Raw genomic sequence first — 53072 nt, 5'->3', positions numbered from 1 at the left:
ACCCCTATTTGAACGTCGATCCGGGCACGATGAGCCCGACGCAGCACGGCGAGGTCTTCGTCACCGACGACGGCGCCGAGACCGACCTCGACCTCGGGCATTATGAGCGCTTCACCGGCGTGCCGGCCTCGCGGGCCGACAACATCACCACCGGCCGCATCTATCAGGACATCATCGCCAAGGAGCGGCGCGGCGACTATCTCGGCGCGACGATCCAGGTGATCCCGCACGTCACCAACGCCATCAAGGACTTCGTCCTTGAAGGGAACGATGCGTTCGACTTCGTGCTGGTCGAGATCGGCGGCACGGTGGGCGACATCGAGGGCCTGCCCTTCTTCGAGGCGATCCGCCAGCTCGGCCAGGAACTGCCGCGCGGCACCACGGCCTTCGTGCACCTGACGCTGCTGCCCTACATCCCCAGCGCGGGCGAACTGAAGACCAAGCCGACGCAGCACTCGGTGAAGGAGCTGCGCTCCATCGGCATCCAGCCAGACATCCTGCTCTGCCGCTGCGACCGGCCGATCCCCGTGGAGGAGCGGCGCAAGCTCGCCCTGTTCTGCAACGTGCGCGAGACGGCGGTGATCGAGGCGCGGGACGTGGCGTCGATCTACGAGGTGCCGCTCTCCTACCGCACCGCCGGCCTAGACCGCGAAGTGCTCGGCCATTTCGGCCTGGAGCATGGCGACGAGCCGGATCTGGCCCGGTGGCGGACCATCGCCGAGCGGGTGCGCAACCCGGAGGGCGAGGTCTCCATCGCCATCGTCGGCAAGTACACAGGGCTCAAGGACGCCTACAAGTCGCTGATCGAGGCCCTGACCCATGGTGGCATCAACCACCGGGTGAAGGTGAACCTGCAGTGGATCGAGGCCGAGGTGTTCGAGCGCGAGGACCCGGCCCCGTTCCTCGAAGGGCTCAATGGCATCCTCGTGCCGGGCGGGTTCGGCCAGCGCGGCGCCGAGGGCAAGATCCGCGCAGCCCGCTACGCTCGCGAGAAGAAGATCCCCTATCTCGGCATCTGCTTCGGCATGCAGATGGCGGTCATCGAGGCGGCGCGCTCGCTTGCCGGCATTCCGCAGGCGAATTCCACCGAGTTCGGCGAGACCGCCGAGCCAGTGGTCGGCCTGCTGACCGAGTGGCTGCGTGGCAACGAGTTGGAGCGCCGCCGGGCAGAGGGCGACCTCGGCGGCACCATGCGGCTCGGCGCCTACGAGGCGCATCTCGATCCCGAATCGAAGATCGCGCAGATCTACGGCTCGGAGCGTATCTCCGAGCGCCACCGCCACCGCTACGAGGTCAACATGGCCTATCGCGAGCGGCTGGAGGCCAAGGGATTGCGCTTCTCCGGCCTCTCACCCGATGGGCTGCTGCCCGAGACGGTGGAGCATGTCGGCCACCCGTGGTTCATCGGCGTGCAGTTCCACCCGGAGCTGAAGTCCCGGCCCTTCGATCCGCACCCGCTGTTCAAGGGCTTCGTCGGCGCGGCCATCGAGCAGAGCCGCCTCGTGTGACGGATCGGTCGCGCTGCGTGATCCTGCCGCCGTCCTTCGCTGAGGGACGGCGCAGCCCTATCTTACGCTGACCGTGACAGAGATCCTGTTCTACCACCTCCAGCATCAGCCCCTTGAACGGGTGCTACCGACCCTCGTCGAGCGGTCGCTGGAACGCGGCTGGCAGGCGGCCATCCAGGCGGCGAGCGAGGAGCGGCTGTCCGCCCTGGACGACCAGCTCTGGACCTATACCGACGAGAGCTTCCTGCCCCACGGCACGGATCGCGAGCCGGATGCGGCGAGCCAGCCCGTCGTGCTGACCCTCAAGGACGCGAACCCGAACGCGGCCTCGATCCGCTTCCTCGTGGAGGGCGCCGACCTTCCGGCGGATGCCGGCGCGTATGCCCGCATCTGCATCCTGTTCGACGGCACCGATCAGGAGGCGCTGCTCCGCGCCCGGGAGCAGTGGAAGCAGGCCAAGGAGGCGGGCCACTCGGTCGCCTATTGGCAGCAGGACGAATCCGGCCGCTGGAACAAGAAGGCGTGACGCCCTCCATGACGATGCACCGAGCCGGCCGCCTCGCGGGCGCCCTCCTCCTGACCCTCACCCTGCCCCTGCCGCTCGCGGCACAGGAGGCCCATCAGGGCCCGCCGCCCCGCGCGCAATCCTCCGGCCCCGAGGGGCGGCGCCTGCCGGCCGATTCGGTGACGAGCCAGAGCCTCACCCTCCCGGACGGCCGCAAGCTGAATTTCACCGCCACCGCCGGCAGCCTGCCCATCGTGGACGAGAGTGGGAAGCTCCAGGCCGAGATCGGCTACATCGCCTTCACCCGCCCCGCCGAGGAGGGCCGCGAGCGGCCCGTGACCTTCGCCATCAACGGAGGGCCCGGCGCGTCCTCGGCCTATCTCAACCTCGGCGCCATCGGCCCGTGGCGCCTGCCGCTCGGGAAGGACAGCATCAGCCCGTCGCAGGGCGTTGCCGTGGTGCCGAACGACGGGACGTGGCTCGACTTCACCGATCTCGTCTTTATCGACCCCATCGGCACCGGCTACAGCCGCGCGACCGATGGCGATCCGAAGAAGTACTGGTCGGTCGATTCGGACGCGTCGATCCTTTCGGCGGTGATCGCCCGCTACCTGCGGGTCAACAACCGCATGGCGAGCCCGAAATTCTATGTCGGCGAAAGCTACGGTGGCTTCCGCGGGCCGCTCATCGCCGCCAAGTTGCAGGAGGAGATCGGGGTCGGGCTGTCGGGCATGGTGCTGCTCTCGCCGGTCCTCGATTTCGCGTGGCTCGAACGGCCGCGCACCGATCCCTGGGGCTTCGTGCTGCGCTTGCCCTCCCTCGCGGCGACGGCGCAGGAGCGTGGCGGCAAGGACCCGAGTTCGGCCTCCCTCGCTGACGCCGAGAGTTACGCTACGGGGGCCTACCTCGCCGACCTTCTGAAGGGGCCGGGCGACACGCAGGCCGTCGACCGGATGGCCGACCGGCTCGCGCCCCTCACCGGGCTCGACCGCGAGTTCCTGCACCGGCAGGCGGGCCGTCCCTCGGGGCGGGGCGTACAGCGCGAGTATGGCCGTGACAACGGCCGGGTGACGAGCCTCTACGACACCGGCATCACCGGCTGGGATCCGGAGCCCGATTCGCTCTCGTCCCATTTCGAGGATCCGCAACTCACGGCGATGCATGCGCCGCTGACCAGCGCGATGCTCGACCTCTACGCCCGGACGCTGAAATGGCCGGTGCCGAACATGCGCTACGAGTTGCTGAACGGCGCGGTGAACGGCGGCTGGAACTGGGGTTCACGCCGGCAGGCCCCTGAGGCCCTGACGGCCCTGAAGGGCGCGCTGGCGCTGGACGGCAAGTTCCGCGTGCTCGTGGTCCACGGTGCGACCGATCTGGTGACGCCCTACTTCGCGTCGAAATTGCAGATCGCGCAGGTGCCACCCTACGGCGGGGGTCGGCTCAACCTCGCCGTCTATCCGGGCGGGCATATGTTCTACGGGCGGGATGCCTCGCGGGCGGCCTTCCACAAGGATGCCGCCGCGCTCTACGAGGCGGCACTGAAGGACCGCTAGGCCCGCGCCGGGACGAGCAGCGCGACGATCCCGAGCAGCCAGCCGCCCATCAGGGCGAAGCCGCCGCTCGGGGCGGCCATCGGGAACAGCGCGTGGCCCGCCAGCGCGCGCAGGCTGAGATCGCCGCAGAACAGGCAGAGCCCCACGGCGAGCAACGCAGCCGCGATGCGGGCGAGCGGCATCCGCACCAGCCCCGCCGCGCCCAAGCCCACGAGGGCGAGGATGGCGGGGGCGTGGAACAATAGGAACTGAGCGGCGGTCTTCAGCGAATCGGCGCCGGGGATATGGGCCGCCGCCGCACTGGCTGCGACGCCGAGGAGGCCGCACAGGCAGGCGAAGGCGCCGAGCGCGCGATCCGGCGGCGCCAGCCTCACTGGCCGCGCTCGGCGAGCAGGCGGGCCACCGCCGCCCGCAGGTCGGCCACGCCGTAATCGTCGCGGCTGGAGGTCAGGATCACCTCGGGATAGGCGGCGGGGCGCTTGGCCAGGGCCTCGCGGATGCCGGCGAGGCGGGCCTCCATCTGGCTCTTCTTGAGGGCGTCGGCCTTGGTCAGCACGACCTGATAGCTCACCGCTGCCTTGTCGAGCCCGTCGAGCACGTCCGTGTCGATGCTCTTAAGCCCGTGGCGGGAATCGATCAGCACGAAGACCCGCGCGAGGTTGGCGCGACCCTTCAGGTAGGAATGGATGAGGTTCGTCCAGGCCTCGACCTTGGCCTTCTCGACGGCCGCGTAGCCGTAGCCCGGCATGTCCACCAGGGAGAGGCGGTCGCCGATCCGGAAGAAGTTCAATTGCTGGGTGCGGCCCGGCGTGTGCGAGACGCGCGCCAGGGTGTTGCGGCCGGTCAGGGCGTTGATGAGGCTGGACTTGCCGACATTCGAGCGCCCGGCGAAGGCGATCTCGAGGCTTTCCATCGGCGGCAGCCGGTCGAGGGTCTGGGCGGCGGCGTAGAAGTTGGCGCTTCCGGCGAACAGCAGACGGCCGGCCTCGGTGAGGCCGGCCGTCTCGTCGTCTGTCGTATCGGGTGTGGTCACGTCAGCCCTTGGTCGGCGCCGTCTTGGCGGGTGTCTTGGCGCCGCGCTTGAACGTACCCCGCAGGTTGTCCCACAGCTCCACCTTCACGCCGTTGCGGCGCATGATGACGTATTGCTGCAGCACCGACAGCGAGTTGTTCCACGCCCAGTAGATCACCAGTCCGGCCGGGAACGACCCGAGCATGAAGGTGAAGATGATGGGCATGAAGGTGAAGATCTGTGCCTGCACCGGGTCCGGCGGCGCGGGGTTCATCTTCATCTGCACGAACATCGTGATGCCCATGATGATCGGCCACACGCCCAGGTGGATCGGGATGTATTCCGGGGGCGTGAAGGGCAGCAGGCCGAACAGGTTCACGATGCTCGTCGGATCCGGCGCTGCGAGGTCGTGGATCCAGCCGAAGAACGGCGCGTGCCGCATCTCGATGGTGATGAACAGCACCTTGTAGAGCGCGAAGAAGACGGGGATCTGGATCAGCACCGGCCAACAGCCGGCGACCGGATTGATCTTTTCCTTCTTGTACAGCTCCATCATCGCCTGTTGCTGTTTGACCTTGTCGTCCTTGTACCGCTCCCGGATTGAGGTCATCTCGGGCTGGACGGCCTTCATCTTAGCCATCGAGACGTAGGAGCGGTTGGCGATCGGCAGGAACAGCAGTTTCAGGCAGAGGGTCACGATCAGGATTGAGACGCCGAAATTGCCGAACAGGTGATAGATGAAGTCGAGCGCCCGGAACATCGGCTGGGTGATGAACCAGAACCAGCCCCAATCGATCATCAGGTCGAAGTGCCGGAGACCGAGGTCCTTCTGGTAGGCGTTGATGACGTTGACCTCCTTGGCGCCAGCGAACAGGCGCTGGGTGGTCGTGGCCGAGGCCCCGGCGGCGAGGTTCACCGCGTCGCCGCGGGCGCTCGCCTGGTAGACGTTGGTGGTGCCGTCGGTGCGGTCAGTGAAGGCGCCGGTATAGGGCGCGTTCTGCTCGGGAATGACGGCCGCCGCCCAGTACTTGTCGGTGATGCCGAGGAAGCCACCGGTGACGTTGCTGAACGCCTTGCCCTTGGTGTTGGCGCCGCCATAGGCGCCTTCCTTGGCGAGCTTGTCGTAGGTGATCTCCTGCAGGCCGTCGTCGCCGAGATAGCCGATCATGCCCTCGTGCAGGACGTAATAGCCCTGGGTGTGCGGCTTACCCCAGCGGGAGACGAGGCTGTACGGATAGAGCGTGACCGCCCCCGACCCCTTGTTCTCCACCGAGTCGCGGACGGTGAACATGTACTTGTCGTCGACCGCGACGATCCGCTTGAACGTCAGGCCCTCGCCGTTGTCCCAGGTCAGGGTCACGGGCATGCCGGGCGAGAGCGTCTTGCCGTCGGAGGTCCACACCGTGTCGCTGTTCGGCAGCTTGGCGTTGGCGCCGACCCAGCCGAACTCGGCGTAATAGGGCGTCTCCGTCCCGGCCGGCGAGAACAAGACGATCTCGGGGCTCTGCGGGTTGATGGTCTCGCGGTAGTTCTTCAGCGCCACGTCGTCGATGCGGGCGCCCTTCAGGTTGATGGACCCGGAGATGGCCGGGGTCTCGATCTTCACGCGCGGGGCGCGGGCGAGCGCCGCCTCACGGCTGATCGGGCCGCCCGGAGGCGTCGGCGCGGTGCCGGGGGCCGGGGCGGCCGGGCCGCCCTCCTTCGGCGAGGGCGAGGGCACGCCGTCCGGCGTCACGCCCGGCGGCTGGGTCTGCGCCTGGGCCGCCTTGTTCTGGGCCTCGATCTGGCGCTGCTGTTCGAGGCGCGGCCCGGCCACGAAGTACTGCCAACCGAGCAGCACCAGCAGCGACAGGCCGATGGCCACGAACATGTTGGTCTTGTCATTGCCCATTGGGGACACCAAGGCCTTTGTTCGGGGAGGCGGGCGGCGCCGGAGAGCGCTTTCCGCGTCGGGATGAAGGGGGATTCGGCCTGCCGCCGGATTCCGGCTTGCCGGCGCGGGCCACCGCGGGAATCGCTTTGCGGAGATCGTCGGCGAGGGCCGCGAAATCCGCGTGGAGCGCGGGGCGGCGGGCGACGAGCACGATGTCGGCGGTTCGGCCCGCGAGGTCGGCGGGCAAGCCGGCGGCGACCTCGGCGACGACGGCACGAAGCCGCCGCTTGATGCGGTTGCGCTCGGTCGCGTGACCGACGCGCTTGGTGACGGTGAAGCCGAGGCGCAGGCCACCGGCTTCCTCAGAGCGCAGGATGCCCTGCGCCGTCATCCGTTCGGTGTGAAAACGGCGGCCCGCGGCAGCGGCCAGAAAATCGGGCCGCTTCTTGAGCCGTTCGATCGTCGCCATCGACCGTTCGATCCCGGCTTCAATGCCCCGGAAGGGGCCGCGCCAGGGGCGCGGCGGCGGGTCTCGACCCGCCGGGCTCAGGCCGACAGGCGCTTGCGGCCGTGGGCGCGGCGACGGGCCAGCACCTTGCGACCGCCGGCCGTGGCCATCCGCGCACGGAAGCCGTGGCGACGCTTACGGACGAGCTTGCTCGGCTGATAGGTTCTCTTCATGACGAATGGCCTTCAAAGGTCGAGGCGCGCTCGCGGGCGGCTATGCCGCTCCCGACCTTCACGCGTCCTGCATGTCTCGCAAACACGAAGGGCGCCCAAGTGGGGCGCCCCGTCGCGGGTGGGCGGCTTATGGCGGAAGGGTCGGCACAAGTCAACGTTTTGCAGGCCCCTCCGGCCCATTCCTTAGTGTCCCTCGAACTCCATGAGGGTGCGTACCTCCACGCCGAGGTCGCGCAGGCGCTTGGCGCCGCCGATCTCCGGCAGATCGATCACGAAACAAGCTGCCACGACCTCCGCACCGATCTTGCGCAGCAGGTTGATCGCCGCGATGGCGGTGCCGCCCGTGGCGATCAGGTCGTCCACCAGCAGCACCCGATCACCGGGGCTTACCGCATCAACGTGGATCTCGATCTCGTCGGTGCCGTATTCGAGGGTGTAAGCCATCGAGACGGTCTTGTGCGGGAGCTTGCCCTTCTTGCGAATCGGCACGAAGCCGCAGGACAGTTGGTGGGCGATGGCGCCGCCGAGAATGAACCCCCGCGCCTCGATTCCCGCCACCTGCTTGATGCCGCCGCCGGCATAAGGATGCACCAGCGCGTCCACCGCCCGCCGGAACGAGCGCGGATCCGACAGCAGCGTGGTGATGTCGCGGAAGATGATGCCGGGCTTGGGATAATCGGGAATCGAGCGAATCGATTCCTTCAGGGAGACGTGGCGGCGGGCTTCCATGCGGCGATCTTCCCTGACGAACGGGGCGGTTAAAGCAGATGGACCGGTGCGATGCCAGTTGGCGCCCTCAGGCGGCTCCCTGGGCCTTCTTCAGGATCGCCAGCAGGTCGCGCTGAAGGCTCTCGTTCCCGCAGCACACGGAGCGCGGCGCCAGGGGCTCGGCCGCGCCGTCCGCCGAGGTCACGAAGCCGCCGGCCTCGCGCACCAGGGCAACGCCCCCGGCGAAATCGTAGGTCTGGAGGTCGCGCTCCCAGTAGGCATCGAGGCGTCCGCAGGCGACATAGGCAAGGTCGAGGGCCGCCGAACCCATGCGGCGGGTGCCGCCAGAAACCGCCATCACGGCGGAAATCTCGCGCAGGAGGCGCGGATGGCTGCCGCGGCCGAGATAGGGCGTGCCGTAGCCGACGAGGGCATCCGCCATCTCGGTGCGGGCCGCGACCCGGATGCGGCGGTTGTTGAGGTAGGCGCCCTTGCCGCGCTCGGCGACGAACAGCTCGTCCTTGATCGGATCGAACACCACGCCCGCGACGATCACGCCCTCGCGCTCCAGCCCGATGGAGACCGCGAAATGCGGCACGCCGTGGAGGAAGTTCGAGGTGCCGTCGAGGGGATCGACGTGCCAGACGTGGCTCTTGTCGGTGCCTTCGATGATGCCGCTTTCTTCCAGCACGAGGCCGTAGCCGGGGCGGGCCTTCAACAGGGCATCGCGCACCACCTCCTCGGCCTTGCGGTCGGCGGCGGAGACGAAGTCGCCCGGCCCCTTGCGCGAGACCTGGAGGTTCTCGACCTCGCCGAAGTCGCGCCGCAGGCTGCGGGCGGCCTTGCGCGCGGCATCAACCATCACGGTCATGAGGGGCGAGGAAATCATAGCGTCTTGGACTCTTGCGTCGCGGATTTGCGACGGTGGTTACAGGCAGGAGGCTGCGATGGCGAGGCCATCGACTGCGGACCGTCATCGCGAGCGCAGCGAAGCGACCCAGGGATGCGCCTCGCCATGAAGCGTTCCGCTGCCCTGGATTGCTTCGCTGCGCTCGCAATGACGGCGTGGGTGGAAGACCGGAGGGCTTCCTACTCAGCCGCTTCCACGAACACCGTGCCTGCGCGCGGCAGGCCGAGCGTCGCCCAGGTCTCCTTCAGCGCCTCGGTGAGGCGCGCGATCTGGGCGGCGTCGTGGAACGGCGACGGGGTGATGCGCAGGCGCTCCGTCCCGCGCGGGACGGTGGGGTAGTTGATCGGCTGGATGTAGATCCGGTGCCGTTCGAGCAGATGGTCGGCCGCCGCCTTGCACAGCTCGGCATCGCCCACCATCACCGGGACGATGTGCGTCTCGGTCTCCAGCAGCGGCAGACCGGCCGCGTCGAGGGCCGCCTTGGTCGCGGCGGCCTGACGCTGGTGCGCGATGCGCTCCGCGTTGGATCGCTTCAGGTAGCGCACGGAGGCCGTCGCCGCCGCCGCGACGGCGGGCGGGAGTGCCGTGGTGAAGATGAAGCCGGCCGCGAAGCTCCGCACCGCGTCGCAGAGCGCCGCCGAACCGGTGATGTAGCCGCCGACGCAGCCGAAGCCCTTGGCCAGCGTGCCCTCGATCACGTCCACCCGGTGCATGACACCGTCGCGCTCGGCGATGCCGGCGCCGCGTTCGCCGTAGAGGCCCACCGCGTGGACCTCGTCGAGGTAGGTCATGGCGCCGTAGCGTTCCGCGAGGTCGCAGATCCGGCCGATCGGCGCCACGTCGCCGTCCATCGAGTACACTGACTCGAACGCGATCAGCTTCGGCCGGTCGCCGGCCTCGCGCAGCAATTCCTCGAGATGGGCGAGGTCGTTATGGCGAAAGATCTTCTTCTCGCAGCCGGAATGGCGCACGCCCTCGATCATCGAGTTGTGGTTGAAGGCGTCCGACAGGATCAGGCAGTTCGGGATCAGCTTGGCGATGGTCGAGATGCCCGCCTCGTTCGACACGTAGCCGGAGGTGAAGACGAGGCCCGCCTCCTTGCCGTGCAGGTCCGCCAGTTCGCGCTCGAGATCGACCAGCGGCGAGTTGTTGCCGGCGATGTTGCGGGTGCCGCCCGCGCCGACGCCGCAGCGCGCGGCGGTCTCGGTCATGGCGCCCACCACGTCCGGGTGCTGTCCCATGCCGAGGTAATCGTTCGAGCACCACACGGTGATCTCGGTGACGGAGCCGTCGGGGCGGCGCCACTTCGCCACCGGGAACCGGCCGGAGATGCGTTCGATGTCCGCGAAGACGCGGTAGCGGCGCTCGCTGTGCAGGCCGTCCAGCGCCTTGCGGAAATACGAGTCGTAGCCGGCACCCGCCCGCACCTCCGCCACGGGAGAGAGCGTCTTGCTGGGGTTCCGGTGTGCAGGCATCGCGCGTCCTTCTGAGGGGGTCGCCGCCGGTTGGCTGTCGTGAGGTCGGGCGTTGTATACCGACTTCCCGCCGCTCTGGAACCGCTACAAGTCGAAGGTCGGCCCATTGCGCCCTGCAACCCTCCCTGGATCCAGACCGATGAATGAGGACAAACCGGCGGCGCGGGAAGAGCGTTTGAAGGCCGCGCTCAGAGCGAATTTGCGTCGGCGGAAGGCCCAGGAGCGCGGCCGTGCGGCGCCGGATAAGCCGACCACCGAGCGGGACGATGCGTCGCGCGAGCGAAGCTGAGCCGTCATTCGCGGCCCGCGGTCCCGATTCCGACAAATCCGGTCTATAGCAGTCTTCACTTAAGCCTGGGCGTTCTCCGCCCGATACAGTTTTCAAGCTCCCGCCGCCGCTGCGGGGGCGCCAGGACGGACCCGATGGATCGCATCCACATTACCGGCGGCGCGCCGCTCAACGGCACGATCCCGATTTCGGGCGCCAAGAACGCGGCGCTTCCGCTGATGATCGCCAGCCTGATGACCGGCGAGACGCTGGAGCTCATCAACGTCCCGCGTCTGGCGGACATCACCGCTCTGCTGCGCATCCTCGGCAATCACGGCGTCGACCAGATGGTGGTCGGCAAGCGTCCCGGTCAGACGTCCGAGACCGGCCAGACCATCCGCCTCACCGCCTCGAACATCATCGACACGACGGCGCCCTACGACCTCGTGTCGACCATGCGGGCGAGCTTCTGGGTGATTGCGCCGCTGCTCGCCCGGTTCGGTGAGGCGAAGGTCTCGCTGCCCGGCGGCTGTGCCATCGGCACCCGGCCGGTCGACCTGCTCATCATGGCGCTGCAGCAGCTCGGCGCCGAGACCGAGATCGACGGCGGCTACGTCATCGCCAAGACGAAGAAGGGTCTGCGCGGGGGGCAGGTGTCCTTCCCGAAGGTCACGGTCGGCGGCACGCATGTCGCCCTCATGGCCGCCGCGCTGGCCTACGGCACGAGCGTGATCGAGAACGCCGCCCGCGAGCCGGAGGTGGTCGACCTCGCCGAATGCCTCAACAAGATGGGCGCGCGGATCAAGGGCGCGGGCACGCCGCGCATTGAGATCGAGGGCGTGGCCCGCCTCGGCGGCGCCCGCCACGAGGTGCTGCCCGACCGGATCGAGACCGGCACCTACGCCATGGCCGTGGCGATGACCGGCGGCGACGTCATCCTGAAGGACACACGCGCCGACCTGCTGCACTCGGCTCTCGACATCCTGGCGACGACGGGCACCGAGATCACGCCGGTCGATGGCGGTATCCGCGTCCGCCGCAACGGCGGCGGGATCGCGGCGGTGGACGTCACCACCGATCCGTTCCCCGGCTTCCCGACCGATCTCCAGGCGCAGTTCATGGCGCTGATGACCCTGGCCAAGGGCCAGTCGCACATCCGCGAGACGATCTTCGAGAACCGCTTCATGCACGTGCAGGAGCTGGCCCGCCTCGGCGCGAAGATCCGCCTCGACGGCGACATGGCGATCGTCGAAGGCGTCGACCGCCTTCGCGGAGCGCCCGTCATGGCGACCGACCTGCGCGCGTCGGTGTCCCTCGTCATCGCAGGCCTCGCCGCCGAGGGCGAGACGCAGATCAACCGCGTGTACCACCTCGACCGGGGCTTCGAGGCCCTCGAAGCCAAGCTCGGCCGCTGCGGCGCGCAGATCGAACGCGTGCGCGGGTAAGCCAAATTGTAGCGGGCGGCCCAAGCCGCCCGCCACCGCCACAGCGTCAGCCGCCGATGGCGCCGCGCTTAAGGCCGAAACCGGGGATCTCGCAGCCGCAGGGGGCATTGAACGGGCCAGGACGGGTCGGGCAATTGCCGCGGGCCGTCACGCAGATCCGGCCGAAACGGCGCGGGCCGTAATCGTAATCGTCGCGATGAAAGCGGCGCGGGCGATCATCGTAGTAATCCGGCGGCGGGGGCCGGCGGGGGCGGTAATCGTCTTCGTCGCGGTAGTACTGCGCGCTCGCCGGCGTACCCAGCGCCGGAGCGAGCGCGAGGGCGGTCAACACCGCCAGCGTGATGCGCTTCACCGTCATCGTCCTGCTCAATCGTCCGGCCGCTTTCCGGCGGCCACGGTCACCTGCAACTTAGGCGTGCCATCATGAACGGTGCATGAGGCGGTGCGATCCGACCATAGCGGCGTTGCCGGGACAAGCCGGCGCCGCTACTGACGCCATGCCGCCCCGCCTTGGGCCCCCTCACCCGACCGGAACCCCTCGATGGAGCTTCTGAAGCTCGCAGCCCTGGACGCCGAAGACCTCACCGTGATCTCGGCCCATCTGCAGGACGCGATCCTGCGGCTAGAGGATCTGACCTATCTGAAGGGCGAGAAGCGCTTCGCCCTGGTGCTGCGCCGGTTCGACTGGTCGGCGGGTCCGAAGGCGCCGCCCCAGCGGAGGCTGAGCGGGCTGCACTTCGAGCGGGTATTGGCGGTGCGCACGCGCGGGCTGGAGCAGGGGCCGGACGCCATGCCGCTCAGTCTGCTGGCGATCACCTTCACACCTGGCGATGCGCCTTCGGGGCAGGTCGAGATCCTGTTCTCCGGCAACGGGACGATCCGCCTTGAGGTGGAGTGCATCGAGGCGCGAATGCGCGATCTCGGGCCGGTCTGGAAAGCCGGCGGGCGCCCGGGCCACGACGACACGACCGGGCCGGCGGCCTGACACGGAGGGGGGACGATCATGGTCCGCATCGACAGCCAGGATCAGGATTTCGCGAAGGCCTTCGCGCACCTGCTCACCATGAAGCGTGAGATCTCCGAAGACGTGGACGATGCCGTCCGCAGGATCATCGCCGACGTGGTGGAGAAGGGCGACGAGGCCCTCGTGGCGTACACGCGCCGCTTCGACCGGCTCGGCGCCGAATTCTCGGCCGAGCGCCTGCGCATCGGGCCGGAGGAGGTTCAGGCCGCCGTCGCCGCCTGCCCGCAGGAGGCCCTGGATGCCCTGCGGCTCGCCGCCGAGCGCATCGAGACCTTTCACAAGGCGCAGAAGCCCGCCGACCACAAGGTCACCGACGCGCTGGGCGTCACGTCCGGCTGGCGCTGGACGGCCCTCGAATCGGTCGGGCTCTACGTGCCGGGTGGGACGGCGAGCTATCCGTCCTCCGTGCTGATGAACGCCGTCCCGGCGCGGGTGGCGGGCGTGCCGCGCATCGTGATGGTGGTGCCCACCCCCGATGGCGCGCTGAACCCGCTGGTGCTCGCCGCCGCGCATCTCGCGGGGGTGGACGAGATCTACCGGGTCGGCGGTGCGCAGGCCGTGGCGGCGCTGGCCTACGGAACCGCGACCATCGCGCCGGTCGCCAAGATCGTCGGCCCCGGCAATGCCTGGGTCGCGGCAGCAAAGCGCCGGGTGTTCGGACAGGTCGGCATCGACATGATCGCTGGCCCCTCGGAGGTGCTGATCCTGGCGGATGGCGAGGCGAACCCGGACTGGATCGCCGCCGACCTGCTGGCCCAGGCCGAGCACGACGTGGCCGCGCAGGCCGTGCTGATCACCGACAGCGGCGAGCTTGCGGACGCCGTGGAAAACGCGGTCGAGCGGGCCCTGGCCACCCTCCCCCGCGCCGAGATCGCACGGGCGAGCTGGCGCGATTACGGCGCCATCATCCGCGTCCGGGACTTCGACGAGGCGGTCCCACTGGTCGACCGGATCGCCCCCGAGCATCTCGAGATCGAGACGAAGGACGCCGAGGCCCTATCCCTCAAGGTCCGCAACGCGGGTGCGATCTTCCTCGGCTCACACACGCCGGAGGCGATCGGCGACTATGTCGGCGGGCCGAACCACGTTTTGCCCACCGCCCGCTCGGCGCGGTTCTCCTCCGGGCTCGGCGTGCTCGATTTCATGAAGCGCACCACCGTTCTCGCCTGCACGCCGGAGAGCTTGCGGGCGCTCGGGCCGGCGGCGATAACGCTTGGCCGGTCGGAGGGGCTGGACGGGCACGCCCGTTCCGTGGCGATCCGGCTGAACTTGTGAGGCTTCGGGGATGTCGGACAAGGAGCGGGGGGCGGACAAAGGGCCGAACCGCCTCGTCTCGGTAACGCTGGACGAAGCGTCCATCGCCCGCGGCAACCCCGATCAGGAGCATGAGCGCGCCATCGCGCTCTACGACATCCTGGAGGGCAACAGCTTCTCGATCCCCGGCCGGGAGGGTCCGTTCAGGCTTCTCCTCGGCCTCGTGGAGAACAAGCTGTCCTTCGCCATCAGCACGGCCGAGGGCGAGCCGGTGATGACGCATCTGCTCTCGCTGAACCCGTTCCGCCGGGTCATCCGCGATTACGAGATGATCTGCGAGAGCTACTACAACGCCATCCGCACCGCCTCGCCGAGCCAGATCGAGGCCATCGACATGGGGCGGCGCGGCCTGCACAACGAAGCCTCCGAGACGCTGAAGCAGCGGCTCGACGGAAAGGTCGATCTCGATCACGACACGGCGCGGCGCCTGTTCACGCTGATCTTCGCCCTCCACTGGAAGGGCTGAAATCAGTGGCGGACCCGCGTCCGGTCTGAGCCGCCATGGCCGAGCCGCCACCCGATCCGGCCCCGCGCAAGCAGCGGGTGCAATCCGTGCTGTTCATGTGCAACTACAACGCGGTGCGCTCCCCCGCCGCCGAGGCCATCGCGCGCCATTATTTCGGCAAGTCGATCTACGTGCAGTCGGCGGGCGTCCGGCAGGGCGAGCCCATCGACCCGTTCATGGTCGCCGCCCTGGACGAGATCGGCATCGACGCGAGCCGCCACCGCCCCCGCACCGTCGAGGAGTTGGAGGATTGGGAGGGGCTGAACTTCGATCTGATCATCACGCTAGCGCCGGAGGCCCACCACAAGGCCATCGCGCTGACGCACATGCTGGCCGCCGACGTGGAATACTGGCCGACGCCGGACCCGACGCTCGTGCAGGACGCCTCGCGGGAGCAGCGCCTCGAAGCCTATCGCGACGTGCGCGACGGCCTAACGGCGAAGATCAAGCAGCGGCTGAAATCGTGAGGGTCAGCGCAGGACTGCGCGCGGGCCGCTGACGGTCTCGAGGAGGGCGGCGCGCGCCCGCGCCACGAGGTCCGGCCGCGCCTGTGCGATGTCGTCCGCGTCGAGCAGCGGCGAATCCGACAGGGCGGTGAGGTAGGCATTCTCCTCGCCCCGGCAGGACCGCAGGGCGGCATCCGCCGCGAGGTCCCGCCCGGTGAAGGCCGCGCCCTCGACATAGGCGCGTCCGAGGCAGCTTCTCCACGTGGTATGGGCGGAGGCTGCGTCCCCGGCCAGCGCCGGGGCGGCAGTCAACGCAACCACGATGGCGGCAGCGGAAAGGACCGGGAAGGAGAAGCGAAGGGCGGCCACGGGACGATCCGTTCGGCTGAAAGCACCTGTTAGCCTTCACGCAGAGGATAAAGGATCCCTTAACGCCGCCGCCCTCGTTGTCGATAACTCCTGCCGGATCAGTCCTGCTTCTCGAACGCCCCGGCGATGGTGAGGTGCAGGTCGTCGCCGATCAGCGGCAGGTAGGTCTTCACCCCGAACTCGGAGCGCTTCACCACGCCGGTCGCCTCGAAGCCGACGGTCATCTTCTTGTCGAGGGGGTTCACGCCCGCGCCGACGAGGGTGACGTCGAGGGTCACGGGCTTGGTCACGCCGTGCAGGGTGAGGTCGCCCGTGACCTTCGCGTGGTCCTTGCCGGCCGGCGCGATCTTGGTGGAGACGAAGGTCATCTCCGGGAACTTGGTGCCGTCGAGCCACTGGTCGCCCTTCAGCTCGTCGGTGAGCTTGGCGCTGGTGGTCGTGACGGAAGCGACGGGGATCTTGATCGTCAGCTTGGAGGCCGAGGGGTTCTTCGGCTGAAGCTCCAGCGTGCCGGACGCCTCGGAGAAGCCACCGGCATAGTTCGAGAAGCCCATATGCGACACGCGCCAGCCGACCTGCGTGTGGTTCGGATCGACGGCGTATGTGCCGGCCGGGATCTGGGCCGGGTCACGGGTCGCGGGGGTCTGCGCCTGCGCGCTGGCGATGCCGGCAAGCAGGAGGGCGAGGGTGGCGAAGGACTTCAAAGCGCATCTCCGTGTGGATGATGCGAGACGGCCTAAACCCCTTCATCCCATCGGTTAAGGCGAAGCTTGCTGTTCCTGTGCCACAGCGCACACGGGCGTCAGTGCGCCCGCGCCACGCAGAATTCCACCGCGTCGAGGAGCGCGGACCGCACCGGCCCCTCGGGGAAGATCGCGAGGGACGCCTTGGCCTTCTCGCCGTAATTGCGGGCGCGGGCGACCGTCTCTTCCAGGGTGCCGTGACGGCGAAGGGTCGCCAGGGCGGTGGCGAGGTCGTCGTCGCGGATCTCGCCGCGCGTCAGGGTCCGCCGCCAGAAGGCGCGGTCTTCCTCGCTGCCGCGCCGGTAGGCGAGGACGATCGGCAGGGTGATCTTGCCCTCGCGGAAATCGTCCCCGACGTTCTTGCCAAGCTCCGTCGAGGTACCGCCGTAATCCAGCGCGTCGTCGATGAGCTGGAAGGCGATGCCGAGATTCATTCCGTAGGCGCGCGCGGCCTCCTGTTCGGCCTCGCTGCGCCCGGCGATCACTGGCCCGACCTCGCAGGCGGCGGCGAAGAGTTCGGCGGTCTTGCCCCGGATCACCGCGAGGTAGGCCTCCTCGCTGGTCTCCAGGTTCTTGGCGGCGGCCAACTGCATCACCTCGCCCTCGGCGATCACCGTGGCGGCGGCGGACAGGATGTCGAGCGCGCGGAGCGAGCCAACCTCGACCATCATGCGAAAGGCCTGTCCCAGCAGGAAGTCGCCGACGAGCACGCTCGCCTCGTTGCCCCACTTGATGCGCGCGGCGACGCGGCCCCGGCGCATGTCGCTCTCGTCCACCACGTCGTCGTGGAGGAGCGTCGCGGTGTGCATGAACTCGACGCTGGCGGCGAGTTTCACGTCCCCGTCCTTGCCGGCTTGGTCGGCGTAGCCGCAGAGTTGCGCGCAGGCGAGGGTGAGGATCGGCCGCAGGCGCTTGCCGCCCGAGGCGATGAGGTGGTTCGCCACCTCCGGAATCATCGCGACGTCGGAGCCCGTCCGGGAGAGGATCGTGGAGTTGACCCGCTTCATCCCGTCGGCCACCAGCGCGACGAGGTCGTTCAGCCCGGCATCGTCGGGCTTCTGCGGGTTCTCGATCGTGGCGGCGATACCCAAGATCCGTGACTCCCAAACCGGGCCGCGCGGGAGACGTCCGCGCGGAAAACATCGGCGCCGTCCAATCGCATGGTGCCTGCGGCGTCGCAACATGGGCGGATATGGGACAGGCGGCATCCGCACTCCACGCGGCGAATGCGCCAACCCCATACCGGGATCCCGGCAGAAGGAGGAGAGACGGGTTTGGTCGAACTGATCCGGGCGAACGACATCGTGCTCATCGGCTTCGCACGTTCGCTTCTGGAGGATGCGGGCATCCCCGTCCTCGTCGCGGACGAGCACATGAGCGCCATGGAAGGCTCCATCGGCATGTTCGGGCGGCGCCTGCTCGTGCCGGACGACCACGCCGCCCAGGCCCGCCGCATCCTCAAGGATGCCGGGCTCGCGCACGAATTGCGGGCGCCGTGAGCGAGGCCGACGCCTTCCTCGGGGGGCGGCTGCGCCTGCACCAGCCGCCGCGCGGCGCTCACCGGGCCGGGACGGACGGCGTTCTCCTGGCGCGGCTTCTCGCCGCCGAACCGGGGGAGAGGCTGTGCGACCTCGGTTCGGGGCCGGGCATCGTCGGCTTGGCCTGCGCGATCCTGCAGCCCGGCGTCTCTGTCACGCTGGTCGAGCGCGATCCCGCCCTCGCGGACCTCGCCCGCGCCAACGCCGCGCTGAACGGCGTGGCGGCCGAAGTGATCGTGGCCGATGTCCTCGCCCCCGGCCGCGAGCGGGAAGCCGCCGGCCTCACCCCCGACCGCTTCGATTGCGTGCTGACGAACCCACCCTTCTTCGAGGACGGCCGCTACCGCCCCTCCCCCGACGCGGCCAAGGCCAGCGCCCACGGCTTCCCGGCCGAGGGTCTCGACGGCTGGATCCGCACCTGCGCGGGCATCCTCCGGCCGGGCGGGCGGCTCGGAATGATCCACAGGGCCGACGCCCTGCCCCGCTGCCTCGCGGCGCTGGCCGGTCGCTTCGGTGGCATCACGGTGCGGCCCGTCCACGCGAAACCGGAGGAGCCGGCGATCCGTATCCTCGTTTCCGCCGTAAAGGGGAGCCGGGCGCCCTTCTCCCTCGTGCCGCCCCTCGTCCTGCACGGGCCGGACGGACGCTTCACCCCCGAGGCCGACGCGCTCCACCGCTGAGAGAGGCCGCGCCGAAGCGCGCATTGTTGCTGCACCGCACCCTGAGGTAGGAGCAGAACCATGTCCGAGATCGCGACGATGACGCCCTCCCTCTGGACCTGGATGTCCAACCCCGGCCATTTCATGCGCTGGTCGGGGAAGGCCGTGCCGTGGCTGACGGCCCTGTCCCTCGCGGCCCTGGCCGTGGGGCTCTACCAGACCTTCTTCGTCGTGCCCGCCGACTACCAGCAGGGCGAGACGGTGCGGATCATGTACATCCACGTGCCGGCGGCGTGGCTCGGGGTGTTCTTCTACGGGGCCATGAGCCTGTCGGCGATCGGCACCCTGGTGTGGCGCCATCCCCTGGCGGACGTGGCGCAGCGGGCCGCCGCGCCCATCGGCGCGGCCTTCACCCTGGTTTGCCTCGTGACGGGCTCGCTGTGGGGCAAGCCGATGTGGGGCACCTACTGGGTGTGGGATGCGCGGCTCACCTCGATGCTGGTGCTGTTCCTGATCTATTGCGGCCTCATCGCCCTGTGGCGGACCATCGAGGACCCGAACCGCGCGGCGCGCGCTGTGGCGATCCTCACCCTGGTCGGGGCGGTGAACCTGCCGATCATCAAGTTCTCGGTGAACTGGTGGTCCACCCTGCACCAGCCGGCCTCGATCCTGCGGATGGGCGGCTCCACCATCGACCCGTCGATGCTCTACCCGCTGCTTCTGATGATCGGCGCGGCGACGCTCGGCGGCTCGACCCTGCATCTCTACACGATGCGCACCGAGATCATGCGCCGACGGGTGCGGACGCTGACGATCCGCGAGGCGGAACGGCTTGATTCGGGCGCCCGCCGGATCGTGCCCGCCCCCGCCGCCGCGCCGCTTCCTCAAGCCCTGTAGGCTCGAACGTGTTCGATCTCGGATCGCATGGCGGCTTCATCGTCGCCGCCTACGCCTTCACGGCGCTCATCATGTGCGGCCTCGTGGGGAACGCCCTGCGCGACCGCGCCGCCCAGCGCCGCGCCCTGAAACGCTTCGGGGAGGACCGCCGGTGAGCGAGACCCACGACATCGCGGCGCCGCCCGCCCGGCGCTCGCTGCTGCTGATCCTGCCGGTTCTCGTGTTCGCCGTGCTGGCGGGCGTGATGTTCGTGCGCCTGCGCTCCGGCGCCGACCCGTCGGCCCTGCCCTCCGCGATGATCGGCAAGCCCGCGCCGAGCTTCAACCTGCCGGCCGTGCCCGGCCTCGCTAAGGACGGTGCGCCGGTCCCCGGCCTGTCGAGCGCCGACCTCAAGGGCGGCGTGACGGTACTCAACGTCTTCGCGTCGTGGTGCGCGCCCTGTCAGGTCGAGCATCCGATGCTGATGCGGCTCGCCCGCGAGCCCGGCATCCGCCTCGTCGGCATCGACTACAAGGAGCCCGATCCGGCGGCCGGAAAGAAGTTCCTCGACCGGCACGGCGTGCCCTTCGCGGCGGTCGGCGCGGACGCGGATGGCCGCGCGGCCATCGATTTCGGGGTCTACGGCGTGCCGGAGACCTTCATTATCGGGCCGGACGGGGTGATCCGCGACAAGATCGTCGGCATCCTCACCCCGGAGAATTTTTCGAGCGTCCTCGCGCGCATCCGGGCCGCCGGGAAGGTGGCGGAGGCGCGCTGACGCCTCATGCCTCCGGCTGCTTCTGCTCGTAGCGCATCAGCAGCGGCGTCTGGGCCAGGGCGAAGAGCACGGTGATCGGCATGATGCCGAACACCTTGAACTTCACCCAGAATTCGTAATCCTGCGTGCGCCAGACGATCTCGTTCAGCACCGCCAGCGCCAGGAAGAACAGGCCCCAGCGGAAGGTAAGGCGCCGCCAGCCCTCCTCCGTCAGCGAAAACACGCTGTCGAGCACCACCGAAAGCAGCGGCTTCTTGAACAGCAGCCCGCCGAGCAGGATCAGCCCGAATAGGCTGTTCACGATGGTCGGCTTGATGACGAAGAACGTCTTGTCCCTCAGCGCCAGGGCGAGGCCGCCGAACACCAGCACCACCGCCCCCGACACGAGGGGCATGATCGGCACCCGCCGCAGCAGCGCGAAGTGGATGCCGAGCGAGAGGATCGTCGCGCCCACGAACAGGGCGATGGCCGCGTAGGTGACCTGATCGCCGTCGAGCCCCAGCCGTTCGCCGAAGGCGTTGGCCAGGAAGAACAGCACCAGCGGACCCATCTCGAGCCCGAGCTTGGCGAGCGGCGGCAGGTGCCGGCGCGGCGGAATGGCTTCGATCTGCATGGTCTCAGTCCCGTTCCAGGCCGGCGACGGCCCTGGCGAAATCGCGGGCCGCAAAGGGCTCCAGATCCTCGACGCCCTCGCCGACGCCGATGAAGTGCACCGGCAGGCCGAACTTCGCCGCCAGCGCCACGAGGATGCCGCCCCGCGCCGTGCCGTCGAGCTTGGTCATCACCAAGCCGGTAATCGGCGCGGCCTGGGAGAACAACTCCACCTGCGAGAGGGCGTTCTGGCCGACCGTCGCGTCGAGGATCAACAGTGTCGCGTGCGGCGCCTCCGGATCCTGCTTGCGCAGGACACGGACGATCTTCTCCAACTCGGCCATCAGGCCGGTCTTGTTCTGCAGGCGGCCCGCCGTGTCGATCATCAGGATGTCGGTGCCTGCCGCCTGCGCCTGCTTCAGCGCATCGAAGGCGAGCCCCGCCGCATCCGCCCCCTGCGCGCCGCTGATGACCGGCGTGCCGGTGCGGGCGCCCCAGACGTTCAGCTGCTCGATGGCCGCCGCGCGGAACGTGTCGCCGGCCGCGAGCATCACCGAGCGGCCCTCGGCCCGGTATTTCGAGGAGAGCTTGCCGAGGGTCGTGGTCTTGCCCGCGCCGTTGACGCCGACCGTGAGGATCACGAACGGCTTCTTCGCTGTGTCGATCTCCAGGGGCTTGGCCACCGGCTCCAGCGCCCGCTCGACTTCCGTGGCGAGGATGGCGCGGACCTCGTCCGGGGAGATGCCCTTCTCGTAGCGCCCCTTGCCGACCGCTTCCGAAATTTTCATCGCGGTTTCCAGGCCGAAATCGGCCTGGATCAGCGCGTCCTCAAGGTCTTCGAGGGTGGTGGCGTCGAGCTTGCGCTTCGTGAACAGCCCCGTCACCCGGTCGGACAGGGCCGTAGAGGTGCGGCGCATGCCCGACGTCAGGCGGCTCCACCAGCCTTTGGCCTCCGGCTCGCGGTCGGGGCCCGCACCAGCATCGTGCGCCAGGGCGGCGGCGGTGTCGGTCGGCTGGATGTCCGGGTCGAGGGCGACATCCGGCTCGGGCGAGACATCCAACGCCGACGAGACGTTCGGCTCGCGGTTCATGGTGCCGGTATCGACCGGGTCCGACCCGTGGCCCGGCCGGTCGCCGGCCGTGCCGGTGGGGGGCTTCTCGTCCTCGCCCTCGACGGGCAGCAGGTCGGCGCCTTCCGTGGCATCGATGGCGCCTTCGTCCTCGGGCAGCGGGATGTGTTCCACATCCTCCGCGCCCGTGGCGAAATCCAATTCGCCCTCGCCGGGGTTGGCGGGCACCTCCTCCTTGACCTCGTCCTTGCCCTTGCGCCCGAACAGGCGCCCGAACCAGCCGGGCTTGTCCTCGCTCGTCATAAACCCTCGCCTTCCGCCCGAATCCGGCGCATGTCCCGAATCCGATGCCTCATACAACCGACATAGGCGCGCGCCTCCTGTATCGCGATGCCCTGGTGCTCGTCATCGACAAGCCTGCGGGACTTCCGGTCCATCCCGGCCCCCGTGGCGGCGAGACGCTGACCGATCATCTCGACGCGCTCCGCTTCGGCCTGCCCCGCCGGCCGGAGGCGGCGCACCGCCTCGACCGGGACACGTCCGGTTGCCTCGCACTCGGCCGTCACGCCAAGGCTTTGGCCCGCCTCGGCAAGCTCTTTTCCGGCAATCAGGCCGAGAAGACCTATTGGGCCATCGTCTCCGGCGGCCCGACCGAGGAGGCCGGCAGCATCGACATGCCGCTGGCCCGCCGCTCCTCCGATCCGCGTTCGTGGTGGATGAAAGCCGACCCGGCGGGCGATACGGCCCTGACCCATTGGCGCGTCCTCGGCCGGGCCGAGGGTCGGACATGGCTCGAACTCAAGCCGGTGACAGGGCGAACGCACCAATTGCGCGTCCACTGCGCCGAATCGGGTTGGCCGATCTTCGGGGACCCGATCTACGGCGGCGCGCCACGCGGGAGCGCCCTGCACCTCCACGCCCGCGCCCTGTCGCTGCCGCTCTACCCGAAGCGTGAGCCCATCGTCGTTCAGGCACCGGCTCCGGTGCATATGGAGGCGGCCCTGTCGGCCTGCGGCGCGACCGGCTGAGGTTCCGCGATCAGCCGCGTCCCGTCATGGCCGGCGATGCGGACGTCGCGGATCGTGCCCGGCGCGATGCCCTCGCCGAGGAGCACGGTCGAGAAATCCTCCGCCCGGCCGGTGCCGCCGCGCTCGGCCAGCACCGTCAGCGTCTTCCCCACTTGTAGCGCCAGATGCAGGGCGCGGGCGGCATCGCCCGCCTCCCGCAGACGCGCCGCGCGGTCGCGGATCGCCTCCGGCGCCACCGGGGGCATCCGCGCGGCCGGGGTGTCGGGGCGGGGCGAATAGGGAAAGACGTGTAGATGCGTCAGGCCGCATTCCTCGACCAGGGCGAGGGTCTGGCCGAACTGTGCTTCGGTCTCGGTGGGGAAGCCCGCGATCAGATCGACGCCGAAGACGAGGCCGGGCCGGGCGGCGCGGGCCTGCGCGCAGAAGCGGATCGCGTCCTGGCGGGAATGGCGGCGCTTCATGCGTTTGAGGATGAGGTCGTCGCCGGCCTGCAACGACAAGTGCAGATGCGGCATCAGCCGAGGCTGCCCGCCGATGGCATCGAGCAGGGCGTCGTCGGCTTCCACGGAATCGATCGACGACAGCCGCAGCCGCGCGAGGTCCGGGACCTCCGCGAGGATCCGCAGCACCAGCCCGCCGAGGGACACGCCCTCGTCGAGATCGCGGCCATAGGCGGTGAGATCGACCCCCGTGAGCACCACCTCGCGCCCGCCGGCCTCCACGGTACGGGCCACCTGCTCCACCACCGCGCCCGCCGGCACGGAGCGGGAGCGCCCCCGTCCGAACGGGATGACGCAGAAGGTGCAGCGGTGATCACAACCGTTCTGCACGGGCACGAAGGTGCGGGTATGCCCCGCCATTGCCGAAACGTTCGCGCGCTCGGCGGTGAGGGCTTCCATCACCGCCCCCGGACCCCGCGCCGCGCCGGCCCAGGCGGACGGGTTCAGTTTCTCCGCATTGCCGATCAACCGCCCGATTTCGGGCATGGCGCGGTAGGCCTCGGTCTCGACCTCGGCGCCGCAGCCGGTCACGACGATCTCGGCCTCGGGATGGGCGCGGGCGGCGCGGCGGATCGCCTTGCGCGCCTGCTTTCCGGCTTCCTGCGTCACCGCGCAGGTGTTCACCACGAGTCGCGGGCGCCCGTCACGAGCGGCGAGGCGGCGCATGGCCTCCGTCTCGACGATGTTGAGCCGGCAGCCGAAGGACAGGGTCTCGACGCTCAACAATCGATCCCGGCGAACAGCTCCGGCGCGAAGGTGCCTTCCGCGACGAGGGCGACCGGGCCGGTCATCAGCACATGGTCGTCGGCCCGCCACTCCACGAAGAGGTCGCCACCGGGCAGGCTTACTGTGGCCTGCCGGCCGATCATCCTAAGGCGCGAGGCCGCCACCACGGTCGCGCAGGCCGCCGTGCCGCAGGCGAGCGTCAGGCCCGCGCCACGCTCCCACACCCGCAGCTTGATCGCCTCCCGGTCCAGCACCTGAGCGACCGAGATGTTGGCCCGCTCGGGGAAGACCGGATGATTCTCCAGAAGCGGCCCGATTCGGCCAAGATCGTACCCGTCCGGGTCCGTCTCCACGAAGAACACCGCGTGGGGGTTGCCCATGTTCACGACCCCCGGCGAGTGCAGCACCGGGTTGTCGATGGGCCCGACCTGCAACTCGATGCGGCGGGTATCCGGGAAGGGCTCGGCCAGTGGGATCTCGTCCCAGGCGAGGTGCGGGCGGCCCATGTCGACGGTGAAGGACCGCTCCGAATTGCGCCGCACGCCGACCCGGCCGGCGCTGGTCTCCAGAAGCAGGCGGCTGCCCTCGGCAGGCCGGGCCATGGCCGGGTCGTCCAGCATCGCGTAGGCGACGCAGCGGGTGCCGTTTCCGCAGGCGCCGGATTCCGATCCGTCCGTGTTGTAGATGCGCATGAACGCGTCAGTCCCCGGACTCACGGGATCGTGCAACACCATCAATTGATCGAAGGACGAGCCCGGATCGGCCGAAATGGCCCGCGCTTCGGCCGCCGAGACGCCCACGGCCGTGCCGCGCAGGTCGAGCACCACGATGGCGTTGCCGGCGCCGTGCATCTTCAAGAAACGGCGATGGGCGAGTGCACTCATACGGAAGGATCTGCCGGAGGGGTTCGCGCGCTTATGGCAAACCCGGCGCCCGAGCGCGAGTGCGCCGCAGCGTTGCAGATCCGCCGCACCGGTTCGGCCCCGTGACGGACGGCCTCGCGGCACCGGCGGAACCGAATTACGTTAACACCCGGCCGCCGCGAGACCCCGAGTCGCCGCCGCCGATGGGAGCCACCCGCGTGACCCGTTGCCGTCGTCTCGTCCCCGCGCTCTGCGCCCTCGCCGCAGGGCTGGCCACCGCCATGCCCCTTGCGGCGCAGCAGCCCCCCTCCCCCGCGCAAACCAACCCGCTGCCGACGACCACCGCGCCGAACCCGCCGGCCGATCCAAACAAGAGCGCCGCCCCGGCACCGGAACAGGCCATCGTCCCGCCCCCCGCCGGCCAAGCGGCGCAGCCCGCCGATCCGTCGCGCCCGCCCCTCGTCGCCAAGCCCGCCGAAGCGGGCGACGTCGATGAGGTGACGCTGCCGGCGAAGCCCGCCGCCATCCTCTCCGGCAAGGCCACCTGGGAAGAGGCCGTCCCGAGCCTGCAGAAGGCCTTCGCACAGATCGAGGCCGATCTCGCCAAGGCCGGGATCAAGCCGGCCGGACGTCCCATCGCCGTCTTCACCAAGACGGAGGATGCCGGCTTCGACTTCGAGGCGATGATCCCCGTCGCCACCGCGCCGGCCACGCCGCCGGCTTCCGAGGACGGGCTGCGCTTCGGCACGACGCCTTCCGGCAAGGCTCTGCGCTTCGCCCACCGGGGCTCCTACGAGGGCATCGATAGCACCTACGAGACCCTGACCGCCTACCTCGATGCCAAGGACATCGTGGTGCAGGACAAGTTCGTGGAGGAATACGTGACCGACCTTAAGGACGGCGCGGACGACACCCTCGACGTCAACATCTACGCCCTGCTGAAGTGACGTCCGTGAGCGGGTTCCTCTCTGCGCGGGCGGCCCAGCCGCTCGCCGATGGACATTTTGCCGCCGCCGATGCCGGGCGGGAACGTGGCCAAGCTGCCGGTGATTTGCCGGTTATGCTCGCCGCGAACGATCATTCGCCCCCCAAGGTCGTGTCCGCCGCCGAGAGCGACGGGGCGGGCGATCTCGCGCTCGTGGTGCATGCCCGGCTCTGCGCCGTGTACAAATGCCCGATCCCGTACTTCAGCGAGAAGGAGCCACTGTCCGAGTTGATCTCGGCGCTGCTCTCGCACCGGACGCGCAATGCCGCCTCCGGCAAGGCCTTCAAGAGCCTGCGCGCCCGCTTCCCGACCTGGGAGGAGGTGATGCACGCCGAACCCTCCGCCATCGAGGAAGCCATCGCCGGGGTGACGTGGCCGGAGCTGAAGGCACCGCGCATCCGCGAGATCCTCACGGCCATCGACGCCCGCGCCGGGCGTCTGAGCCTCGATTTCCTGGCGGACCTTCCCCCGGAGGAGGCGCGGCGCTGGCTGGAGCAATTCCCCGGCATCGGGCCGAAAACCAGCGCCGCCGTGCTCGCCTTCTCGTCCCTGCGGATGCGGGCGCTGCCGGTGGACAGCCACCACCACCGCGTCGCCCAGCGCCTCGGGCTGATCGGGCCGCGCGTCGGCCTCGCGCCGGCGCATGTCCTGCTGCTCGCGCAACTGCCTGCCGACTGGTCGGCGCAGGACCTCTACGACAACCACGAGATCCTGATGATGCACGGGCAGCAGGTGTGCCACTACAGCCGCCCCGCCTGCGGACGCTGCCCCCTGGTGGACCTTTGCCCGAGCGCTCTCGTGGAGATGCGCGAACCCTGAGCGTCGCCTCCGCTTGACCCTTCGGCGGCGAGGTTCCACTAACCGGCGCCCGGCTGGCGAGACGTGACCCCGTGAGACCCGGCCCTTCACTCTCAGGATCGGCGCCGATGGCCGCGTTCAAGGAATTGGTGTTCTCCGGCGTCCAGCCGACCGGCAACCTCCATCTCGGCAATTATCTCGGTGCCATCCGGCGCTTCGTGGAGATGCAGGCGCGGGAGGCGCAGTGCCTGTACTGCGTCGTCGACATGCACGCGATCACCGTCTGGCAGGACCCGGAAGCCCTGCGCGGCCAGATCCGCGAAGTCACTGCCGCCTTCATCGCCGCCGGCATCGACCCGAAGCGCTCCATCGTCTTCAACCAGAGCCAGGTGCCGCAGCACGCCGAACTCGCCTGGGTGTTTAATTGCGTCGCCCGCCTCGGCTGGCTGAACCGCATGACCCAGTTCAAGGAGAAGGCGGGCAAGGATCGGGAGAACGCCTCCATCGGCCTCTACGACTATCCCGTGCTGATGGCCGCCGACATCCTCGCCTACCGCGCCACCCATGTGCCCGTGGGCGAGGACCAGAAGCAGCACCTCGAACTGACCCGCGACATCGCGCAGAAGTTCAACACCGATTTCGGCGCGTCGATCACGGCGCAGGGCCATGGGGAAGGATTCTTCCCGATCACCGAGCCGATCATCGGCGGCCCGGCGGCCCGGGTCATGTCCCTGCGCGACGGCACCAAGAAGATGTCGAAGTCCGACCCCTCGGACAATTCGCGCATCAACCTCACGGACGATTCGGACGCCATCGCCCAGAAGATCCGCCGGGCGAAGACCGATCCCGAAGCCCTCCCCTCCGAGGTGGCGGGGCTGAAGGAGCGGCCGGAGGCAGACAACCTCGTCGGCATCTACGCGGCGCTCGCCGGCACGACCCGCGAGGACGTGCTGCGCGAGCACGGCGGCGCCCAGTTCTCGGCGTTCAAGCCGGCGCTGGCCGACCTCGCCGTGTCGAGCCTTGCGCCCATCGCCGCCGAGATGCGCCGCTTGTCAGCCGATCCCGGCCATATCGAAGCCGTTCTCGCCGATGGCGCCGAGCGGGCCGAGGCCATCGCCCAGGAGACCCTAGATGCGGTGAAGGACATCGTCGGGTTCGTGCGGAGGAAGCGGGGATGACGATCCGGGCGCTGGTCTTCGACGTCTTCGGGACGCTGGTCGATTGGCGCTCCGGCGTCGCGCGGGAGGCGCGTCGTGTCCTCTCCGCACAGGCCCCGGACCTCAATGCCGGCGCCTTCGCCGATGCGTGGCGGGGGCGCTACCAGCCCTCGATGGAGACCGTCCGGTCGGGCGCCCGCCCCTTCGTCGATCTCGACACGCTGCACGCCGAATCGCTCCCCGACGTGCTGGCGCACTTCGGCATCGCGGACGTGTCCGACGCGGCGCGGGCGGAACTGGTCCAGGCGTGGCATAAGCTCGATGCATGGCCCGAAGTGCCCGCCGCCCTGGCCCGGCTGCGCGAGCGCTTCATGCTGGCGCCGAACTCGAACGGCCCGGTGCGGCTGATGGTGGACCTCGCCCGCCGCAACGGCCTCGTCTTCGACGCGATTCTCGGCGCCGGCTATTCCCGCGACTACAAGCCGAAGCCCGCCCTCTACCGGGACGCGGTGGCCGCCTTCGGCTTCACGTCGGAAGAAACGATGATGGTCGCCGCCCATTCGAGCGACCTCGCGGCGGCGGCGAGCCACGGGCTCTCCACCGCCCACATCGCCCGGCCCTCGGAGCATGGGCCGGCCGGCGGCGAAACCGGCCCGAGCGTACCCGTGACCTACGCGGCGTCCGATCTGGCGGACCTCGCCGACCAACTCGGCTGCCGCTGACGCGCGAGAGCGGAGCCCGCATGGCCGATTGGAACCCCGCCCTCTACACCCGCTTCGAGGACGAGCGGACCCGCCCGGCGGCGGACCTTCTGGCCCGTGTGCCCCTCGAGAGGCCGGCACTCGCCTTCGACCTCGGCTGCGGGCCGGGCAACTCGACGACCCTCATCGCCGCCCGGTATCCGGAGGCCGAGATCGTCGGGCTCGACACCTCCCCCGCCATGCTCGACAGCGCGCAGGCGCGCCTGCCGCATCTGCGCTTCGGCCTCGCCGACGCCGCGACCTGGGAGCCGGAGCGGGCGCCGGACCTGATCTACGCCAACGCCGTGCTGCAATGGCTGCCGGATCACCCGACCCTGCTGCCGCGCCTGTTCGGCCTCCTGGCGCCGGGCGGGGTGCTCGCCGTGCAGATGCCCGACAACCTCTCGGAGCCGACCCACCGCCTGATGCGCGAGGTCGCGGCCGCCGGCTCCTGGGCCGCCGCCATCGGGGACCCGGCCGTGGCGGGTCGCCTCGGCCGGATGCTGGAGCCCGCCGGCTATTACGACCTTCTCGCGCCGCTGGCCGCCGAGGTCGATATCTGGCGCACCGCCTATCACCACCGCATGGCCGATGCGGCGGCCATCGTCTCCTGGGTGAGCGCCACGGGGCTGCGCCCTTTCCTCGATCCCCTCGACGCAGACCAGCGCGCCGGCTTCCTCGCGGCTTACGAGGCGAAGATCGATGCGGCCTATGCCCCGCGGGCGGACGGCAGACGTCTCCTCGCCTTCCCGCGGGTCTTCATCGTGGCCCGCAAGAGACCCTGAACCGGGCTAGCCCCGCCCGCGCGCGACGAGTTCGCCGTAGGCCCCGAGATCGAGTTCGCCCTCGGCGGCGACCCGCGCCCGATCCTCGTCCGCGATGACGGGCTGCACGAAGTCCAGGCGCTTCCACTGGGCCAGCGGCGTCTCCGTGCCGTCCTTCGGCACGTAGCGGCTCTGCTCGATCTTCGTGTAGCGGTGGATGTAGCGGGGGCAGTTCACCCACAGTGTCTCGACCTCGACGCGCACGATGTACTGCGCCTCCGGGTAGCTGCTCTGGAGCGGGTCGTCCCTCACGATCCGCGCGGTGCCCTGGACGCGCAGGCGGTGCGGCGTCTCGAAATCGATGAACAGCATCCCGACCTTCCCCTGGCCGACGATGTTGCCCATCGACAGGAACATCCCGTTACCGTCGTAGCCGGGGAAGGCGAGCGTCGTATCGCCGACCACGGTTACAACGCCGGTCGGGCCACCCTTGTAGGAGACGGTCGGGTTGCCCTGCTCGTCCACGGTCGAGAGAAAGAACATGTCGCGCGATTCGATGAAGGCGCGGTCCTGCTCATCGATGGCGCGGTGGACGTGGTGCTTGTCGAGGAAGTCGGCGAGCTTCGTCGTGCCGAAATCGTCCTGAAGGGCGCGGTGCGCGTCACCGTACAATGTGTCCATAGGCTCCTCCCTGACTTGTCGTTGGAGCCGTTCATTCCAGAGGCGGCGCGCAAAGAAAAGGGCCGACCCCATCTCTGGAGCCGGCCCCGTTGCCTCACGGCGGGGACGATCAGTTGCGGGTCTTATCGACCAGCGCCTTCTCGGAGATCCACGGCATCATGCCGCGCAGCTTGGTGCCGACTTCCTCGATCGGGTGGGCGGCGAGCTTGGCGCGGGTGGCCTTGAACGAGGTCTGATTGACCTTGTTCTCCAGCATCCAGTTGCGGGTGAAGGTGCCCGACTGGATGTCGTTCAGCACGCGCTTCATCTCGGCCTTGGTCTCGGGCGTTATGATCCGCGGGCCGGTGACGTACTCACCGTACTCGGCCGTGTTGGAGATCGAGTAGTTCATGTTGGCGATGCCGCCCTCGTAGATGAGGTCGACGATCAGCTTCACCTCGTGCAGGCACTCGAAATAGGCCATCTCCGGGGCGTAGCCCGCCTCGACCAGGGTCTCGAAGCCGGCCTTGATCAGCTCCACGAGGCCGCCGCAGAGCACGGCCTGCTCGCCGAACAGATCGGTCTCGCACTCTTCCTTGAAGGTGGTCTCGATGATGCCGGCGCGGCCGCCGCCATTGGCGGAAGCGTAGGACAGGCCGAGGTCGTGAGCGTTGCCCGAGGCGTCCTGGGCGATGGCGATCAGGGTCGGCACGCCGCCGCCGCGCAGGTACTCGGAGCGCACAGTGTGGCCGGGGCCCTTCGGGGCGACCATCAGCACGTCCAGATCGGCGCGCGGCTCGATCAGGTTGAAGTGCACGTTCAGACCGTGGGCGAAGAGGAGCGCGGCGCCCTGCTTCATGTTGCCGGCCAGCGACTCACGGTAGATGTCGCCCTGCAGCTCGTCCGGGGTGAGCATCATCACCACGTCGGCCCACTTGGCGGCCTCGGCGACCGACAGGACCTTGAAGCCTTCGTGCTCGGCCTTCTTGGCGGTGGCGGAGCCCTCGCGCAGGGCGATGACGATGTCCTTCACGCCCGAATCGCGCAGGTTGAGCGCGTGGGCATGGCCCTGGCTGCCGTAGCCGACGATGGCGACCTTCTTGCCCTTGATCAGGTTCAGGTCGGCGTCGCGATCGTAATAGACCCGCATGGCGGCAATGTCCTCTTTCGTATCGGTGAGCGCGCGCGGGCGCTCCGTGGGTGTGCGGCCGTGCGATAGCGCGGGCTTTTAGCCGCGCAAGCCTCTGAACGGAAGGCCAAACCGTACAGGGCTGATCCGCCGTCAGGCCGGCAGCGCCAAGCCCTCGCGGGCGAAGACGGTCTGCACCGCCGGTCGGGCGGCCACGCGCTTGGCGTGCGCCGTCCAGGCGGGGAAGCGTTCCGCCATGTCGAACTTCAGAACCTGCCCGCGTCCCCAGACCCAGAAGACCATCAGGTAGGCATCGGCCACGGTGAAACGGTCGCCGACCGCCCAGCCCCCGTGGGAGAGCCGCACCTCGGTCATGGTGCAGAGATCGCCGTAGGTGTCGGCGCCCTTGGCGCGGATGCCGTCATGGGCGTCCTCGTCGTCCGTGTAACGCTCGGCGCGGCGGACATGGGCATAGGTGACGTGATGGTTGCAGGCGAGCCAGCCGAGCCATTCGTCGGCGATGGCCATCTCACACAGCTCCGCCGGCCACAGGCCCGTCTCCGGCACCTGCCGGGCGACGTGGCGCATGATGGCCGAACATTCGGTGAGCACCCAGCTGTCCTCGACCAGCGCCGGCACCCGCCCCCGGTCGTTGATGGCGAGGTATTGCCCCAAGCGCTGGTCGCCCCTGGCGAGATCGAGGGCCTTGCCTTCGAAGGGCAGACCGGATTCCTCAAGGACGATATGCGCCGCCAGCGAGCAGGCGCCGGGGGCGTAGTAGAGGGTGCGGGCGGTCATTGCGGCTTTCGATACAGAACGAGAAGAGAATCAGCCGTTGAGGCCCAGAAGGGCGCGCAGCTTGCCGCGCACCTCGGTCAGAACTTCGTCGGGGGCGGTCCCGAGGCTTCTGAGGATCCGCGATGCCCTATCAAGCGAACGAACCTGGTCGACCAAGATCGCGCCTTCAACGCCGAGTCCAGCTGGCAGAAACACCTTGGTCGGCCAGGGATGCGGATTACGAGTGATCGGGCAGACGACCACCCGGCGCGTTAGCCTGTTCATGTCGGTGTCTGAAACGACGATGGCCGGGCGGATACCCATTTGCTCCGTACCGCGAACCGGCTCCAGATCGACCAGCAGCAATTCGCCCGGGCTAGGTTGCCAATCAGTATGGGTCACGCTCGTCATCAATCACTTCGGACCCGCGATCCGGTCCCCAATCCACGGTCGGCGGCTCGGCGTCAGGACCAAGACGCCGCATCTCCTCGATCATTTCCCGCAGGGTATACAGCGGCAACCCATCGACGTAGCGACGCTCAATCCTCTTCGGAGTCTCCGGCGCGGAGACGCGCTTGGCGACGATCTCGACGGTTTCGCCTTCCCGGATGCCGAGTTCCTCGGCCTCCAAGTCGGTCAACCTCACGACGAGATCGTCACCCCAGCGGACGACCTTGGCTTCCATGGCTCGCGACTCCCACGGGACCGGCGCATCATAGCAGACGCGCAGCCTCCATCCTAAAGCGGCTCCGCCCCCCGGCTCATCGCGGCGATGCCGGTGCGGCAGATCTCCACGAGGCCGATCACGCTCATCAGGCGCACGAACCGGTCGATCTCCTCCGTCGCGCCGGTCAGCTCAAAGACGAACGAGTTGAGCGTCGCGTCCAGCGTCTTGGCGCCGAAGGCGGCGGCGAGGCGCAGGGCCTCGCTGCGGTGCTCGCCCTCGCCCTTCACCTTCACGAGGCAGATCTCCCGCTCCAGGGCGTTGCCCTGAAGGGTCAGGTCCACCACCCGGTGCACGGAGACGAGGCGGTCCAGCTGCGCCTTGATCTGGTCGATGACGGCGTTGGTGCCCGTGGTGACGATAGTGATGCGCGAGATGTGGCGCGCCTCCTCCGTCTCGGACACGGTCAGGCTCTCGATGTTGTAGCCGCGACCGGAGAACAGGCCGGAGATCCGCGCCAGGGCACCCGGCTCGTTGTCCACCACCACCGCCAGCGTGTGACGGTTCACCGCTTCGACCCGAACCGGATCCGGGTAGTGGGTGTTCATCGCGTTCATGCCCGTGGTCCCGTCCTGTTGTTGCGGCCCTTTGTGAGCCGGTCCCTGCGAAGTCCCGCCCCGGAAGGTCGCCTGGACGCTCCCCGAGACGCATGATAACGGCGCGGCGGATGACAGCCCGACAGCGCGCCCTCGATGCCGTGTGCCCCAGCGGACGCCTCGGCGTCGAACTCGGCCCCCTGAACCGGCCGCTGATCCGGCGCGAGGACGGCGACATCCTCTATGCCGACCACCGGACCACCGACGACCTCCGCGCGAAATACGCGGGCCATGAGTCGGTCATCGGACCCGACGCGCAGCCGATCGTCGAGGTCGATCTCGTCCTCGAACACCAGACCCTCGCCGAGGCCCTGGGACCACGCGCGCCGGTGGATTACATCGTGGCCAGCCACGTGATGGAGCACATCGCGGACCCGCTCGGCTGGTTGAACGAACTCGCCGCCGTGTTGCGCGAGGGAGGAGTGATCTTCCTCGCGGTCCCCGACAAGCGCTTCACCTTCGATTTCCACCGCCGCCCCTCCACGACGGCGGACCTCGTCGGCCACCATCTGGCAGGGGCGCGGCTCGCGAGCCCCACCCAGGTGTTCGACTACGTGTCCCGCGTCGCCGAGGTCGATCCCTTCGCCGTCTGGGCCGGGCGGGAACGCAATCCGAAGCCGATCTTCGAGGGCCAGCTCGCGCGGGCCCTGGCCGATGCGCGCAACGTCGCCGCCCATGGCAGCTATTACGATGCCCATTGCACGGTCTACACGCCCGCGAGCTTCCTCGAAATCTTCCGCGAGGTGATCGAACTCGGGCTGATCCCGTTCGAGATCGCCCGCATCGACCCGACCGAGCGCAACACGATCGAGTTCTTCGTCACGCTGCGCAAGCGCGAGGTGGCGAGCCCGGCCGAGCGCGCCGCCGCGACGCCGACCCTCGACGGGCGACGGCACGACGAACTGCCGGAGGTGCCGGTGCGTGGGCTCCGGCGGCGCCTCGCCCTGGCGCTGCGGATGCTGCGCACAGGCAGCATCCGCGGGTCTGAGGAGGGCCGGCACGGCTGATCCCCGGAGCAGGGCTCAGACCAGCATCTTCCCTTCCTCGGAGATCACGTCGCCCAGTTCGACGCCGGTCTCGCCGAGGTAGTCGGAGAGCAGCATCTCGTTGTGCGCCTTGCCCGAGGGGATCATCGGGAAGCAGTTCTCGGTCTTGTCGACCACGCAGTCGAACAGGACCGGGCCGTCATAGGCGAGCATCTCCGCGATGGACGCGTCGAGATCACCCGGCTTCTCGCAGCGCATGCCCTTCGCGCCGTAGGCCTCCGCGAGCTTCACGAAGTCCGGCAGGCTCTCCGAATAGCTCTGCGAGTAGCGCGAGCCATGAAGCAGTTCCTGCCACTGGCGGACCATGCCCATATACTCGTTGTTCAGGATGAACACCTTCACCGGCAGCCGGTACTGGATGGCCGTCGAAAGCTCTTGGATGTTCATCAGGATCGAGGCTTCGCCCGCGATGTCGACGACGAGTCCGTCTGGGTTGGCGAGCTGCGTGCCGATGGCGGCCGGCAGGCCGTAGCCCATCGTCCCGAGGCCGCCGGAGGTCATCCAGCGGTTCGGCTCCTCGAACTTAAAGTACTGCGCCGCCCACATCTGGTGCTGGCCGACCTCCGTGGTGATGAAGGTCTTGCGGTCCTTGCACGCCTCGTAGAGCCGCTGCACCGCGTATTGCGGCTTGATGATCGTGCCCGACGGCCAATAGGCGAGGCAGTCGCGCGCCTTCCACTGGCGGATCTTCTGGAACCAGCCTTCGAGGTTGGACTTCTCCGGCTTCGACGGCAGGGCGCGCCACGCCTCCAGCATGTCGGCGAGCACGTAGGCGCAATCGCCGAGGATGCCGACATCGACCTTCACGACCTTGTTGATCGAGGAGGCGTCCACATCGACGTGGATCTTCTTCGAGAACGGCGAGAACGCGTCGAGGCGGCCGGTGATGCGGTCATCGAAGCGCGCGCCGATGCAGATCATCACGTCGCATTCGTGCATCGCTAGGTTGGCCTCGTAGGTCCCGTGCATGCCGAGCATGCCCAGGAACTTCTCGTCCGAACCCGGATAGGCGCCGAGGCCCATCAGCGTGGAGGTGATGGGGAAGCCGGTCTCGGCGACCAGCTCACGCAGCAGGCGCGAGGCCTCCGGTCCGGCGTTGATGACGCCGCCGCCGGTGTAGAAGACCGGACGGCGCGCGCCGGCCATCAGCTCGACGGCCGCGCGGATGCGCTCCGGGTCGCCCTTCACGGCCGGCTTGTAGGTCTTGTGCCGCATCGTGGTGGGGCGCTCGTAGAGGCCCGAGGCGAACTGGATGTCCTTCGGCAGGTCGATGACGACCGGGCCAGGGCGACCGTTCTTCGCGACGTAGAACGCCTCGTGCAGGATGCGCGGCAGGTCCTCGATCGATTTCACGAGGTAATTGTGCTTGGTGCAGTGCCGGGTGATGCCGACCGTGTCGCATTCCTGGAAGGCATCGGTGCCGATCAGGTGCGTCGGGACCTGACCCGTGATGCAGACGAGCGGGATCGAATCCAGCATCGCATCGGTGAGGCCGGTGACGATGTTGGTGGCGCCGGGGCCCGAGGTGACGAGCACGCAGCCGACCTTGCCGGACGAGCGGGCATAGCCCTCGGCGGCATGAACGGCGCCCTGCTCGTGGCGCACGAGGATGTGCTTCACCGCCTCCTGGTGAAACAGCGCGTCGTAGATCGGCAGCACCGCGCCGCCCGGATAGCCGAAGAGCGTATCCACGCCCTGATCCTGGAACGCCCGGATGACCATCTCGGCCCCGGTCATGACCTCGCCGCCCATGTCCGTCTCCTCGTCCTTTCGGCCTTGTCGCTGGCCGTCCCTCGTTCCGATGCGCCTGTCGCGGACAACAAAAAAGGGCCCCGAGGGACCCTGCATGCGCCACCAGCCGGATCGCGGCTCCTGTTAGAGCCGCCCGGTTGGTGACGCCACCGCTACAATAAGGACCGTGCGCATCGCGAAAACCAAACTCCGCCCGGCGCGTATCCCCCGATCGTTCGGAGGCCTCGCACCAAGGATTGTGCGTCTTACTCCCGGAAAGCCGGCCGGTCAACGACCTGACTCAGGAGAAACCTTGCCGGCAACGCCTCACGCCGCCGGGGGCGGGAAGCGGCGCACCCAGCCGCTCGCCGCGTCGTAGGCCGCACCGAGTTGCAGGCAGGCGAGCTCGCCGTGATTGCGCCCGACGATCTGGATTCCCACCGGCAGATTGTTCGGGCCGAAGCCGGCCGGCACCGCCAGCGCGGGGAGCCCGGCCATGGTCGCAGGCACCGCGATCTGCATCCAGCGATGGTAGGTATCCATCGCCTGCCCGTGGATCGTATCGGGCCAGCGCCTTGCGGTATCGAAGGGGAAGACCTGCGCGGTCGGCATGACCACGAAGTCGTAGACGTCCATGAAGCGGCGCAGCGCCCCGTACCAGCGCGTCCGGCCTTCCAGCGCCGCCATCACCTGATCGGCCGTGAGGTCGGCGCCGCGTTCGGCTTCCCACACCGCCTCGGGCTTCATCAACGCCCGGCGGGCCGGGTCCATGACGAGGGGGCGGAGATTCGCGGACACGGTGAAGGCGCGCAGCACGCCCCAATCGTGCCAGACCTGCTCGATGTCGAACTCCGGCACCGCCTCGTCCACGAGGCAGCCGATATCGGCGAAGGCGGTGAGCGCGGCGCGGCAGGTCTCGAGCACGCCCGGCTCGAACGGGATGCGCCCGCCGAAATCCCCGAGCCACGCGATGCGGACGCCCCGGAAATCGCGCTCCAGCGGCCCGGCGAAGCCGGCGGGATCCTGGCGGATCGAGTTCGGGCAGCGCGGATCGTAGCCCGCCTGCACCGAGAGCATCAGGCCGATATCGGCCGGGCTGCGCCCGATGGCGCCGTGGACGCTGAGGCTGGGGCTGAACACGTCGAGGGTTTCGGACGGGATGCGCCCCCAGCAGGTGCGCAGGCCGTAAACGTTGTTGAACGCGGGGGGATTGCGCAGCGACCCGCCATGGTCGGTGCCGTCCGCCACGGGCTGCAGCCGCAGGGCGACGGCAACCGCCGCGCCGCCGCTCGACCCGCCGCCCGTCTTGCCTGGATCGTAGGCGTTGCCGGTGACGCCGTAGACCGGGTTGAAGCTGTGCGAGCCGAGGCCGAATTCTGGGATGTTGGTCTTGCCGATGAAGATCGCCCCCGCCGCCCGCAGGCGCGAGACCATGATCGAATCGGCCTCCGCGATCCGCTCGGCGAAGATCGGCGAGCCTTGCGTGAAGGGCAGGCCCCGCACGGGGTCGAGATCCTTCACCGCCAGGGGGAAGCCGTGAAGCGGCCCCACCGGCTCGCCCCGCGCCAGGACGGCATCGGCTTGGGCGGCCTCGTTCAGGAGGATCGCCTCGTCGCGCAGGGCGACGATGGCGTTGAAGGTCGGGTTGAGGCGCGCGATCCGGTCGAGATAGGCGCGCATCACCTCCACGCAGGAGATCGCCCGGCCGCGGATGGCGGCGGAGAGATGGACCGCGCCGAGCGCGGTGATACCGTCCGCGCCGGGCATGGTCATGCGCTCCCGATGGTCCAGGGAAGGGTCTCGTCGCCCCGGAAGACGACGACCTCGGTCTCGTCCACCGCGACGCAGGAGACGACCCGGCAGGGCCGCCGTTCCAGGGTGATGGTCTCGGCGTTCGGTGCGAGGCCGTGGAAGCGGGCGCCGTTAAGGGAAGCGAACCCCTCGAACTTGTCGAGGGCGCCCTCCTCGTCGAAGACCTGCACGTAGGTCTGCAGAGCGGTAGGCCCGCAGAAGACGCCCGCGCAGCCGCAGGCCGATTCCTTGGCGCCGACCGGATGCGGCGCCGTATCGGTGCCGAGGTAGAAGCAGCTCTCGCCCGAGGTCGCCGCCTTGCGCAGGGCGAGGCGGTGCCGCTCGCGCTTGGCCACCGGCAGGCAATACAGGTGCGGCCTGAGGCCCCCCTGGAAGATGTGCGTGCGGTTGATGACGAGGTGGTGCGGCGTGATCGTCGCCGCGACGCGTGGGGCGTGGGCGCGCACCACGTCGAGGATCTCGGCAGTGGTGGCGTGCTCCACCGTGACCTTCAGCCCCTGGTGCCGCGCGAGCAGCGGCAGGAGCTTCGTCTCCATGAACACCGCCTCGCGGTCGAAGATGTCGACCGCCGGGTCCGTCACCTCGCCATGGATCAGGAGCGGCATGCCGATCCGCTCCATCCGCTCCAGCACGGGGGCGATGTTACCAAGGTCGGTGACGCCCGCGTGCGAGTTGGTGGTGGCCCCGGCCGGATAGAGCTTGGCCGCGATCCACACCTTTTCGCGAAATCCGCGCTCGATCTCGTCCGGGCTCGTGGCGTCGGTGAGGTAGCAGGTCATCAGCGGCGTGAAGCTCTGCCCCTCGGGCAGCGCCGCCAGGATGCGATCCCGGTAGGCCGAGGCGGCCTCCACCGACGTCACCGGCGGCACGAGGTTCGGCATGATGATGCCGCGGGCGAACTGCGCCGCCGTATAGGGCAGCACCGCGCGCAGCATGGCGCCGTCGCGCAGGTGGATGTGCCAATCGTCCGGTTTGGCGATGACGAGGCGGTCGAGGGGGGACGCGGCCATGGCGCGCTCAGCCCTGGCCGAAGGCGGAGATGCCGCCATGGGCCGAGGACCACGTGGCCGGCTCGTGCAGGAAGCTCTCGACCTCCTTGAGCGTCGCGGGGTCGAAGGTGCCCATCTCCTTGGCGACTTCGAGCACGTCCCACCACGTGGTGAGCGCGTGCATCTTCAAACCATTTTCCTTCAGCAAATCGTCGCTGTCGGGGAAGATGTCGTAGTAGAACAGCACGAAGCAGTGATCGACCACCGCGCCTGCGTCGCGCAGGGCCGAGCAGAAGTTGATCTTGCTGCGCCCGTCCGTCGCCAGATCCTCGACCAGCAGGGTCTTGGCGCCTTCCACCACTTCGCCCTCGATCCGCGCATTGCGGCCGAAGCCCTTGGCCTTCTTGCGGACGTACTGCATCGGCAGGCCGAGCCGGTCGGCGATCCAGGCGGCGAAGGGGATGCCGGCGGTCTCGCCGCCCGCGATATGCGTCAGCGATTCGTAGCCGATCTCCTGCACGATGGTCGCCACGGCGAAGTCGGTCAGCGCCGAGCGCAAGCGGGGGAAGGAGATGATCTTCCGGCAATCGGTATAAACCGGGCTCGCCCAGCCGGAGGTGAACTTGAAGGGCTCGCCCTTGTAGAAATGGACGGCCTCGATCTCCAGAAACATCTTCGCCGCCTCGCGGGCGATCAGCTTCCGGTCGATCGGCAAGTAGGAAGTCATGTCACGGCTTTCGGGGAGAGCGGATTTAGGGGGTTTCCTCAGGCCATCGGCAGCGTGCGTCAACCCTTCTCCGACCCTGTGCCCGCGCGCAGATGCGCGAGGTGGCGGATCGCCAGGGCGTAGCCGTGGATGCCGAAGCCCGCGAGGACGGCGGTGGCGGCCTTCGAGACGTAGGAATGGTGCCGGAATTCCTCCCGGCGGTGCACGTTCGAGATGTGGCACTCGATCACCGGCACCTCGCAGGCGTTGAGTGCATCGAGGATCGCCACCGAGGTGTGCGTGTAGGCGCCGGCATTGATGACGATGCCGGCGCAGCCGACGCGGAATGCGTGGATCGCCTCGATCAGGACATGCTCGGCATTGCTCTGGCGGCATTCGGCCGTCAGCCCGAACCCGGCGGCGGTGGCCCGGCACAGATCTTCGACGTCGCGGAGCGTCGCGCTGCCGTAGATCTCCGGCTGGCGCTGGCCGAGCAGGTTGAGGTTCGGCCCGTTCAGGACCAGCACCGTGTCGTCCATCCCAATCCCCTTCGCCCCTAAAGGGAGAGGTGCAACGATCCCGGCGGCGACTCAAGCCCGGCGGACGCTCTTCTGTCGTGGCGATGCAGGCGCTATCACCCCCCGGGGGCGGGACCGATCAGGGAGAGGAGACGCGCGATGGCGGCAAACGGGAACGACGCGCCGGTGGTGATCGCGGTGGCGATCACGGGGTCCGTGCCCCGCAAGAAGGACAACCCCGCCGTGCCGACCACCATCGCGGAGCAGATCGAGTCGACGCAGCAGGCCTTCGAGGCCGGCGCGACCCTCGCCCACATCCACGTGCGCAACGGCGACGAGAGTCCGTCCTCCGACCCCGACAAGTTCGCCGCCGTGCAGGAGGGCCTGCGCCGGCATTGCCCCGGCATGATCGTCCAGTTCTCGACGGGCGGGCGCGGACGCGATCCGGCGGCACGGGGCCTCTCGCTGAAGCACCGGCCGGACATGGCCTCCCTCTCGACCGGTTCGGTGAACTTCCCGACCATCGTCTACGAGAATGCCGCGAGCCTCGTCACCGACCTCGCCACGCAGATGAAGGAGAACGGCGTCCGCCCCGAGATCGAGATCTTCGACCTGTCGCACCTGCACGGGGCCAAGCGCCTGATCGAGGCCGGGCTGATGGACGAGCGTCCGCATGTGCAGTTCGTGATGGGCGTGCAGAACGCCATGCCGGCGGACGAGCACCTCCTCGACATCCTGCTGAACGAGTGCCGCCGCACCCTGCCGAAGGCGACCTGGACGGCCGCCGGCATCGGCCGCAACCAGGCGGTGGTGATGGACTGGGCGCTGGCGCGTGGAGCGGATGCGGTGCGCACCGGCCTCGAGGACAACATCCGCATCGCCAAAGACCGGCTGGCGGCGAGCAACGCCGAGTTGGTGAGCCTCGCGGCCGAGGCGGTCGCCCGCCACGGACGGCGCGTCGCGACGCCTGCGGAGGCCCGCGCCGCGCTCGGTCTTACAACCTGAAGCCAGCCTTCTCAGGCGGCGGCCGCCATGCTAGACGGGCCGTCGCGCGGGTGTAGCTCAATGGTAGAGCAGCAGCCTTCCAAGCTGAATACCCGGGTTCGATTCCCGGTACCCGCTCCACTCCCCCTACAGCCATTTCCATGAGCCAGGGCGGCCATTTAGTCGCTGCCCTTGCGTGGCGCCGGCTTGGGCTCGCGGCCCCGCGATACAACATCGATACAACCGATGGCGCCGGAATCGCCGGCGTTGACGAATCCCCCATCCAGGCGATCATCGCCCCCGACTGTCGAGGTCAGGCTGTTCGTCTAAGCATGGGACGCCGATCACGGACGGCGGCCGCTCGTTCGGCGGGAGCCATCGCGATGATGACGGAAATCCGGGGAGGCCAAGGCCCCGGCCGGCGGACCGCATCAGGCGGCAAGCCTCGACAGGTGGCAACGAAGGGCTCTGGGATGACCTCCCCGGGCCCGTTCGCTTTCAGGCGGCCTTCGGGCACCGGCGCCGGGGAGCGTACCGGTGGCGCCGGTAACCGGCCTTCCTGAGGATCTCGGACACTTGCACCTGGCAGACGCCGACCTCGGCCGCGATGCGGGCCTGGGTGTAGCCGTGGGCGAGCAGCGTCAGGATGCGAGCGAGGCGCGCCCCGGTCGGGTCCGGGTCCAGCTTCCCCGCACGCCGGCGTCGCGCAGGATCTTCGAAATCATGGGCTGGGGCAGGCCGAGGCGCTCGGCGATGGCGGCCTGGGTCAGGCGCTCGGCCCGGAGCCGGAGGATGGTCGCCTCAATGGTCTCAGCCATGGGCCAACCAGACCGCCGGGAGATCGACGGCACGTGCCGGCGGCGAGACGGCGGCGGCCGCCACCTGTTTGATGAGGCCGGTGAGCTCGTTCCCGCGAGACTGCCTCTCGTGTTGGTAGGACAGCGCCCGGACGGCGCAGGCGAGGATGGCGCGGCACTCACGGTGCGTGCCGTCCCCGGGGGCGAGGTCCTCGTCCCACGTCTCGACGGTGCCCTCGCCATCGAGGGTCCAATCCCGGCGCAGGCGCTCGCCCGAGGGGCCGTTGTAGTCGGGTCCCAGGAATGCGTGCCCGGTGAGCCCGCAAAGCCCAGATGAGACCCAGAACCCCGGCAGGGCGGCCGCCACGAACGCACGCGCCGCGTCGTGGCTGCCGGTGTACGCCGGCCCCTCAGCGGCCGGCCGCTTCAGCCCGATGACGACGTCGAGGGCAACGTCGAGGTCGCGGTCCGCCCCGTCGGGCTGTTCGAGGAGGACGAGCAGGAGTGCAAGGCGGTGCCGCCGCGCTGCCCGATCCAGGCAGGCTTCCTGGTCCTCGCTCCCGAAGTCCACGACGCAGTCGTCGAGGTAGCGCTGCTGGATGTGCCGGATCCGTTCGAGGGCCGGTGTCTCGCGCTCGCCGCGGCGGCGTGCCGAGGCCTCGCGCAGGATGTCCATGGTCGACACGTCCGGTCCCCCTCGAAACCGTTGGTGCCCCGGAGACGAGTCGAACGTCTCTCTCCATGTTTTCAGCGCGGCGCTGTCACCGAGTCAGCTGCCGGGGCTCACGGTGATCGAAGCAGGAATTCCGGATTCGCCTAGCCCCCCGGAACGAGAAAGGGGCCCCCGTGGCAAGGGACCCCTCTCAGTCCCTGGATAAGGCCCCTGGGATGGGCCCCCGCGCCAGGCACCGCGCGGGCTCCCGGCCGTGCCCGGCGGGGAGGAATGCCGGCATCCTCCGTCGACGGGGGGGATTCGTCCAGAGGGCGGAAGTCAAGGCGCACCAGAGGTTAACGCATGTATTGGTGAACGAATTTCGCGTGTCCCACGTGGGGGACCATATGAGTTACTTAGGCCACGTTTTGCCAGAGTGACTTCTATATAGGTCACGTTCCGGGCCGGATTATTTGATCGCGTTAGCCTCTGGCGACGGACAAGTAACCATGCCGGCAGGTGAGGGCGGCCGGGGGGTGTGTGATCGGGGGTCACGGGAGGCGACCGGAAATCGAACGGCCAGGGGCTTGTGCTACGAACCGTGTCTGCTAAATGCAGACATATCGGGCCGGTTTTCACCGACCCAGGGATAACAAGAGGCACTCCCGATGACCAGCAAGATCACCCTCGACACCTCCATCGCCGCCTGGAAGGCTGCCGCCACCCAGGATGACCGCGACCTCGCCGCCACCGCCATCCGCGAGCACATCGCCCACGAGACGTCCGAGGGCGCCGATTACGATTCCGCCACCGACGAGCTCCTGGCCCGCCTCGCGGCCGAGCACGGCCCTGTCCCGGTGGAGGACCTGCGCGGCTTCTACATCGCCCTCCCGGCGACGCTCACCCCCAACGAGGTCGAGGGGATCTGGGGCATCGGCCGCAGCGAGGAGCTGGCGCTCGCCGACGCCTACAACTGGAACGGCACGGGCGCCCCCGTGGTCGCGGAGATCTCCGAGAGCAAGTGGGCCGTGTCCTACGACTGCCGCCGCCGGGAGATTTTCCTGGACGAGGACGAGGCCCGTGCCCACGCGGCGACCCTGGGCTACCGCGCGTGGCCCTGCACCGAGGCCCTGTATCGCCGCGTGAAGTCGGAGGGTTACGACGCCCACGGCCGGAACTCCTACGGCTACGCCAAGAACGGCAGCCTCTACGTCGTCGTCGAGCGCGACGCGGCCTGATCCCCGGCCCACACCCGCGCCCCGGCAATCCCACCGGGGCGCCCTCCATCCCGGGATCATCGCCATGGGCATATTCGGATACCTCGACCGAATCGCCGCCGAGGCCGAGGCGCGCGACACCCGCACGCCGGAGCAGCGTGCCGCCGACGCCGCCGCCTACGAGGCCAAGGGCCGTGAGGCCGCCATCCGGCTCGCCGCAGAGCGCGTGGAGTTCCTCGCCGCGGCCCCCCGCTACGTCCTGCCCGACGGCACCGCGTGGCGGAGTTCGGACATGATGGGCACGCTTCGCACCGGCCACCAGGGCGGCCAGGGCCGCCGCCTTCACGCCGTCCCAGAGGAGGATTGCGGGGTGTGGTCCGGCGCCAGCCCGGCGCTCTGCGGGGCCAAGCCCGGTCCCCGCTCCGTTGGCTGGGGCGACGTCCGCGTCGAGCCGGTGGACTGCCCCCGCTGCATGGCCCGGCTCAGGAAGGCCGGGCTGTGAGCCGGGTCTCCATCACCGTCGCGGGCCGCGTCTACGCGGTTCGCCTCGCCATGTGGGCGGCCGCGAACGATGGTGACCGCCGCTTCGTTTCGGTCGACCTCCTAGCCCCCTGAGGGATCATGATCATCGAGCTCGTTCCCCTCGACGAGGGGCTGTACGACGGCACCGCGGTCGGCCTCCTCGACGGCCGGCCCCTCGTCTACGTCGGGCGCACGGCGCACGTGGACGGGCGCGAGCTCGCCCATGGCGACATCGCCGAGGCCCTCGTCGAGGCGGTCAACGTCGCCGCCAGCAAGATCCTCGGCCCCGAGTGGAGCAAGCCGCTCGCGGCGGTCACGGGGCTGAACGCCCGCACCTGCAACCGGGACCGCATCCAGCGCTGGGGCCTGCCCCCCTGGGTCCTCGTCCTGCTCGCCCGGGGCGCCGCGAGCGAGCACCCGCGCGCCCTCGGGCACATGCTGATGGCCGTTGCCAGCCTGCGCGGCGGCATCGCCCCGCTCAAGCACGGCTCCCGCGTCGACGCCGTCGTGGGAAAGAAGGCGCGTTCCCTGGTCGAGGACGCCAGCGAGCTCGTCGAGTGGGCGCGAAAACAGCGTCGTCTCCCTGGATCACAGGATCCCGAGACGGAATCTTAAACCCCCGTCCCGTACAGTCCCAACTCCCAGCGTCGGTTCTCACCGGCGCACCGGACATAGGAACTCCGATGACCCTCGACCCCAAGCGGGCCCATGAGGCACGCCTGTCTCTGCGCGTTCACACGCCACCCGCAGTCACGCTTCCCAACTGCCCGCCCGACCTCGACGCCCTGCGCAAGGGCGCCCCGTTCGCCTGGGACAACCCCTACCTCGACGTGAGGTCGTGGGCATTCCAGGTCGAGACACGCGGCCTGCCGGAGGCCCTGGCCGCGCTGATCGAGCCGCTTCGTGGCACCCCCAAGGTCGACGACGTCGTTGCGGCGGCCAAGTGCGCGGAACGGTTCGCGCTCGACGAGGGGCTCTCCACGGACGTCCAGTGGGCGTGCAACTTGATCGCCGCGAGGCTCAGGTTCGTGGCGGCGTTCATGGGGCACTACACGTCGACCTGCCTGGCGCTCCACGCCACGATGGTCGCCGCCGCGGCGGTCCACGACGACGCCGTCCTGATCCTGATGCTCACGACTGTAGCGGTGCTGCGTGAGGTCGGACATCTCCAAGTGGCCGACGCCTTCGACCCTAAGAAGGACGCCGACATCGCGCGCCTGCGCGCGGCGGTCGTCCCGGACATGGAGCGTGACGCCGGCAACATCGAGTTCTGGCGCGAGCTCCGCCTCGCGGACGCCCAGGCCGCCAAGGGTGAGGTCCGCGACGACACGGGTTTCGACCCCCGGGACAGTGACGACCGCGCGAACCGCGTCGTGGCCAACCTGCTCGACGAGCCCGAGGCCTCCGCCGGCGTCATCGTGTTCCCGGCCGGCATCGTCGAGGCCGTCGGGAAGGCGGACAACGCCAGGGAGGTGAAGCGCCTGCTTAGCAAGGGCCTTGGCGCTCCCCTGCCGCTGCGCCCGGTCCCGGCGGACTGGACCGCGTGGGAGGCGGGGCTCGTCGCCGAGGCTCCGTGGCACGCGCCGGCGGTCCGGGCGATCCGCGCCGGCCAGGGCGGCCGCCCCCACTGGGGGCTGTCCGTGACGTGCCTCGTCGGCGCGCCGGGCTCCGGCAAGTCGCGTCTCGTCCGCCAGGCGGCGGAGGTCTCGAACCTCCCGTTCGCCCGGTTCAGCCTGGACTCCACCTCCGATAATTCGATCGGGGGTACGCCCATAAGATGGTCGTCTGGGCACCCCGGCGTCGTCGACGGGCTGCTGGCGCGGTCGGGGACGGCGAACGGGCTGGTCCTGCTGGACGAGCTCGACAAGGCCGCGGGGTCGCGGACCAGCGGGGGGCACCCGTTCGACATCCTGCATGGCCTGTTCGAGGCGGAGACAGCCCGGGCGTGGCGGTCGCCCTACCTTCTGGCCGAGCTCGACCTGTCGCACGTCACGTACGTGTGCACGGCGAACAGCCTCGACGGGATCCCGGCGAGCCTCCTCGACCGCATGACGGTCGTGCGGGTCGACGAGCCGGGGCCGGAGCACCTGGGCCTCCTCGCCCCCGCGCTCGCCCGCCAGGCGTGCCGCGAGCTCGGGCTGGACGAGCGCTGGGGCGACCTCGACGGGGAGGAGCTCTCTGCCCTGGCCGACGCCTGGCGCGGAGGGTCGGTCCGCCGGCTCCAGCGTCTGGTCGCGAGGATCCTGCAGGCGCGCGACGCCGCGCCCGTGGCCCGGCACTAAGGGAAGCGGCGATGACGTACTCTCTCATAGAGCCCGTGCGCCCGGAGCGTCTGCTCTTCATCAACTGGAAGCTCGTGGCCAACCGCGTCGAGCTCCGGCACGTGAACGACGCCGTCGCGGCCTCCGCGATCCTGTTCACCTTCCAGCTCGAACGCGAGCTCCTGGCCGGCGAGATCGACCCCGACCTCGCCATCAGGAAGGCCTCGGTCATCTGCCGGGCGGCCGCATTCAGCCACCCGGATCGCACGGGAGGCCAGCCGTGATCGACGCCTACTGGAACCGCCGGAAGGGCCTTTACTCGACCGAGAGAACGGCCGCGTGATCGGGCATGAGGCGAGCGTGCGCCTCGTCGACGTGACGCTCGTGGTGAAGCCGGGAGCGGTCGCACGCATTTGGCGCACGGGACAGCGCGAAGTGTGCGCCTGGGCCCGAGGGCTCCTCGTTGTGGTTGAGCCCGAGTGGGGCGGCGAGTAGCCCCTTCTATTCGACCCGTTCGAGCACGACACCTTCGTCGACCTGTAGGTCGAGCCGATCGAAGAGTGCCGCGTCCTGCACCTGATGAAGCTCCAGGGTGGAGAACCCTGGATGACGATGGAGTGGTGACATGGCCCTGCGACAGCGCTACCCCGGCCGCCTCCCGGCCGACCTCTACCGCCTGTCCGGCGCCCCGCTGCTGGACCAGTGGCTCCTCGAACCTGACGACCGGTCCGCGGACGGCGCCGTGCTCACGGGGATCATCTCGGGGCACCCACGGTATCCCGACGGCGCCCGGGTCACGACGTCGGCCGTGCAGATGATCGAGGACGAGCCCGCCGGCGAAATCCAGGGCTGGGCCTGGTCGTATGCGACCGGGCTTCTCAAACTGGGACGGTGCATCGATCTACCGTATTCGAGGGGAGTTCCACTATGAGATGTCGCCGTCCGTCGCTCGCCGAGATCGCTGAGCGCAACCGCAGCCGTGTTCGGGACGCCGACCTCCTGGCCTCGGGCTGGACGCCGTCCCCGGAGCAGCTCGCGGACGCCCCGCACATCGACCGGTGGGAGGAGACTACGTACCCCGGCACTGACCTGCCGTCGCTCAAGGGCTACGTCACCGGGCATCCCCGGCTGGGATCCACGTTCGCGTGGACGTCGCCGCTGATCGCGCGAGGGGACGGCTGGGTCCGGACGGAGGGCCGGTTCTACCGCCTCGGGACGCAGTACGTGCCCGAGCCCGTGCCGACGGCACCCGAGGCCGCACCGTACACGCCGCCGACCGACGAGGAGGTCGACGCGCTGCTCGACAGCCTGCCTCGCTACGGCGAGGATGACCTCGACCTCGACCCGTGGGGCATCTGACTCAACGGTGTCGAAACCTTCACGGCGGTGTCCAACGGCATGAATTCGGGGCCGCCAGTGTCAAAGCGATTGAATCCCCGGGGCCGCACGTAGGCCGCTCGCGGGCGCACGCAGCAAGTGTCAACGGAGAGTGTGATGCGTACCGTTCTCACCCTGGCCGCCCTCGCGGTGGCCGGCCCGGCTGCAGCTGGCCCGATGGATCAGCCCCGCTGGCAAGCCAGCACGACCGAGCGCAAGGGCGTCGATGAGCTGACGACCAACCTTTCGCTCCGGCGCACGGGCCCCGGGGAGTGGTCGGTCACGGCGCGCTGCGAGACGCGGGACACCCGCACAGGGAAGTGGCGCGCGCGGACCGGCGAGGGGGTGGCCGTGCGGAGCATGGGCCTGATCCTCATCGATCTGGGGAAGATGGGCCGGATGGTCCTGTTCGAGCGCAGTGAGGAGCTGTTCGGGACTGTGCCCGGCTGCGCGCAGGGCAACGTCGACGTCGGGACGGGGGACTAGCCCCACTTGTATTCAGTTAGCCCACGGCCAACGATGAAAAGGAGGAAATCCTTCCCTAATGGCGTCAGGAACGCCTTCGTATCTTCAATCGGATCGCCCGGCTCTATGGTCACAATGCCACGATTTATCAGGTATTCACCCCAAGCCGGGAATTCTTCATCTTGGAATGTTCCAGGGAATTTGCGGATGGCTGTGTTTTCATAAATCTCCCGTGCCTGTCGAATAGTGAGAGAGCCCAGGGTGTTCAATTGCTTCAGGGCATGGATCTGACTTCCGAATATCAGCCGGCACGTCTGCTCGTGATTGGCCTCCACCTGGGCTGCGACCGCCACGCGGAGGGCCCAGGCGATCTGAACATCGAGCGGGCCGGGAACAGCCTGCTCGATTCGCCGCCGCAAGTCCGCTTCGATGGGTGCGTAGACGGGGCTCGGCGGCGGTAACGCAGGCAGCGGGGCACCCGGCTCCGGGACCGGGACGGGCAGCTTCTCGGGTTCGGGCGGCTGCGCCTTCTTCTGGGCTTCGACCTGCGCAGCCGCCTCACCCGAGAGGTCGATTGACCTGTCCTTGCCTAGAGTGTGAACCGAACCAAGCCATTGCACGGTTTGGCGGTTTGTGATTCCAGGCGACTGTTTGCGGCCTGGAGGTGACGATGGCGGACCTGTTCTGGCTCTCCGACGAGCAGTGGGCGGTGATCGAGCCGTTCATGCCCAGGGACCAGCCCGGCCCCGAGCGGAAGGACGACCGACAGATCATCTCGGGCATCCTGCATGTCCTGACATCAGGCTGCCGCTGGCGCGACTGCCCGGCCGCGTACGGCCCGCGCACCACGGTCTACAACCGCTTCAATCGCTGGTCGCGGCGCGGCTTCTGGAAGGCGATGCTGACCGCGTTGGCCAAGACTGGGTGGGTTGGCGATGCGGCGGCTCTCGACAGCAGCTACGTCCGGGCTCATCGGACTGCCCATAACGGGAAAGGGGGGCGAGGGCGCAGGCCATCGGCCCGTCGTGGGGTGGTCAAACGACCAAGATCCACGCACTCACCGATGTCCTCGGGCGGCCCGGCGTCCTTCTGCTGACGCCGGGCAACGCCAGCGACGTGACGACTGCCCCAGCGGTGCTGGCCGAGGCGCCGGGCCGGATCTGCCGCTTGAGCGCCGACAAGGGCTACGATGCCGATTGGCTGCGCACCAACCTCCGCAACAGCGGGATCACGCCCGTCATCCCGGGCAAACGCGGTCGCAAGCGCCGGATCCGCCATGACCGATGCCGCTATCGGGAGCGCTGGCGCATCGAGGCGATGTTCAACCGCCTCAAAGACTTTCGTCGCATCGCCGCGCGCTACGACAAGCTGGCCCGCAACTACGCCTCAGCCCTCGCTCTGGCCGCCATCGTCGCGTTCTGGTGCTGATCGAGTCCAGACCCTAGGGTCGCCCCTTTCCAGCGGTCGATGGCCCTGGCGAGGGGCTGCCGGAGAATACCTGCTGCGATGACGAAGGCGACGAGCCCGCCCGAGGTGTAGACAGCGGCGACCTGGGCGGCGTCAGAAAGCATTCACCATAAGTAGCGCGCACACTCCCGCCCGGCGATCTCACGCGGCGGTGGAGCGGCCGATGTCCACAAGCTGCGCCAGGCCCTCGCGGATCAGGCACAGCGCCACCCCGGCCGGGTCGGCACGGGCGGCGTCGTAATCCGCTGGCGTCGGCGTGCGGCCGGCGTAGCGGGGGTGCACGTCCCCGGGCAGCCGGTAGACGGCACAGTAGATGCCGCCAGAGGAGTACACGCGGAGCCACGCCCGGGGCTCCACCCCCAGCTCGTCAGTCAGCGCGTACGTAAGGAGGAGCCGGTAGGAGCGGCCGCTTTGCTCCCAAACGCAGTTGGTCTCGACGACGTCGTCGCCGAGCAGGTCGGGGGCATCCACGGGGGGTGTCCGGGATGGCGGGCCGGGGCGGGTGCCGCCTGCCTTAAGGGAAACGATCGGCGTTTAGCTACCGATTGCTTGCACCGTTTCAGATGCCGAGCTCGCCCTGCGTCCGGGCGGCCGCCTCGCGGTCGCGCTTCAGGTCCCGCTTCTTCGGGAGGCCGGCGATGTACGTCATGCCCCGAGGAGTGACGAAGGTCTGCACGAAAGCAATGCCGCCGGGCGCCTCCTCGATCTTGATCTCGAACACCTCCCGGCGCGGCACGAGCCACTCGCCTTGCTTAATCAGCACGCCCTCGTTCTGGAGCCAGTCGCAGAACCCGTTCGGTTCCTCGCCGAACACCCGTGCCGCGTTCTGCAGTGTGTTTCGGAGCGCAATTTTAGGTCTGTCTCGATCTCGATGCAGGCGAGTTAATGGATTTCGTGCTCGGTCGTCGGAGATTTCGCCACGCCTCGCAGCCTGTATCCTCGTTCCGAGTTTCCGCGCGGCCTCGTCATTGATCACGTCGAGGTCGCCACTGGGCTGATCAGTTCTAGCCTGACCGGCATCCCGCTATCCTCGTGGTAGAGGACAGAGAAGTCGCGGTTGACCGCAGGCCGCGCTCGGGACTGGATCTCCTGCAGATCTGGCACCCGGCGCCCGGACGGACCGCATAAGACGGCTTGGGACTGCTCATCACGCATGGCCTCCGGTCGAAGTTCACGGTGCGTCTCGGCGGCACTGCAGCGACCACAGCTCAGCGCCATGTGCCCAAACGCTGACCCCGCATCGTCCTACCCGCGCCATCAGGAGGAGATCATGCGGTACCGGGCGCGAAGGCTCATGCGGTGCCCCGGGGCAAAGTGAGCTTGGCACCGATAGTTATCCTGCGCGGTCCCAACCAGGGTTCTCGCGGACCCATCGCAATGTATCGGCGATGCTGTCGTTCTTCGTTCGCTCCCGCTCATTCAGATGATGGTAGAGCCGGTCATAACGTTCGAAGTAGCGACGAGCGCTCTCGAACACCTCGGGGGACACTTCTCCATACCTGCGCCTGAGGTATCCTCGCAGGTTGCGCCGGCGCTCGGCCCGGTCATCACCGTAGAGCGCCGAAAGGTTTTGGGCCTCGATGTCGGATGGCAAACAGGGGAACTGCGCCATCCTCAAGCCGCCCGCGTACCCGGACTCGACGTGCTTCATGCCCTTAAGCACGGCGACGGCGTAGCCGTCGACGCCCTCGGCGTCGGGCCAGCAGGCGATGATCCCGTCGTGCTGGGCGAAAAAGGCAGCGGCGGCTTGGTGCCGCCCGTCCTCATCAAGAATGGAGTACGCCGGCTCCATCCGGAGGCAGATCTCCACTTGTTCCCTTCTCGAAGGCAGATCCTGCGTGACGATGTGCATGTCCGGCTCCCTGTAGGACCCGCCCAGGATGCGCCCGACCTTCCATTTTTGACCGAAGGCAATCGCTAAAATGCGCCGGATCACGGCCGTATGGCTCCTGCTTGTATCAGGCGTATTGGCTTGATGCTGGCCGCACTCTTCACTGCTTGGTCCGCGGTGCTCGGTTTACACGGCGGAAAGCCTGAAGCCACTCAATGTCCTTATGCGCGACCAGCCGCCGCTGACGGCCTTCAAGACCCTCTACAAGCGCATGCTGGCAGGTGACATGGATGAGGCATAAGATGTAAGCCCTCGTTGGCAGGCGCCTTGCGGGATATGATACTGGACCTGGATACAATGCTGTCGCGAAGGCCTGTATCGCCCTGTGTTTGGACCTACGATCTCGCCCCATATCGTCGTGGCCGGCGCGCGTCGCTCGTGGACGCGTTAGGAGAAGCCGGCGATCCTTGCTGAGGCGAAGCGCACCACCGCGTCGATCTCCTGTAGCGCGTCGCCGTGGCCTGACGCCATCTCCGCTCTTTCGCTGGCGACGCGAGGCCTGAGATGAGGAGCGGGCGGCGACCCTACCGGTTCGCCTCCCTTCGTTCCACTCGCACTGCCGGCGCCGGTGGGGCTGCCGACGCGTGACCAGGCTGAGCCGGGTGGCGCCATCGAGGTGGAACTGTCCGACGGCCATCGGCTCCGTGCCGAAGCCGGGACTGATCCAGCCCTGTGGCGAGCTCTTCTTGCGGCGCTGCTGGATCGATGATCCCCCTTACCTCGGGCTCGGGCGTATGGCTGGCCACTGGCTACACAGACATAGTGATGTTTAACAGCGCCGGAATGTCGTGGCCGCCAACTTGATTGATGTCCGCTTCGGAGACGCGCACAAGGGCCATTTGATGACTGGAGTGGGCGCAAAGCAGTCAACGAACGGCCAAGTTTGACCGGCTGCTTTGCGCCCATCCCGGTCATTCGCCGATACGCGCCGTTCGTCACATGAGCGGACATGGCCTGTAGAGGCGTGAGCGCTCCCTGGCGGGAGAAAATCGTCGCCGCCAAATGGCGATCAACGGGAACAATCGCCTTCGTCTCGCCGAAAGTTCGGCAACCAGTACTCTTGAAGCTTAACAGCAAATTCAAGATACAAAGGCGACTGTTGATCTTCAAATCGACTGCGAAAAGCCAGCACCGTGCCTGTATCGACCCGTCGCGTCTTCCTGTCCGGCGTTCTCGCCTTGAGCATGGGATCGGCTCGTGCCGCGCAGGCGCCGCTGCGGATCGTCGCGTCCTCGGTACCCCATGCGGAAATCCTGGAATTCGTGACCGGGCAATTCGGCCCCGAGCTGCCGCTGAAGATCATCGAAATTTCAGGCGATCTCCGTCCGAATGCCCTGCT

65 protein-coding genes and 2 tRNA genes (2 of these 67 cut by a window edge) are annotated in these 53072 nt (G+C 68.7%); 33 read left to right on the top strand and 34 right to left on the bottom strand.

Translation table 11 applies throughout. The features are described 5' to 3' along the window. From MKK52_RS15610 to MKK52_RS15600, 3 genes are all read left to right on the top strand, one after another. Positions 1-1508 carry the 3' portion of a CTP synthase gene (locus tag MKK52_RS15610; RefSeq protein ID WP_243955342.1) on the top strand. 121 nt of this gene lie to the left of the window's left edge, so the window shows 1508 of its 1629 coding nt (coding positions 122-1629); the start codon falls outside the window, past its left edge; its stop codon occupies positions 1506-1508. 73 nt (positions 1509-1581) lie between these two features. Continuing rightward, positions 1582-2034 carry a DNA polymerase III subunit chi gene (locus MKK52_RS15605; RefSeq protein ID WP_243955340.1) on the top strand — a complete coding sequence of 151 codons (453 nt, stop codon included), beginning with the start codon at positions 1582-1584 and terminating at the stop codon, positions 2032-2034. An 8-nt stretch (positions 2035-2042) separates the two neighbouring features. Continuing rightward, complete coding sequence (locus MKK52_RS15600; protein ID WP_409564681.1) at positions 2043-3566, top strand: S10 family peptidase; 1524 nt, start codon at positions 2043-2045, stop codon at positions 3564-3566. Here the strand turns inward: MKK52_RS15600 and MKK52_RS15595 are convergent. From MKK52_RS15595 to hemA, 8 genes are all read right to left on the bottom strand, one after another. Beyond that, complete coding sequence (locus MKK52_RS15595; protein WP_409564680.1) at positions 3563-3940, bottom strand: DUF423 domain-containing protein; 378 nt, start codon at positions 3938-3940, stop codon at positions 3563-3565. The two genes, MKK52_RS15600 and MKK52_RS15595, sit on opposite strands and share 4 nt — an antisense overlap. Beyond that, positions 3937-4599 (bottom strand): ribosome biogenesis GTP-binding protein YihA/YsxC, encoded by a 663-nt coding sequence (gene yihA / locus MKK52_RS15590; RefSeq protein ID WP_243955338.1) that lies wholly within the window; start codon positions 4597-4599, stop codon positions 3937-3939. Before yihA ends, MKK52_RS15595 begins: the two co-directional genes overlap by 4 nt. 1 nt (position 4600) lies before the next feature. Then, positions 4601-6469: a membrane protein insertase YidC gene (gene yidC / locus MKK52_RS15585; RefSeq protein ID WP_243955336.1), complete on the bottom strand. Its 1869-nt coding sequence runs from the start codon at positions 6467-6469 to the stop codon at positions 4601-4603. Next, on the bottom strand, positions 6459-6920 hold the full coding sequence (gene rnpA, locus MKK52_RS15580; RefSeq protein ID WP_243955334.1) for a ribonuclease P protein component: 462 nt from the start codon (positions 6918-6920) through the stop codon (positions 6459-6461). Before rnpA ends, yidC begins: the two co-directional genes overlap by 11 nt. A gap of 77 nt (positions 6921-6997) precedes the next feature. Continuing rightward, a complete protein-coding gene (gene rpmH / locus MKK52_RS15575) occupies positions 6998-7132 on the bottom strand; it encodes a 50S ribosomal protein L34 (protein WP_238205808.1) in 135 nt (44 codons plus the stop codon). A gap of 183 nt (positions 7133-7315) precedes the next feature. After that, positions 7316-7861: an adenine phosphoribosyltransferase gene (locus tag MKK52_RS15570; protein ID WP_243955331.1), complete on the bottom strand. Its 546-nt coding sequence runs from the start codon at positions 7859-7861 to the stop codon at positions 7316-7318. Positions 7862-7928: 67 nt separating this feature from the next. Then, a complete protein-coding gene (locus MKK52_RS15565) occupies positions 7929-8729 on the bottom strand; it encodes an inositol monophosphatase family protein (RefSeq protein WP_243955329.1) in 801 nt (266 codons plus the stop codon). 200 nt (positions 8730-8929) lie between these two features. Next, the gene (hemA, locus tag MKK52_RS15560; RefSeq protein WP_243955326.1) at positions 8930-10225 is read right to left on the bottom strand and encodes a 5-aminolevulinate synthase; all 1296 of its coding nucleotides are present in this window, start codon (positions 10223-10225) and stop codon (positions 8930-8932) included. Between the two features lie 52 nt (positions 10226-10277). On the opposite strand from hemA, the gene MKK52_RS15555 reads away from it, so the two are divergent. Both MKK52_RS15555 and murA read left to right on the top strand, forming a co-directional pair. After that, a complete protein-coding gene (locus tag MKK52_RS15555) occupies positions 10278-10514 on the top strand; it encodes a hypothetical protein (protein ID WP_243955324.1) in 237 nt (78 codons plus the stop codon). A gap of 134 nt (positions 10515-10648) precedes the next feature. Next, the gene (gene murA / locus MKK52_RS15550) at positions 10649-11938 is read left to right on the top strand and encodes a UDP-N-acetylglucosamine 1-carboxyvinyltransferase (protein WP_243955322.1); all 1290 of its coding nucleotides are present in this window, start codon (positions 10649-10651) and stop codon (positions 11936-11938) included. 46 nt (positions 11939-11984) lie between these two features. On the opposite strand, the gene MKK52_RS15545 is transcribed toward murA, so the two are convergent. Then, positions 11985-12296: a hypothetical protein gene (locus MKK52_RS15545; RefSeq protein WP_243955320.1), complete on the bottom strand. Its 312-nt coding sequence runs from the start codon at positions 12294-12296 to the stop codon at positions 11985-11987. Positions 12297-12479: 183 nt separating this feature from the next. On the opposite strand from MKK52_RS15545, the gene MKK52_RS15540 reads away from it, so the two are divergent. Genes MKK52_RS15540 through MKK52_RS15525 form a run of 4 tightly spaced genes read left to right on the top strand, consistent with a single transcriptional unit; the run spans position 12480 to position 15248 of the window. Beyond that, positions 12480-12923 (top strand): DUF2948 family protein, encoded by a 444-nt coding sequence (locus MKK52_RS15540; protein ID WP_243955318.1) that lies wholly within the window; start codon positions 12480-12482, stop codon positions 12921-12923. 18 nt (positions 12924-12941) lie between these two features. Then, entirely contained in the window at positions 12942-14237 is a 1296-nt protein-coding gene (hisD, locus tag MKK52_RS15535; protein WP_243955316.1) for a histidinol dehydrogenase, read from the top strand. 10 nt (positions 14238-14247) lie between these two features. After that, positions 14248-14742 (top strand): UPF0262 family protein, encoded by a 495-nt coding sequence (locus MKK52_RS15530; protein ID WP_243955314.1) that lies wholly within the window; start codon positions 14248-14250, stop codon positions 14740-14742. Positions 14743-14777: 35 nt separating this feature from the next. Further along, positions 14778-15248, top strand: coding sequence for a low molecular weight phosphatase family protein (locus MKK52_RS15525; protein ID WP_243955312.1), 471 nt, complete (start codon positions 14778-14780; stop codon positions 15246-15248). Between the two features lie 3 nt (positions 15249-15251). On the opposite strand, the gene MKK52_RS15520 is transcribed toward MKK52_RS15525, so the two are convergent. From MKK52_RS15520 to MKK52_RS15510, 3 genes are all read right to left on the bottom strand, one after another. After that, entirely contained in the window at positions 15252-15596 is a 345-nt protein-coding gene (locus tag MKK52_RS15520) for a hypothetical protein (RefSeq protein WP_243955311.1), read from the bottom strand. A 98-nt stretch (positions 15597-15694) separates the two neighbouring features. Further along, positions 15695-16300 carry a YceI family protein gene (locus MKK52_RS15515; RefSeq protein ID WP_243955309.1) on the bottom strand — a complete coding sequence of 202 codons (606 nt, stop codon included), beginning with the start codon at positions 16298-16300 and terminating at the stop codon, positions 15695-15697. Between the two features lie 98 nt (positions 16301-16398). Continuing rightward, complete coding sequence (locus MKK52_RS15510; RefSeq protein WP_243955855.1) at positions 16399-17424, bottom strand: polyprenyl synthetase family protein; 1026 nt, start codon at positions 17422-17424, stop codon at positions 16399-16401. Between the two features lie 189 nt (positions 17425-17613). On the opposite strand from MKK52_RS15510, the gene MKK52_RS15505 reads away from it, so the two are divergent. The 5 genes from MKK52_RS15505 to MKK52_RS15485 all read left to right on the top strand — a co-directional run bounded on the left by MKK52_RS15505 (position 17614) and on the right by MKK52_RS15485 (position 20190). Continuing rightward, the gene (locus MKK52_RS15505; RefSeq protein WP_243955307.1) at positions 17614-17838 is read left to right on the top strand and encodes a DUF2007 domain-containing protein; all 225 of its coding nucleotides are present in this window, start codon (positions 17614-17616) and stop codon (positions 17836-17838) included. Then, the gene (locus tag MKK52_RS15500; protein ID WP_243955304.1) at positions 17835-18557 is read left to right on the top strand and encodes a tRNA1(Val) (adenine(37)-N6)-methyltransferase; all 723 of its coding nucleotides are present in this window, start codon (positions 17835-17837) and stop codon (positions 18555-18557) included. Before MKK52_RS15505 ends, MKK52_RS15500 begins: the two co-directional genes overlap by 4 nt. A gap of 78 nt (positions 18558-18635) precedes the next feature. Beyond that, complete coding sequence (locus MKK52_RS15495) at positions 18636-19433, top strand: heme ABC transporter permease (RefSeq protein WP_243955853.1); 798 nt, start codon at positions 18636-18638, stop codon at positions 19431-19433. An 8-nt stretch (positions 19434-19441) separates the two neighbouring features. Beyond that, positions 19442-19588 (top strand): heme exporter protein CcmD, encoded by a 147-nt coding sequence (gene ccmD, locus MKK52_RS15490; RefSeq protein WP_243955302.1) that lies wholly within the window; start codon positions 19442-19444, stop codon positions 19586-19588. Further along, complete coding sequence (locus tag MKK52_RS15485) at positions 19585-20190, top strand: DsbE family thiol:disulfide interchange protein (RefSeq protein ID WP_243955300.1); 606 nt, start codon at positions 19585-19587, stop codon at positions 20188-20190. The genes ccmD and MKK52_RS15485 overlap by 4 nt, the downstream gene beginning before the upstream one ends. Positions 20191-20194: 4 nt before the next feature. Here the strand turns inward: MKK52_RS15485 and MKK52_RS15480 are convergent, their stop codons facing one another. Beyond that, positions 20195-20803, bottom strand: coding sequence for a septation protein A (locus MKK52_RS15480; RefSeq protein ID WP_243955298.1), 609 nt, complete (start codon positions 20801-20803; stop codon positions 20195-20197). Positions 20804-20807: 4 nt separating this feature from the next. After that, positions 20808-22154, bottom strand: coding sequence for a signal recognition particle-docking protein FtsY (gene ftsY, locus MKK52_RS15475; protein ID WP_243955296.1), 1347 nt, complete (start codon positions 22152-22154; stop codon positions 20808-20810). A 44-nt stretch (positions 22155-22198) separates the two neighbouring features. Here ftsY and MKK52_RS15470 point away from each other — a divergent pair, with 44 nt between their 5' ends. Then, on the top strand, positions 22199-22879 hold the full coding sequence (locus MKK52_RS15470; RefSeq protein WP_243955294.1) for an RluA family pseudouridine synthase: 681 nt from the start codon (positions 22199-22201) through the stop codon (positions 22877-22879). Here the strand turns inward: MKK52_RS15470 and mtaB are convergent. Both mtaB and dapF read right to left on the bottom strand, forming a co-directional pair. Next, positions 22819-24102 carry a tRNA (N(6)-L-threonylcarbamoyladenosine(37)-C(2))-methylthiotransferase MtaB gene (gene mtaB / locus MKK52_RS15465; RefSeq protein ID WP_243955292.1) on the bottom strand — a complete coding sequence of 428 codons (1284 nt, stop codon included), beginning with the start codon at positions 24100-24102 and terminating at the stop codon, positions 22819-22821. The genes MKK52_RS15470 and mtaB overlap by 61 nt on opposite strands. Next, entirely contained in the window at positions 24099-24989 is an 891-nt protein-coding gene (gene dapF / locus MKK52_RS15460; RefSeq protein WP_243955290.1) for a diaminopimelate epimerase, read from the bottom strand. The genes mtaB and dapF overlap by 4 nt, the downstream gene beginning before the upstream one ends. Positions 24990-25186: 197 nt before the next feature. Here dapF and MKK52_RS15455 point away from each other — a divergent pair, with 197 nt between their 5' ends. From MKK52_RS15455 to tam, 5 genes are all read left to right on the top strand, one after another. Then, complete coding sequence (locus MKK52_RS15455) at positions 25187-25915, top strand: GyrI-like domain-containing protein (RefSeq protein ID WP_409564679.1); 729 nt, start codon at positions 25187-25189, stop codon at positions 25913-25915. A 113-nt stretch (positions 25916-26028) separates the two neighbouring features. Continuing rightward, positions 26029-26772 carry an endonuclease III domain-containing protein gene (nth, locus tag MKK52_RS15450; RefSeq protein WP_243955849.1) on the top strand — a complete coding sequence of 248 codons (744 nt, stop codon included), beginning with the start codon at positions 26029-26031 and terminating at the stop codon, positions 26770-26772. A 107-nt stretch (positions 26773-26879) separates the two neighbouring features. Continuing rightward, the gene (gene trpS, locus MKK52_RS15445; protein ID WP_243955288.1) at positions 26880-27929 is read left to right on the top strand and encodes a tryptophan--tRNA ligase; all 1050 of its coding nucleotides are present in this window, start codon (positions 26880-26882) and stop codon (positions 27927-27929) included. Further along, positions 27926-28630, top strand: coding sequence for a haloacid dehalogenase type II (locus tag MKK52_RS15440; RefSeq protein WP_243955286.1), 705 nt, complete (start codon positions 27926-27928; stop codon positions 28628-28630). The genes trpS and MKK52_RS15440 overlap by 4 nt, the downstream gene beginning before the upstream one ends. Positions 28631-28650: 20 nt before the next feature. Continuing rightward, positions 28651-29433, top strand: a complete 783-nt coding sequence (gene tam, locus MKK52_RS15435; RefSeq protein WP_243955284.1) for a trans-aconitate 2-methyltransferase — start codon at positions 28651-28653, stop codon at positions 29431-29433. Positions 29434-29439: 6 nt separating this feature from the next. Here tam and MKK52_RS15430 read toward each other — a convergent pair whose 3' ends face one another. The 6 genes from MKK52_RS15430 to ilvN form a co-directional block, all read right to left on the bottom strand. Beyond that, a complete protein-coding gene (locus MKK52_RS15430) occupies positions 29440-30093 on the bottom strand; it encodes a pyridoxamine 5'-phosphate oxidase family protein (protein ID WP_243955282.1) in 654 nt (217 codons plus the stop codon). Between the two features lie 109 nt (positions 30094-30202). Next, entirely contained in the window at positions 30203-31222 is a 1020-nt protein-coding gene (gene ilvC / locus MKK52_RS15425; protein ID WP_243955280.1) for a ketol-acid reductoisomerase, read from the bottom strand. Between the two features lie 132 nt (positions 31223-31354). Then, a complete protein-coding gene (locus MKK52_RS15420; RefSeq protein ID WP_243955278.1) occupies positions 31355-31999 on the bottom strand; it encodes a glutathione S-transferase family protein in 645 nt (214 codons plus the stop codon). Positions 32000-32029: 30 nt separating this feature from the next. Next, a complete protein-coding gene (locus MKK52_RS15415) occupies positions 32030-32389 on the bottom strand; it encodes a type II toxin-antitoxin system PemK/MazF family toxin (protein ID WP_243955276.1) in 360 nt (119 codons plus the stop codon). Then, positions 32367-32663, bottom strand: a complete 297-nt coding sequence (locus MKK52_RS15410) for a MazF family transcriptional regulator (protein WP_243955273.1) — start codon at positions 32661-32663, stop codon at positions 32367-32369. Before MKK52_RS15410 ends, MKK52_RS15415 begins: the two co-directional genes overlap by 23 nt. A 53-nt stretch (positions 32664-32716) precedes the next feature. After that, positions 32717-33259 carry an acetolactate synthase small subunit gene (gene ilvN, locus MKK52_RS15405; protein WP_243955270.1) on the bottom strand — a complete coding sequence of 181 codons (543 nt, stop codon included), beginning with the start codon at positions 33257-33259 and terminating at the stop codon, positions 32717-32719. A 110-nt stretch (positions 33260-33369) separates the two neighbouring features. On the opposite strand from ilvN, the gene MKK52_RS15400 reads away from it, so the two are divergent. Next, the gene (locus MKK52_RS15400; protein WP_243955268.1) at positions 33370-34305 is read left to right on the top strand and encodes a methyltransferase domain-containing protein; all 936 of its coding nucleotides are present in this window, start codon (positions 33370-33372) and stop codon (positions 34303-34305) included. 15 nt (positions 34306-34320) lie between these two features. Here MKK52_RS15400 and MKK52_RS15395 read toward each other — a convergent pair whose 3' ends face one another. The 5 genes from MKK52_RS15395 to aroQ form a co-directional block, all read right to left on the bottom strand. Then, positions 34321-36096, bottom strand: coding sequence for an acetolactate synthase 3 large subunit (locus MKK52_RS15395; RefSeq protein WP_243955266.1), 1776 nt, complete (start codon positions 36094-36096; stop codon positions 34321-34323). Between the two features lie 306 nt (positions 36097-36402). Continuing rightward, positions 36403-37848 carry an amidase gene (locus MKK52_RS15390; RefSeq protein WP_243955263.1) on the bottom strand — a complete coding sequence of 482 codons (1446 nt, stop codon included), beginning with the start codon at positions 37846-37848 and terminating at the stop codon, positions 36403-36405. Continuing rightward, positions 37845-38897: a dihydroorotase gene (pyrC, locus tag MKK52_RS15385; protein ID WP_243955261.1), complete on the bottom strand. Its 1053-nt coding sequence runs from the start codon at positions 38895-38897 to the stop codon at positions 37845-37847. The genes MKK52_RS15390 and pyrC overlap by 4 nt, the downstream gene beginning before the upstream one ends. A 7-nt stretch (positions 38898-38904) precedes the next feature. After that, positions 38905-39603: an orotate phosphoribosyltransferase gene (locus MKK52_RS15380; RefSeq protein ID WP_243955259.1), complete on the bottom strand. Its 699-nt coding sequence runs from the start codon at positions 39601-39603 to the stop codon at positions 38905-38907. Positions 39604-39662: 59 nt separating this feature from the next. After that, the gene (gene aroQ, locus MKK52_RS15375; RefSeq protein ID WP_243955257.1) at positions 39663-40121 is read right to left on the bottom strand and encodes a type II 3-dehydroquinate dehydratase; all 459 of its coding nucleotides are present in this window, start codon (positions 40119-40121) and stop codon (positions 39663-39665) included. A 138-nt stretch (positions 40122-40259) separates the two neighbouring features. On the opposite strand from aroQ, the gene MKK52_RS15370 reads away from it, so the two are divergent. Both MKK52_RS15370 and MKK52_RS15365 read left to right on the top strand, forming a co-directional pair. Continuing rightward, positions 40260-41105, top strand: coding sequence for a 3-keto-5-aminohexanoate cleavage protein (locus tag MKK52_RS15370; RefSeq protein ID WP_243955255.1), 846 nt, complete (start codon positions 40260-40262; stop codon positions 41103-41105). Positions 41106-41151: 46 nt separating this feature from the next. Continuing rightward, positions 41152-41225 (top strand) — tRNA-Gly (locus tag MKK52_RS15365). A 500-nt stretch (positions 41226-41725) separates the two neighbouring features. Here the strand turns inward: MKK52_RS15365 and MKK52_RS15360 are convergent. The 3 genes from MKK52_RS15360 to MKK52_RS15350 form a co-directional block, all read right to left on the bottom strand. Continuing rightward, positions 41726-41902 (bottom strand): helix-turn-helix domain-containing protein, encoded by a 177-nt coding sequence (locus MKK52_RS15360; protein ID WP_243955253.1) that lies wholly within the window; start codon positions 41900-41902, stop codon positions 41726-41728. After that, complete coding sequence (locus MKK52_RS15355) at positions 41895-42566, bottom strand: hypothetical protein (protein WP_243955251.1); 672 nt, start codon at positions 42564-42566, stop codon at positions 41895-41897. The genes MKK52_RS15360 and MKK52_RS15355 overlap by 8 nt, the downstream gene beginning before the upstream one ends. A 22-nt stretch (positions 42567-42588) precedes the next feature. Continuing rightward, positions 42589-42664, bottom strand: a tRNA-Phe gene (locus MKK52_RS15350). 537 nt (positions 42665-43201) lie between these two features. Here MKK52_RS15350 and MKK52_RS15345 point away from each other — a divergent pair. From MKK52_RS15345 to MKK52_RS15310, 8 genes are all read left to right on the top strand, one after another. Further along, positions 43202-43771, top strand: coding sequence for a hypothetical protein (locus MKK52_RS15345; RefSeq protein ID WP_243955249.1), 570 nt, complete (start codon positions 43202-43204; stop codon positions 43769-43771). Between the two features lie 64 nt (positions 43772-43835). After that, on the top strand, positions 43836-44252 hold the full coding sequence (locus tag MKK52_RS15340; RefSeq protein ID WP_243955247.1) for a hypothetical protein: 417 nt from the start codon (positions 43836-43838) through the stop codon (positions 44250-44252). 119 nt (positions 44253-44371) lie between these two features. Continuing rightward, the gene (locus MKK52_RS15335) at positions 44372-44887 is read left to right on the top strand and encodes a hypothetical protein (protein ID WP_243955245.1); all 516 of its coding nucleotides are present in this window, start codon (positions 44372-44374) and stop codon (positions 44885-44887) included. 68 nt (positions 44888-44955) lie between these two features. After that, positions 44956-46554: an AAA family ATPase gene (locus tag MKK52_RS15330; protein ID WP_243955244.1), complete on the top strand. Its 1599-nt coding sequence runs from the start codon at positions 44956-44958 to the stop codon at positions 46552-46554. Between the two features lie 11 nt (positions 46555-46565). Further along, positions 46566-46817 carry a hypothetical protein gene (locus MKK52_RS15325; RefSeq protein WP_243955242.1) on the top strand — a complete coding sequence of 84 codons (252 nt, stop codon included), beginning with the start codon at positions 46566-46568 and terminating at the stop codon, positions 46815-46817. A 341-nt stretch (positions 46818-47158) separates the two neighbouring features. Continuing rightward, positions 47159-47464, top strand: coding sequence for a hypothetical protein (locus MKK52_RS15320; RefSeq protein ID WP_243955239.1), 306 nt, complete (start codon positions 47159-47161; stop codon positions 47462-47464). Next, a complete protein-coding gene (locus tag MKK52_RS15315; RefSeq protein WP_243955237.1) occupies positions 47461-47892 on the top strand; it encodes a DUF6634 family protein in 432 nt (143 codons plus the stop codon). The genes MKK52_RS15320 and MKK52_RS15315 overlap by 4 nt, the downstream gene beginning before the upstream one ends. A 135-nt stretch (positions 47893-48027) precedes the next feature. Next, positions 48028-48396, top strand: a complete 369-nt coding sequence (locus MKK52_RS15310) for a hypothetical protein (RefSeq protein WP_243955235.1) — start codon at positions 48028-48030, stop codon at positions 48394-48396. On the opposite strand, the gene MKK52_RS15305 is transcribed toward MKK52_RS15310, so the two are convergent. Then, complete coding sequence (locus MKK52_RS15305; RefSeq protein WP_243955234.1) at positions 48393-48995, bottom strand: hypothetical protein; 603 nt, start codon at positions 48993-48995, stop codon at positions 48393-48395. The genes MKK52_RS15310 and MKK52_RS15305 overlap by 4 nt on opposite strands. 50 nt (positions 48996-49045) lie before the next feature. Between MKK52_RS15305 and MKK52_RS15300 the strand changes: the two genes are divergently transcribed. Then, positions 49046-49803 (top strand): IS5 family transposase gene (locus MKK52_RS15300; protein WP_243955231.1). Its coding sequence is split into 2 segments (ribosomal slippage): positions 49046-49376 and positions 49376-49803, totalling 759 coding nucleotides; the frame shifts between segments, so codons are not numbered across the junction. Positions 49804-49983: 180 nt separating this feature from the next. Here the strand turns inward: MKK52_RS15300 and MKK52_RS15295 are convergent. The 3 genes from MKK52_RS15295 to MKK52_RS15285 form a co-directional block, all read right to left on the bottom strand. Then, positions 49984-50313, bottom strand: coding sequence for a hypothetical protein (locus MKK52_RS15295; RefSeq protein ID WP_243955229.1), 330 nt, complete (start codon positions 50311-50313; stop codon positions 49984-49986). 88 nt (positions 50314-50401) lie between these two features. Continuing rightward, entirely contained in the window at positions 50402-50818 is a 417-nt protein-coding gene (locus tag MKK52_RS27260) for a phage antirepressor KilAC domain-containing protein (RefSeq protein WP_409564678.1), read from the bottom strand. Between the two features lie 357 nt (positions 50819-51175). Further along, complete coding sequence (locus MKK52_RS15285; protein ID WP_243955226.1) at positions 51176-51778, bottom strand: hypothetical protein; 603 nt, start codon at positions 51776-51778, stop codon at positions 51176-51178. A gap of 1088 nt (positions 51779-52866) precedes the next feature. On the opposite strand from MKK52_RS15285, the gene MKK52_RS15280 reads away from it, so the two are divergent. Next, positions 52867-53072, top strand: partial view of a MetQ/NlpA family ABC transporter substrate-binding protein gene (locus MKK52_RS15280; protein ID WP_243955223.1) — the start only. Its footprint extends 595 nt past the window's final position; 206 of the gene's 801 nt are visible here — the first part of the coding sequence; its start codon is at positions 52867-52869; the stop codon falls past the right edge of the window.

Source organism: Methylobacterium sp. J-067 (assembly GCF_022829465.1).
Taxonomy (GTDB): Bacteria; Pseudomonadota; Alphaproteobacteria; order Rhizobiales; family Beijerinckiaceae; genus Methylobacterium; species Methylobacterium litchii.
Note: the sequence above shows the minus strand (reverse complement) of the source record. Positions and strands in the feature narration are given on the sequence as shown.

What these genes read in the sequence shown, in the direction of transcription:
- MKK52_RS15600 (WP_409564681.1), top strand. Translation starts at nt 2,043, where the DNA reads ATGACGATGCACCGAGCCGGCCGCCTCGCGGGCGCCCTCCTCCTGACC.
- yidC (WP_243955336.1), bottom strand. Translation starts at nt 6,469, where the DNA reads ATGGGCAATGACAAGACCAACATGTTCGTGGCCATCGGCCTGTCGCTG.
- rnpA (WP_243955334.1), bottom strand. Translation starts at nt 6,920, where the DNA reads ATGGCGACGATCGAACGGCTCAAGAAGCGGCCCGATTTTCTGGCCGCT.
- rpmH (WP_238205808.1), bottom strand. Translation starts at nt 7,132, where the DNA reads ATGAAGAGAACCTATCAGCCGAGCAAGCTCGTCCGTAAGCGTCGCCAC.
- MKK52_RS15570 (WP_243955331.1), bottom strand. Translation starts at nt 7,861, where the DNA reads ATGGAAGCCCGCCGCCACGTCTCCCTGAAGGAATCGATTCGCTCGATT.
- MKK52_RS15565 (WP_243955329.1), bottom strand. Translation starts at nt 8,729, where the DNA reads ATGATTTCCTCGCCCCTCATGACCGTGATGGTTGATGCCGCGCGCAAG.
- hemA (WP_243955326.1), bottom strand. Translation starts at nt 10,225, where the DNA reads ATGCCTGCACACCGGAACCCCAGCAAGACGCTCTCTCCCGTGGCGGAG.
- murA (WP_243955322.1), top strand. Translation starts at nt 10,649, where the DNA reads ATGGATCGCATCCACATTACCGGCGGCGCGCCGCTCAACGGCACGATC.
- MKK52_RS15545 (WP_243955320.1), bottom strand. Translation starts at nt 12,296, where the DNA reads ATGACGGTGAAGCGCATCACGCTGGCGGTGTTGACCGCCCTCGCGCTC.
- MKK52_RS15540 (WP_243955318.1), top strand. Translation starts at nt 12,480, where the DNA reads ATGGAGCTTCTGAAGCTCGCAGCCCTGGACGCCGAAGACCTCACCGTG.
- hisD (WP_243955316.1), top strand. Translation starts at nt 12,942, where the DNA reads ATGGTCCGCATCGACAGCCAGGATCAGGATTTCGCGAAGGCCTTCGCG.
- MKK52_RS15530 (WP_243955314.1), top strand. Translation starts at nt 14,248, where the DNA reads ATGTCGGACAAGGAGCGGGGGGCGGACAAAGGGCCGAACCGCCTCGTC.
- MKK52_RS15525 (WP_243955312.1), top strand. Translation starts at nt 14,778, where the DNA reads ATGGCCGAGCCGCCACCCGATCCGGCCCCGCGCAAGCAGCGGGTGCAA.
- MKK52_RS15495 (WP_243955853.1), top strand. Translation starts at nt 18,636, where the DNA reads ATGACGCCCTCCCTCTGGACCTGGATGTCCAACCCCGGCCATTTCATG.
- MKK52_RS15480 (WP_243955298.1), bottom strand. Translation starts at nt 20,803, where the DNA reads ATGCAGATCGAAGCCATTCCGCCGCGCCGGCACCTGCCGCCGCTCGCC.
- ftsY (WP_243955296.1), bottom strand. Translation starts at nt 22,154, where the DNA reads ATGACGAGCGAGGACAAGCCCGGCTGGTTCGGGCGCCTGTTCGGGCGC.
- MKK52_RS15470 (WP_243955294.1), top strand. Translation starts at nt 22,199, where the DNA reads ATGCCTCATACAACCGACATAGGCGCGCGCCTCCTGTATCGCGATGCC.
- dapF (WP_243955290.1), bottom strand. Translation starts at nt 24,989, where the DNA reads ATGAGTGCACTCGCCCATCGCCGTTTCTTGAAGATGCACGGCGCCGGC.
- nth (WP_243955849.1), top strand. Translation starts at nt 26,029, where the DNA reads ATGCTCGCCGCGAACGATCATTCGCCCCCCAAGGTCGTGTCCGCCGCC.
- trpS (WP_243955288.1), top strand. Translation starts at nt 26,880, where the DNA reads ATGGCCGCGTTCAAGGAATTGGTGTTCTCCGGCGTCCAGCCGACCGGC.
- MKK52_RS15440 (WP_243955286.1), top strand. Translation starts at nt 27,926, where the DNA reads ATGACGATCCGGGCGCTGGTCTTCGACGTCTTCGGGACGCTGGTCGAT.
- tam (WP_243955284.1), top strand. Translation starts at nt 28,651, where the DNA reads ATGGCCGATTGGAACCCCGCCCTCTACACCCGCTTCGAGGACGAGCGG.
- MKK52_RS15430 (WP_243955282.1), bottom strand. Translation starts at nt 30,093, where the DNA reads ATGGACACATTGTACGGTGACGCGCACCGCGCCCTTCAGGACGATTTC.
- ilvC (WP_243955280.1), bottom strand. Translation starts at nt 31,222, where the DNA reads ATGCGGGTCTATTACGATCGCGACGCCGACCTGAACCTGATCAAGGGC.
- MKK52_RS15420 (WP_243955278.1), bottom strand. Translation starts at nt 31,999, where the DNA reads ATGACCGCCCGCACCCTCTACTACGCCCCCGGCGCCTGCTCGCTGGCG.
- MKK52_RS15415 (WP_243955276.1), bottom strand. Translation starts at nt 32,389, where the DNA reads ATGACGAGCGTGACCCATACTGATTGGCAACCTAGCCCGGGCGAATTG.
- MKK52_RS15410 (WP_243955273.1), bottom strand. Translation starts at nt 32,663, where the DNA reads ATGGAAGCCAAGGTCGTCCGCTGGGGTGACGATCTCGTCGTGAGGTTG.
- ilvN (WP_243955270.1), bottom strand. Translation starts at nt 33,259, where the DNA reads ATGAACGCGATGAACACCCACTACCCGGATCCGGTTCGGGTCGAAGCG.
- MKK52_RS15400 (WP_243955268.1), top strand. Translation starts at nt 33,370, where the DNA reads ATGACAGCCCGACAGCGCGCCCTCGATGCCGTGTGCCCCAGCGGACGC.
- MKK52_RS15395 (WP_243955266.1), bottom strand. Translation starts at nt 36,096, where the DNA reads ATGGGCGGCGAGGTCATGACCGGGGCCGAGATGGTCATCCGGGCGTTC.
- MKK52_RS15390 (WP_243955263.1), bottom strand. Translation starts at nt 37,848, where the DNA reads ATGACCATGCCCGGCGCGGACGGTATCACCGCGCTCGGCGCGGTCCAT.
- pyrC (WP_243955261.1), bottom strand. Translation starts at nt 38,897, where the DNA reads ATGGCCGCGTCCCCCCTCGACCGCCTCGTCATCGCCAAACCGGACGAT.
- MKK52_RS15380 (WP_243955259.1), bottom strand. Translation starts at nt 39,603, where the DNA reads ATGACTTCCTACTTGCCGATCGACCGGAAGCTGATCGCCCGCGAGGCG.
- aroQ (WP_243955257.1), bottom strand. Translation starts at nt 40,121, where the DNA reads ATGGACGACACGGTGCTGGTCCTGAACGGGCCGAACCTCAACCTGCTC.
- MKK52_RS15370 (WP_243955255.1), top strand. Translation starts at nt 40,260, where the DNA reads ATGGCGGCAAACGGGAACGACGCGCCGGTGGTGATCGCGGTGGCGATC.
- MKK52_RS15360 (WP_243955253.1), bottom strand. Translation starts at nt 41,902, where the DNA reads ATGGCTGAGACCATTGAGGCGACCATCCTCCGGCTCCGGGCCGAGCGC.
- MKK52_RS15345 (WP_243955249.1), top strand. Translation starts at nt 43,202, where the DNA reads ATGACCAGCAAGATCACCCTCGACACCTCCATCGCCGCCTGGAAGGCT.
- MKK52_RS15340 (WP_243955247.1), top strand. Translation starts at nt 43,836, where the DNA reads ATGGGCATATTCGGATACCTCGACCGAATCGCCGCCGAGGCCGAGGCG.
- MKK52_RS15335 (WP_243955245.1), top strand. Translation starts at nt 44,372, where the DNA reads ATGATCATCGAGCTCGTTCCCCTCGACGAGGGGCTGTACGACGGCACC.
- MKK52_RS15330 (WP_243955244.1), top strand. Translation starts at nt 44,956, where the DNA reads ATGACCCTCGACCCCAAGCGGGCCCATGAGGCACGCCTGTCTCTGCGC.
- MKK52_RS15325 (WP_243955242.1), top strand. Translation starts at nt 46,566, where the DNA reads ATGACGTACTCTCTCATAGAGCCCGTGCGCCCGGAGCGTCTGCTCTTC.
- MKK52_RS15320 (WP_243955239.1), top strand. Translation starts at nt 47,159, where the DNA reads ATGGCCCTGCGACAGCGCTACCCCGGCCGCCTCCCGGCCGACCTCTAC.
- MKK52_RS15315 (WP_243955237.1), top strand. Translation starts at nt 47,461, where the DNA reads ATGAGATGTCGCCGTCCGTCGCTCGCCGAGATCGCTGAGCGCAACCGC.
- MKK52_RS15310 (WP_243955235.1), top strand. Translation starts at nt 48,028, where the DNA reads ATGCGTACCGTTCTCACCCTGGCCGCCCTCGCGGTGGCCGGCCCGGCT.